The following is a 56,724-nucleotide window of genomic DNA, read 5'->3' on the forward strand; positions in this document are numbered from 1 at the left end:
CGTATCTGCTCAACCCGGCAGGAGTTCGATCGGCATTGATGCTCCGGTGACGGCGTTTTTGATGGCGGTATAGGCATCAACACCGTGCCGAGCGGCGGTGCCGACGACGGATCGGACGTTGGCGAAGAAATCGGCGGCCCAGTTGGACCGGAATCCTCCGGTGACCTTGCGATATGTCGCGGTGGGCCGGAGTTCGCGTTCCGATCCGTTGTTGTCGGCAGCGACCTCGGGGTGGTCGAGAAAGGTGAACAGATGATCACGAACCTTGCCGTATCGTCGGCGTAATCGTCTGCCGTGGCGGTTGATCGGGGCGAGCGCCATGACGGCGTCGAGGTCATGGTCGAGGCGACGCCGCCAGGCACGCCTTGTGGCATCCGCGAGGGTGCGATGGCGCCGTGCCAGCACGACGGCGCGGAGCAGGAGAGCCTTCATTCGGGGTGCGAAGATCTCATCGCCGGCTTCGATCGCGAATTTGCAGTCACGGAGTTGGTGGGCGAGGCAAATCTGCCAGTTATCGGCATGATTGCGCTGGGCGCCATAGAGATCGGAGACCCAGATCGCGGGGCGATGGCCGTCCATGATCTCCGCGACGACGTTGGCGCCCCGGCTTGGCCGGATGACATGGATGACGACGTCGTCGTTCTGAAAGACCCAGTTCCAATGGGTCCGGCCGTTGATCCGCACTGAGGTTTCGTCGGAACAGACGACGCGTGCGCGGCGCAGCCGAGCGAGGATGGCGCCGACATCGGCATCGAAGCCCGGCTTGGCGCGTCGGAATGCGGCATCCAGCGCGCCTTCACTGATCGCCAGGGCGAAAAGTTCGGTGAACAGGCGCGACAGCCGCCGGTAGCTGACAGCATGGATAACGCGCAGGTAAATCGCGAGCGCCACGAGGTTGAGGCTGAAGGGGGTACCGGCTTCCATGCCTTCCGGGACGGCGGCCAGCGTGGTCGCCCCACAGCACGGACAATGGCCGGCATAGCGTTCGACGCGGGTGACGACCGGCTTGATCGGCGGCAGATCGATCTTGTCATAGCGCTGCGCGAGGCGCTGATCCGCATCAGTCAGCCCGGCACGGCAGTGCTGGCAATGCCCGGCTTTCGCGATCACCGTCTGGTCGGGGGTCTCGGCAAGCAAGCGACCGCCACCCGCACGGCCGAGACTGCCTTTGCGTGGCCCCTTGCGCGGAGATTTCTTAGGCCGGTTTGGCTTCTGCCCGCGCGATGGCGGCAGGCTCGAATTATCCGGCCGCTTCGCCGGCTCGTTCAGCCGCGCCTCCAACTCTGCAATCCGGCGTTCCGCAGCAGCAAGCCGGACCGTCAGTTCCTCGTTCCGCCGCTCCGAAACTTGCAGTGCATCCCACAGAGCGCGGATCAGCGCGTCTTTCTCAGCGTGCGACAGAAGGGATAAATCAGGAAGCTCGGTCACGCCTCCGTCGAATCCCATCCGACGTGGTCACGTCAATTCACAATCGATTCAACACGCCGCCCGGCGGGGATGAGCAGCTACGGAAATTCACCCTTCAATGGTATGATTGCTAAACAAGCAAAACCAAAGGGAGTCAGGAAGTGCGCAAGGACATTGAATTTTCAACGGAAGATGGGACGATACTCCGCGGGTGGCATTTTACACCGGCGAGCCTCAGCGGGTCAGTTCCGACAATTATAATGGCTCATGGTTTTTCAGCCGTCAAGGAAATGCACCTTGATCGGTTCGCCGAAATCTTCTGCCAAGCCGGCATGGCGGCGCTGGTTTTCGATAATCGTAATTTCGGGGGCAGTGACGGCGAGCCGCGTCAGGAGATCGATCCGTGGCAGCAAATTCGGGATTATCGCGACGCGATTACGTTTGCTGAAACTCTGCCAGAAACGGATCGGCTGAAAATTGGTATCTGGGGATCGAGCTATTCTGGTGGGCATGTGCTCGTTGTGGCGGCCACTGACCGCCGGGTGAAGGCAGTTGTGTCGCAAGTTCCGCTAATAAGTGGTCACGCCAATGCGAGGCGGTTGATCCGGTCAGACGTATTCAGTGGACTCCACAGCATGTTCGATGAAGACCGACGGAACCGGTACAAAGGAGGTCAGCCCGCGATGATTCCGGTTGTGACGGAGGACTCCACTGGTCCCGCAGCGCTGCCGACGGCGGATTCCTGGGCTTGGTTCACTGCGACCCACAGGGAGCGGGCGCCCTCCTGGCGGAATGAGGTAACTCTGCGTTCAGTGGAGATGTTCACTGAATATGAACCCGGGATCCATATCGCGCACATTAGTCCGACGCCGCTTTTGTTGATCGTCGGTCTTGGCGATCATCTGACCGTCGCGGATCAGGCATTGTCAGCTTACGAGCAAGCGCTGCAACCCAAGAAGCTTGTAATGCTGAACGGCGGCCATTTTGACGCATACGTTCACGATTTTGACAAGGCTTCTGGAGCGGCCTGCGCCTGGTTCAAGGAACATCTTGCGTCCGCCTCTTAGAGCCCGAATCTGAATGGTAGTGCGGCTATCGTTGACGGGCGATTTTCCTTGTGAGCAGGCGGATATGGGCGAGGAAGAGCCATGCGGTGGCGCTGGTAACGGTGGCCTCGAAATCCTTTGCGAGGCGCCGGCATCTGCCGAGCCAGGCGAAGGTTCTTTCCACCACCCAGCGTCGCGGCAGGAGTTCGAACCCGCTGGCGGCGTCCGACCGCTTGACGATCTGAATGGTCCATTTGCCGATTTTGGCGAGGCGCCCATTGAGTTTGGGGCCGGCATAGCCGCCATCGGCAAACACATGCCGCAACCAGGGATACAGGGATTTGACGGATTTGAGCACGTCGGGCGCCCCATCCCGGTCCTGAATGCCGGCATGATGAACGATCGCACCGACGAGGTGGCCGATTGTATCGGTGATGATGTGACGCTTGCGGCCCTTGATCTTCTTGCCGGCATCGAACCCACGCGGGCCTCCGGCTTCGGTGGTCTTGACCGACTGACTGTCGATCACGCCGGCTGTAGGCGAAGCCTCTCGTCCAGCCATTTCCCGCGCCTGCATGACCAGGACGTGATTGATGCGATCGAGCGTGCCGTCGCGACAGAAGCGGTAGAAATACCCCTGCACGGTGGTGAACGGCGCGAATTCCTTCGGGATCTGCCGCCACTGGCAGCCGGTCGCCAGCATATAGAAGATGGCCTCCATGATCCGTCGTTGCGCCACCGTTCGGGGCCGACCCCGATGCGACGGCGTCGGCATGAACGGTTCGATCAAGGCCCATTCGGCATCGGTGAGGTCGCTTGCGTAGCGCAATCCGGCCCGGCAATATCGTTGCCGAGCGATTTCAGTCCAGGCCATCGTGTCTCCGTTCGTCATCGCAAACGAACTGAATCACAACCTACTGAAATCGTTCAACTATCATTTTCGGTCCGGCTCTTATTAGAGTAAGGCCCATTTTGCGTCCACCAAATATGTGAAACACCTCGTTTGGTTTGGATTTAAAAGCGGGCACCAGCGGGCAAGTATAGTCAACAGTTCATTATTATTATTTTTCGACAATAGTAAAACCTAAAAAATGGGGGAAATGTAATGCAACATATCGCCGTTAATGGCTGCAAACTATGGGTCGAAGACACCGGGGATATTGCTAAGCCCGCAATTCTGTTTAGCCACTCCCTATTTTTTGATCATACGATGTTTCATCACCAGCGAGACGAACTGGCCGGTGATTATCGGATAGTGGCGTATGATCATCGTGGCCAAGGTAGGAGCAGTCCGGCCGAGCGCGCCGAGCAATCGATGGACCATCTGACCGAGGACGCGGCAGGTCTTATCAGCGCGCTAAACCTTGCGCCATGTCACGTCATCGGGAATTCTATGGGCGGTTTTATTGCGCTCAGGCTTGCTGCCCGATACCCCGATTTGATTGCGTCGGTTGTGCCGATAAACTCGTCTGGTGAAGAAGAGCATAAGAAGAAGGATTTTGCTCCGCTCGTTGAGTCGATGGCAGCAAACGGAACTGAACCCTTAATTGATACGCTCATGTATATCATGTTCGGTGATACTTTTCTTGCGGATCCAGATCGCGTCAAAGAAAAAAACCATTGGCGTCAGAAGATGCTGAATCTTCCTAAATCCATTGCGGATTCAGCACATCAAGTCGTTTTCCGTCAGTCGATTCTTCATGAGTTGAAAGATTGTCGTGTTCCTGTGTTTGCTATCGCCGGCGACGAGGATCATGCTTATGGCGCCAAGGAAGCGAAAAACATAGCTACAGCGTCAGGAGGAAAGTATCACGTTGTTGATAAAACCGGGCACTCGGCATCAATTGAGAAATATAAAGTCATCAATGAGTTAATAATAAATCACATCAAAAATACGAATAAATAATCAATAGAAACGTGTTTCAGTAGCACCATCATGAAAAACGTCCGGCGACTTTTGCTGTCTGTACGAAAGCCTGGGTATGCGCTAGGCTTTGATTATTTAACCTTCAAAACGGCCTGTTTTCTTTTCCGCTCACCGGCACGGGCCGTTTTTTGATCCCCGTCCGGAGCGGTCCGCGTCAAGTTTTTGTCCTACCCGCCGGCTCCCTACCCACTCCGTTTTTAGGTCTCCTCTGCTTGATCACCTTCCCGTTCATCCCACCAGACAGCTTGGCGGCAGCAACCCGTCGTGGCCCCAGAACGTTATAAAGACGCGTCAGATTGATGCCGGTGATCTCCACGATCTCAAGCGTCAGATACTTGTCTATCCGAGGCCATAATTTTTTTGCTTTGGCCATCGCGCGCTTGTCAGCTTCAGGGTCAGGTTCACGATAGTTCGAGATCAACCGACCTTTCGGAGCATCCGGGTAGTAGGCGGCAACCTGTCGTGACCCCAGAACGTGGTGCAGACGATACAGCTTGATACCGGTGATCGCCGAGATCTCATCCGCCGTATACTCCTTCAACAGAGGCCATAACCTCTTTGCTTCGGCCATCGCTGGTGCGTCAGGCTGCAAGCACGTAAAACGACGATAACCAGAATTAAGCGATCTGGCCCCAAACCGAACCGCAATACGATCCGCGGGTGGTGCTACCGGAGGGTCGGGATAGTTCACGATCAGCCGATCATTGGGCGCGGGCAATTTGGCGAATGCCCGTTGGGTCAGGATCGATATATCGGACCGCCATTTGATCTTCGCCAAACCCTCGATGGTTCGCTGCTGTTCAGCCGCGTAGACTTGCAGTTGCTCGTAGGTGATATCCCGGCCTCGCCGCATCTGCGCGTCTCTCGGATCGAGGGGATGAAGCGGCCGGTCGAACTTACGCAGGCTGGCGATATGGCACTGCTTGCAGAGGCATAGCAGCCGACGAAGGGTACGAATTTTGCTGCGTTTGTCATATTCCCACCGGTCGAACGGCCGCTGGAAATTTGTCCTGCCGCAGGCCTCGCATTTGAATTCGGAGCGACGAACCACGAGCCGCTTCAAATCCAGGAACATATCCCTATCGAGCAAGTCGGCGAGAAGTGGCATGGTGGGGCCATGCGGTTCATACCCCAGCAGATTGCCGCCCAGACTGCGATCCTCCCCGGCGATCGGCGTGTGAACTTCGTCGTCGGTCCAGAGTATGTGGCCGGCACGGAAGGGGGTCCGAGCGATCCGGGGAAGTCCACTGGCCCTTCGCATCACGGCGTCCGCAGCCAGGTCACGATTATCGGCACGCTCAATGGTCGCCTTGTCCTGCCGTTTGGTGGTAATCCTGCCCGCTTATCAGCAGAATGCTCGACATCAGGTGATTTCGTTCAGCCGCAGGGTGGATACCGGCGTTCCTGAGAACGGTGCCGGTCCGGCCAAAAAACTCCGTCTGGGTGTAATAGGGCAGTGGCGGAAACCCGTGTAGCCGTGTCATCGCGATCGACATCTCATAGGCCGCGGAATCCTCGCCGAGACACTCGATCTTGCCCAGGGTCAAGCCGGGCGACGTTGCCATCACCCGATAGCACCCGTTTACCGCCTGCACGACCTGGGACATGCCACCGCTCTGATCGTATTTCCGGAACAGCTGGACGCCGGCATAGACGGCGCGAGGGATCGGCTGGGCCGGCAGGGCCGCCCGACACGATGCCGAGATCAGCATTGCCAGAGCGAACCCCGTCAGGCTGACCCGGATTGCGAACATACCCTGATGCTCCATTCTATCCATCCCTTGATGAAAGTTTATTCACACGAATCGTGGTTGGCAAATGTTTCGGACTCGGCAGTTCGGCAGCCCCGATTGAGCGGTATTCCGATCGCCCGCATTATCGATATCGCCGGGTTAAGCGCCTGAATCCGCCAAGCCGGGCACTGCAGAGCACAACCGTCCCGGCGGCAGCGCCAATCGCCAGGGCCTGCGGCAAGGTAAGGTGCCGCATGATCCGGAATTCGATGTCGTAGATTGCGGCGCGCTCGCTCGATCGAATGGATCAGGCCGTGCACGGAATCCTCCCCTGCCTGATCATTGTCCCGGGCTCATGCGCCGCTGGATCGTGGCATCTGGCGCCGGTTCGGTTTCAGTCGCAGCAGCGCGGTCATGGGAGGCGGGCGACGCGGGCGGAGCAGGAGGTGCGCCCTGCGCGAGCTTCGCCGCGCCCTGTTCACCCTTTCCTGCCTGCCCCGGCGTCGAGGGATCATCCGCCGACCCGCTCTCGTGTGCCGGCGGCACCGGGAGCTCCGCCATCAGGACGACTTCGCCCGGTTCGGTCGAGCCCGACGGCGGGATCGCTTGGCCGAAGACCGCGATGAGATGGTCCAGACTGGCGAGGTAGGCCTGCACCGCGATGCCGCCCAGCGCCGCCTGGATCCGCAGTTCCTCATCTGGGATGAGCGTCATGAGATTGCGGCCAGCCGGTGACGGCTGCTGATCCGGTGGAGCCCCCTCGACCGGTCGGCCCGCGCCGGTTTTGGCGTCATCACGGTGGATGACAGGGCGCTGGAGCATGAAGCGTTTCAAATCATAGCGGGGACGCTTGCTCCCATCGCCGTCCGGTGCATTTTCGGGCATGCGCGGAAACACCTGGAACGCCTGATAGTAGAGGCCGGGTGCCCGCATTGCCGGATCAAGACCGGCGAGTGCCGCGGTGGCAGCACCGCCGAACGCCGCATCGCCGGCCTCACCGACCAACGCGCCAGGTGCGGCTTTCAGCATCACCGCCTCGATCGTCGGCGCCAGTGATCGGATGATCGCCTCGAACGCCCCGCCCGGCTCGGCCGTCGCCGGCGCATCTTCCTTCAGCGCGGTGAGTGCTGCCTGAACCCAGCCCGCGCGCGTCATGCCCGCCTGCTTTCCGGCGGGCAGCAAGGCAATCGGGCGATTGATCCGCAAAGCCCCCTGCGCCTTCGGCTCAGCATCGAACGTCTTGGCATAGACCCGGAAGCGCCCGTAGAGCATGATCGCCTCGCCCTCGATCAATCCCCTGACATCCTGCCAGTCGACCCGCGAGACCTGGCGGACCTCGGCCTGCATGCCCTCGGAATATCCGCCCACCCCCGTCGCATCGAAACGGCTCGCCTGGGTCACATAGGTGTCGCCGGCGGTCTTCTCGATATAGGTCCTGGTCTCGGAGCCTTCCTGCAGCCGGGTGATGATCTGGAGATTGGCGTTGCCGAGCATGGACAGCGCTGATTCCCCCATCCTGACCTTGAGCGCCACGATCTCCTGAAACCCGAGCAGGAAGAACAAGCCGAGCTTGCGCCCCATCGCCATCATCTTGTCCATCGAGGTCACGGCGTAGTAACCGACCTCATCGAAGATCACCGGGAACGGCGTCGCGGACTCGGCCGCGTTGTTCGCGATGATATCGTCGAAATTTCCCTCGAGATCCGCCCCCAAGGTCTGCGCCATCATGTTGCGCAACGTCGCCACGACGATCTTGCCCAGCGCCGCCGTGCTTTCGCCGGAGTTCTCCAGGGTCGGGAGATTGACCGCCAGTATCCGGCGGTTGAGCACGATATCGCGCATGTCGATGTCGCTGCTCTCGACCTTGAAGATGTGACCGAGCGATACCGCCATCTGGGTGAAGGTCTGGGAGAAGTGCATCACGGCAAAGGAATGCTGCCGTGCCGGTTCATCGCTCCGCCGCAGGGCCTCCTCGATCTTCGCGGCGGAGGTATCCTTGCCGAAACTGCCGACATCGAACCCGCCGGTCTCGCCCAGATAGGCTTGCAGCGGGAACAGATAGGCGGGGGGTATTGCCGGTTCCTCCTTGAGATCGATCTCCGTGAATGTGCCGGCCTCGGGATCGCGCAGGCGGTATTTCGCGTGCAGCGCCAGGGCGATGACCGAGCGCAGTTCGGTTGCGAGGCGGATCTTCTCGATATCGATCGGGATGTTGCGGTTGTCGCGCAGCCAGACCAGCACGGGGGCCAGGGCACCGAGTAGAGCAACCGCGCGCGAGAGAAAGACGCCATTCGGATCGTTGGCGCCGCCCTGCGGGTTGCGCTCGATCTGGCTGACCAGCAATTCACGCAGCACATCGGCGTTGCACGACGCGAACGGATTGAAGGTGTTGGTATCGCGATTGCCGCTCGCGACCAGAAAATTCAGCGCCACCACGTCATCCTCGCGGTTGAAGCGGCGGGCCTGGGAATAGAGCATGGCGTAGAGGCTGTTATCCGCCTTGCCGTCGACGAAGATGAACCCGCTGCCGTGGATGAGGGAATTCGCGACCATGCTGACCAGGGTGTAGGTCTTCCCTGCGCCGGTCGTGCCCGGGACCACGCCATGCTGACGGCAATCCTCGTTGGTGAGCCAGATCTGTTGCCCGGTCCGAAAATCCGCTCCCAGATAGAAGATCCCGGCCGGCTTCTGCGCCGAACGGTCCCGCGGCGAGGGATGGTTGCGATCACGCCCGCGGGCGTAGCTCGGCAGGCGCATCGGCAGGATGGTCGGGCGTGTCAGCACATAGGCGGCGATGATGATGGAAATGACCACGACAGGATCGAGGATCACCGGCACGAAGAATGATCCGACCCCGCCCGCGATCAGGAGAAAGCCGCTGAGCGGGGTCTGCAGCGCCTGGAGAAACCGCACCGAACCGGGACGGATATCGCGGGTCAGCTGCGGCCCGGCCCGTTCGGTGTTGGCCTCCGGGCCTTTGACCTCGCGCGGGATCATGGGTCGAGCCCGAACCGCGCCTGCGCGGCCGCCGTTCCCGGGGCGATCGTGGGTTGATGAACCTTACCGATCGGCCTGGACCCATCGGCCAGCGCGTCGCCGATCGCCACGGCGGGCGGCACCGCCCTGTGTCCTGCCTTCGCACCCAAGCTCCCGCCTGATGACGGACCGCCTGAAGGAGTGCCGCCCGAGGACGTGCCGCCTGACAGTGACATCGGTGCCATCGCGACAGGCGGTTGGACCGCCGTGCCGGAAGCGCCCGAGACCACCATCCCGATCTGGATGAACGCCACCAGAACGGCGCCGAGCGCCAGAAGCCGCACCGGCCGATTATCCAACCACGATCGCCTGACGCTGGCTGGCCTCGTCCCACCCGCGCCGGTCGCCCCGGCATGCCCAGGTATCGCCAGCCCTCCGATTGCCACCGGTGGATCACCGGCAGCCGGCTCGATGCGGAGAACGATGGCCCCGCCATCGTGCGAGATCGTGATGTTCATCTGAGATCCTTCAGCTGCTGTTGCTTTGCGATCGCCGCAGTCACCCGCGCGACCATGAGCTCGATCGCCATCTCGATATGCGGCAAGACCAGCGCGGTGCCCTCCGCGCGTTCGGTCTGCCAATGCGCCCGTGCGCCCAGCGCCTCGATCTTCGGATTGGGGAACGGTCCATCCTCGGTCTCCGAGACGGGGAAGCCAAGCGACTGCAACGCGTACCAGAGGTTCCGGTCGACCAGTTTCAGGAAGTTGAACTGCGCCGGCGGCAGCAGCCCGGCGCGCGCCCGCGCGAAATTCAGCAACCCCATCACCGCCGTGGTCACGAAGCCATGCTGGCGCAGAACGGGCTCGACTATGTTGCGGACATCGCTCTCGGCTAGAATCCGGTCGACCGCCTGCATGATGGAGGGTGACAGGACGAGGGGGTGATCAGGACCCGTGTCCCCCTCACCTGCGGCATTGGCAGCCAGACTTTCCGACACCAGCCCGAGCAGTGCCGCAGCCTCCTTGCGCCGGCGGCAGGCGTGCAATCCGCAGACCGCGATCATCATCCGCGCCGGGCCGGGGGCCTGATCGATCCCGCTCCACGGCTTGCCGAGCTGCGTCTCGAGCGCCGCAACCGCCTGGTCTCGCTGAAACGCCCCCGTCTCGTTCAGGGCGTGGCAGGTCAGCCACTCACCGAGATGCAGCGCCGGATCGGCGGGCCGTGGCACAGGCAGGCTTGGTGCGACCGGCACGAGGCGGCGCGGCAGATAGGCGGCGATCGAGCGAAACACCGGGGCTTGCACCCGCATCAGCCCATTTAGGTCGAGCGGCGTCGCGTGACGGCTCGCCGGCGCGTAGATGACGAGAACGATGCCGAGCACGGTCACGAAGATCGACAGCGGCAGAGCGAACAGCGCCGAGACCTCGCCGACCACCCGGAGCAATTCGATGACGGACAGGGAGGATGCCGGGATCGCCCTGATCTCGTTCGCCAGGTTATAGCGCCCGTGCATCCAGTCGAAATGCAGGATCTGGAACGTCATGAACTCGAGAACCGCGCGCGAGATCGCGGCATGGGCCTTCAGCCAGGCAAAGCCGAGCACGAAGACGAGGGCGACCAGGATGAACGCCAGCGACAGGACGATGTTCTCGACTGCCGCCTGCTGCTGGCGGACATTGCCGCTCATGATCCACTCCCTGGAGACGATGGGGCGTGGTCGGCCCCGGCCCCGGCCTGCGCCCCCGCCTCGGCTTCTGCCTCGAGCCGTTCGACCTCGCGCAGCACCGCCAGCAGGTAGGCGGATTGATAGCGGCGGGTGCGGGAATGGTAATACGCCACCCCCTGCCAGAGATGGCCACCGGCATCGCGGATCGAGCGCGCCAGGATCCAGCCTCCCGCCGCGACGTTGGCGCAGACATTATCCCGGATCGCCCGGAAGGTGGCCCGTGTTGTCGCATGCCAATGGCGCGCCAACGTTGGTAGCCAAATCTGGTTGATCTGCATCGGGCCGATATCGACGGTGCCGTTGGTATTGCCGGTGACGAAGCCGGGACGGCCGCCTTCGACATGCAGGAGGATGATGAACAGGGCGGGCGGGAGATGGTAGAGCCCGGCCGCGGCGTTGATGCATGACCTGATCGTGTGATCCGCGGCCTGCGGCGTCGCGGCGATCACGACCGGCCGGCGCGCGTCGTGATAGGGTCCAGCCCAGGCGTCCGCGGCTGATGCAGCGGGAGCAGCAGCAGCAGCAGCAGCAACACCAATAACAGCAACGACCCTGAAGCCCATCAGCGCGCCGGCCATTTTGATGGCGGTCAGGCGTCTCATGACGGGACCTCCGCTGCGGGCCTTGGCACCATCGCCAGTTTAGCCCCCACCCATTCGGCGCCGGGGGCACGCTCGATCAACGGGCCGAGTTCATTGACCAGGATGCCGGTCTGATCGGCCACCTGGCTGATCGCCTCCATCATCGCGAGCATCAGCGGCGTCAGATCCCCGTCCGGCGGGATGATCGAGACCAGTTCGATGCCGGCCAGCGCGCGCGTGCAATCCTGCATCCGCACCGGGAACGGGGTTTCACCAAGATCGCGCCAGACGGCGTTGCCGGCCATGACGAACAGCGGCAGCAGGCCCCTCGCATGGGCGGCGAGGAACGGCGAGATCACGGTCGGCTGCCAGCTGTCGAGATCGCGCAGCAGCACCGGTCGCCGTCCCATGACGAACAGCCGGGAAAACGCCTCGCTCAGGCGGGTGATCGTCGACCGTGCTTGACCGGAGCCGGCAACCACGACAAGGGATTCTGAGATCGTCGGAGATTTCATGACCATCTCTCCGCTCACACGAAGCGCCGCTTGCGGTCACGCGGCACGGCGGGGCGCAGCGGCCCGATCAACCAGCGCCGCAGAATCCGCATGGTGGCGACGATGTTGACGCCGAACCACCCGATCACGCCGAAGAAGACGATCCCGACCAGCGCGATCACCAGCGTGGTCAACGACCAGTAGAGTAGAAAGATCAGGGCCGGGACCAAAGCCCAGGCATCGATGATGAACAGCCGCAGCGGCTTCATCGTGTCACGCCACATCGCCGAACTCCTTCTTGAAATAGAACGCGGTCTCCTCGGAGATCCGCCCCTGCGCGAGCGCGCGGTTGGCCGCGACGGTGAAGCTCTGCCCCTGGGTGCGCAGCGCCTCACGGCAGATCGAAGGCCAGTCATCCGGTGAGGCCCCGACCAGGCGATGGTTGAGCGCCTTGTCGAAGACCAGAAACTCCCGCAGCGCGGTGCGCTTGCCATCGACCGAGGGGACCAGCCGCTGGTTGATGATCAGCCGCAGCGACTGGCCCAGCTGCACCGCGACCGCATTGCGTTCATTGACCGGGCAGAGGCTGACCGCGATCTGGGTGGTCTCCTCGACCGATCCCGCGTGCATCGTGCCGTAGATCGCGGTGCCCGAGATCGCCATCTGCGACATCACCACGATCGTCTCGGCATCGCGGATCTCGCCGAGCACCGCCACTTTGGGATTGCGCCGCTTGGCATTGCGCGCACCCGCTGCAAAACTCGGCATGTCGCGCGGGATCTCGGCCGGGCTGATCAGGGCCGACGCACCGCGCACATCGTCGTAGACGAATTCGATGGGTGCGGCGTATTCGAGGATCGAGAGATGGGCGTCGGGATCGAGCAGCATCGCGCGGATCATCCCGGCCAGGAGGGTCGACTTGCCGTTCTCGGTGGCGCCGCTAACGATGACGACGCCCTTGCTGATCCGGTACGCAGCGAGGATCTCGGGCTCCAGGGCAAGGCTCGACAAATCGGGTGCCCGTTCGGGCAGGACCCGGGCGACGATCGAGACCGTGATCACGCCGTGGGTCTCGCAGCCGGTGGCATTGACCCGGAACCGGATCGAGCGATTGCGCTCCGGTCGCGCCTTGTAGCTGACATCGAAATCCATGCCCTGCTTGAGCCGCGCCATCCCATCCGCGCCGTAGAACAGGTTGGTGGCGGTCTCGACCTCAGGAATGGTGAGATCGCGCGTTGTCGCCGGTCGCAGGCGGCCATAGCGCTGGACGAACGCCGGCGCGAAGGGTTGAAGCCTGATGTCCGAGACGTTGCGATCGGCGGCCCAGACCATGAACCGGTTCCAGTCCGCCTCGTACATCCGGGGCGGCATCGGTTCGAAGGTGAGATCCGTGTCGAGCGCCGAGGCGAGCGCGTCTTTCCCCGAAGGAGCCTCTGGTCGGATATCGGGAGCGACAACGATACGCAGGTCGTGTCGGGCGGGCTCAAGCATGAAGATCCCCCTTGCCGATGGTTTCCGGGCTCAAGACACACCCCGTCTCGACCGCATCTCGCCTCAAAGCCGCAACAGCCAGGACCGGATAGGTCTGCCGGCCCGCGCGACCCCGCGCCCGGCCATCGGCCATCCTGCGTTTCAGGGCGATCGCAAAATCCTCGGTCTCCCCATCGTCGGAATGCATCGTCGCGTCGATCGGAAAGGACGTCGGGACCACCTGGGGTGCGCTGCCGTTTGTCATGATTTCTTGGCCTGGGTGGCACCGGCCGCCCGGGCGGGCCGGCGGGTAATGATGGGGGCTGTGGTTTCCGCAACGACACGGCGGAATACCTCTGTGCTGATGACGCCGGCATTGCGGGCCACGCTGGCACAGGCCGCAAAACTCTCGCCCTCCGCTTCGAAATAGGTCAGGAACGGCAGAGGCCAGCCGCTCGGTGCCGTCTGGAGCAGGGCTTCGCGCAGGGGTGGCCCGACGATGAGATATTCCTGCAGCGCCGAGATCGATCCCTGCTGGTTGCGGACCATCTTCTGCGAGATGATCGTGCGCAGGTTCAACGCGAGTTCCGGCAGGCCCGGCGCGTGGTCCTCCCCCCTGCCCCGGCTCAGCAAAGCCAGAACACGCGCCACCGTGTTCATCACACCGCTCGTCCCGACCCCGACGAACACGCGCTTGCCCTCCGCCGCGAGCGCGAGCGCGATTTCCATCGTCGCCGGATCCCGGCATGCACCGATCGCCACAACGTCCGCGCCGATCGCGGTCGCCTGCACCATCGCCCGGTTCAGCGGTTCGCCAGGCGGCGTCTCGACCTGCAGGATCGAGGATTTCTCCCACGCGATCGGCCGGAGTTCCTGGGTGAACGAGTAATCCGTCAGGGCGTAGATGACGGCGCGATGCTCGACGCTCCGATCCTCGACGACCCAGCGGACAAGAGCTGCGATCAAACCCGTCGCGTCGCTATCCGCGCCGCCACTGACCAGCACGAGACCGCTCCGCGGCAGATGGTCCCGTAGTTCGCGATCGAGTTCATAGAACTCAATATCGGGCAGAACATTGGGCAGCAGCCGCAGGACGATCTCATGGCCGCGCAGTTCCGATGCGTCATGGATCTCGGTCTCGGTGACCTCGTAGCGCAGGTATTCCTTGTCACGCAGATGCACCCGGCCGATCTTGTGCCAGTGGCGATGCGGGCTAGCGGGCTGGGTATGATCGCCGAACAGGAACTTGCGTAATCCCCTAAGATCCTGGGGCGTGAGGAGATGGTTCGTCGCCGCGCAGAATTCCCAGTCGATCTTCGCCACCACCGGCCGCAGATCGCCAAAGAACAATTCGCTTACACCCTCCTGCACCGCGCGGCGAAGAAACTCCTGCACCGCGATCGGCCGATCGAAATTGTCGGACGGATCGCTCAGGATGGTACGATGGAATTTCCGGTAATCTTTGATCGGACGATTATCGGGGCCGCGACTGACCATGAGCACCACCGCCTCAGCGCACCGGCGGCTGGCCGATCGGCCCGCCACTCGGAACATCGGTTGGGTGCCAATGCGCGGCGTTCGGATCGAGGCCCGGCTGATTGGTGATCCGGATGACGTCGTTGCCGATCAGCATGCGGTTACGCCCGCCGGAGACCGCCTGATGATGAAAGACCAGATCGGGAGATTCGACGAGACCGGCGCGGAGCAGCACCTGGTAGCGGACCATCCCGATATAGTTGTTCTGCAGCCGGCTCAGATCATCGAGGAAGATCTGGGCCCCCTGCGCCTCGCCCAGCGCCCAGCCTTCAGCGACCCATTTGTGCCAGTATGCCACCTCCAGCCGCGAGCGCGGCCGGATCGAGCGCGGCGGGGGAACCGGCTTCGCCCAGGTCCGGACCAGATAGGTGCGCCAGTTGGGCGGCGCGGAAGCCAGCTGCGCCTGCTGGGTGATCTCGTAAACCCGATCGGTTTGCTTTGCGACCTGACCGCCAGGCGCCAGCGCGAAGGCCATCTGCGCTTCGGTGACGATCGGCGGGCGCAACAGGGTCTGCCCGTTGCTCACATCGACCATCAGTTTCCCGAAATCGAATGTCCGGTCGAGATCGGCCTGATAATTCACCAGCATCAGATTGATCGCGTAGCTTTCCGCGGCGAGACCGCCCTGCGCGCCGTAGCTGAGCGCGTTCTGCTTGAGCGCCGCACGCCGCATCGGCGAGATCGACTTGTGCTTCGCCGCAAGCGGTCGGAGTGCCTGCAACTCGTTCAGGGACGGCGGTGCCTGCCCTCCGGTCAGGATGCCATTGATCCGCGCGCCCGCGACGGGATTGTTGAGCGGATTGGCGTTGTCGCGCAGGCTCCGCGCGATCGTGGCGGGATTGTCCGAAATGCCCACCTCGGGAAACGGTGCCTGCGCCGCACGGGCGACGGGCGCGAGGAACAGGGCGGCCGGCAGCGTGGCCGCAAGGATAACAAGCCTCAATCGGTTCATCGGTAATCTCCTCGGGCATTGAGCAGTTCGGGCGGCAACGGATCATCGATGCCGAGACGGAAAAACAACGCGCCCCGGCGCGCGCCCGACACGAGGCCCGACAGGAAATCGCCTACCGGATCCGTCATCTGGACAAATCTGACGGGCACGCATGGACGGGGTGCCGGGCGGCGCGGAACCCGAAGACGGCGATATTTTCTGGCCATGACCCACCCCTCACGAATGGCCGCGCGCTGACGCGGCAGCGACCGGGCTGGGATATCGAACGTCGATCGTCTGTTCGGCGGGAATGACCGTGACCGTCGCGCGCGACCCGGCCTCGATGCCCAGGGTCCGGATCACCGTCGAGACCGGGATCTGGTCGGCATGGACCGATACCAGAACCGGCACCGTACCCTTCGGGTGGTGAACCACCACATGGTAATTGATCAGCGTGCCGAGTGCGCGAACCGCCGGGCCGAGATTACCCTCGTAATTCCACCGAATGCGTTGTTCGAGTTCGCCGGGCAGGGCCTCCGGCAATCGCGCCGAGGCCAGGGTCATCACCGGCTCGCCATCGAGCTGATCGACCGACTGGTCGGTGCGCAGGATTGCATTGTTAAGCGCCGTCTGGAGGTTCGGCATGCCGGGTGCCACGACATCCGAAGCGACTTTCGGAACCGGGCCGGTCGCGCAACCGGCAAGCAGGGCCGCCGCGAGCAGACCCGCAGCGATAGCCGAATGGTGAAAAACGCGCATGGTTATCTCCCTTCGAAGACCACGGTGCGAAACCGTATCGCCAGTCCGAACTGTTTTTTTGAGCGATCACGCAATTGGGATAGTTGAACCCGCCGGTCAGGTGACGATCCCGGTTTTCGGGAAATCGTTCCCGTTGAAGATCAGAGCAGCTTGGTGCGACTTCGCCGTATCAAAGGCGAAGAAATCGCTGTGTCAGCCGACCCGCGAGGCGATTGGCATCCTCCTCGCTGGCTATCAGCGATCAGGGCCGAAGCATCGAAGAAGATCATCCGATCCAGTCAGGGCTTCGTCCCTGTCCATGGTTTTCGAGCGGCTTCCATGGTGTTAAAGTTGAGGAGCCAACATCTCGCAAGGCTTTTTGATGAACCGCGTGACCATTCCGGCAGTTATCCTTTTCGCGGTTTTCATGCTGCCGGTCATTGGACGCGTCAGCGCTCAAACACCGTCCCGAACGAACGAGGCAAAGAGCGAATTTCGCGCCGGCATGCGGTACTACAACGCGGATAAACCCGATTTCGTAAAAGCCTTTCCTTTGATCCTGAAGGCCGCGAAGGAGGGCGATGCCGGTGCTCAGGCGCAGGTGGCGTATATGTATCAGGAGGGATTGGGGGTCAGTAAAGATCGCGCAGCAGCTATTCGATGGGCAAAGAAGTCCGCTGACCAGAATAATTCCATCGGTGAAAATACTCTAGGATATTTGTACAGAACGTCTGCCAATATACCAAATCGCTACCAAAAAGCGTTCCAACTGTACCAATCCTCGGCAAAGCAGGGAAATCCAACCGGGGAGGCCAGTCTTGGCTGGATGTATGTTCATGGCTACGGCGTAGCATTAGATTACTCCAAAGCCATTTATTGGTTCAGAAAATCGATCGAACAACATGGGTCAGACGGTGCGAACGACTTGTCGGTCTCCTATTATTTTGGGCAGGGAGTCGAGAAAAGTAAGCTGAAATCATTGAAGTGGCTCTATATCGCTGAAGCCTTTCCAAAGACCACATTGATCCGCAAAATAAAATCCAATATCGTGAATCTCGAAGCGCAGATGTCACGACGCGAGATCGCGGAAGCACATAAACTCGCGGCCAAGTGGCTATCCGAGACCAATAACGCTAGGTCAACCCGCGGCCAGGAAGAACCCTAGCTCCGGATTCCGTTCGATGAATTGACCGGTAGTCGCAAGGCCTAGACCGATAACACCCAGAATACCGATCAACGGTGCCAGACCGTTTGGTCGTGCCACTCCGCTCGACGGCTTATTGATCTTGTCTTTCATCACCAGCCGGTTGCTTGGACCTGGAATCGATCGAGCGGACGGATTTTGGCGAGCAAGGAGTGTCTTTTGCGGCGGACCCGGAATCGATCGCGCCGAAGGGTTGGTACCAGTTGAGGGTCCAGAACTTGTTGATCCACTCTCTCCGGTTTTCCCGCCTCCGCTGCCCGCCTTAATCGTTACCTCGGCCTGGCAGGTCGCGATGAACGAATAGCCTTGGAAATTGCCGGAAAACGGCTGCCATTTCAGGAGGAATTTCGGCCCTTCGTCGTCGCCTTCAAACGCGATCGAAGGCACGACGCCGTGACCGGCTCGCGTGAGATTGCAGGAAAAAGTTAGTTTTTTGGTGGTCGGCTGGTAGGTCATGTCGATGCCGGTGCTGAGTTCGCCGAGCACGGTATCCGCTTTGAATTCCTGCGAGATGACCGCGCCATGGTTGCTCAGTGTGACCAGCGCTTCGTCATGCACTGGCTGCATCAGGATGGTGCCGCTCCATTTGACTTCGGCTTGCAACGCACCGACGTGGAACTCGATGGTCTTCAGATTGTCGAGATCGTACTCGAACGCCCAGAACGGCTTGAAATGCAGATAGGCGGCGGGGTTCCGGCGTTGATCGCGGGCGATGGTCGACGGCGCGATCAACCGCGGGTCGATGCGGTTCGTGTGGCCCCGCGCGGCCTGGTCTGCTGCATCGATGACCGATGTGAGGCGTGGGCTTCGGACCAGAGGGCGCAGTAACTGCATGTCGAGGTCGGGAATCAGGACGAGCTGTTTAGGATAAATCAGGTTGGGATCGACGATCGATTTTGCGTTCTGGATCCGCCGAGCCGCCGCCCAGTTGTTGAAGCTGTAGATGCTGGGCCACAAATGACCGTAACCGAACCGGTGTTTCGAGATGTTCCACAGGCAATCGCCGGATTTCACGCGGTAGGTCTCGAACATCTGTGGTCGCTCCAGAAATCGTGATGCTGATGACATCCCGGAATGCCCACTGTCTATCGTCTGCGGCGAACGGTCACAAAAACGTGTTATCTCCGTTCATTAATGTGGTCCGTTTGGACGGTTCGATGCCGGGTAATTGCTGCTCTCGCTACCGGGGGAACCAATTCGTCGCACGATCAGGTTTCTGCCAGAGGTCGTTCACCGGACGTCCTCATCATCGCCCCTGTCGCCTATCATGGGAGACTCGACGACAGCTACGTAAGCAGCCGCCTTTAGGTGGTTCGGCTGCGTCGCCTACACGCTATATCGCCGATTTCAAAAGCAAGCGCTGTCGCTCGATCGGCGTTGGCCACCGACTGATGGTTCGCCATGCCGGGTGTCGGGACATCCGAAGCGACTTTAGGAATCGGGCCGGTCGCGCAACCGGCAAGCAGGGCCGCCGTGAGCAGACCCGAAGTGCTAGCCGAATGATGCCCAACTCTCACGGGCGATCCTCTGCCACCGGCAGCTCGATCAGCGTTGGCAATATGATCTTGATGTCATGGGTCAATCGATCGGTGAACAGATGGGTTGATCCCAGATTTTGATGAGCGATCTTGAGTTGGATCAGACTGCGCCGTGCGAAAGGCTTAAGGGAAAAGAAGGGATAAGACGGGAAGCCCCAGTTCTCCGTGAGCAAAAGATTGTAGTAATAGGCCGTCGTGTCTTCGGCCTCACAAGGCACCACCTGTCCGAGCATGAAGCCGGATTCGTATTCGAAATAGTGCTCTGAAATCGCGTAGCATCGCTCGACGCTGGCCTGCACCGCCGGAAAGCCGCCTGCGTAGAACTTGTAGACGAACGTATAGATACCCGTTTCGGTCTCGGCGCCGTTGAATCCAGCCAGCGAGATGATCTGGTTCTGCTGAGCATAATTTGGTCCTGGAAACGGTAAATTCGGGCCGATCTGATGCGCCGCGGAGGGGATATATCGATAGTAGAGCGGGCCACGAGCCGCCGGATTGAGGTTAGGCGTACCCACGCCGCCCCCCTGGGGGAGTGCGCATCCCGCCAGCAAGGACAACGTGGCAAGGACGATCGGCAATCCAGGGGATTTTAAGCTGTTCATGCAACGCCGCCTTTGCTGTTGGGGGAATTTCAGAAACGCCCGGTGTGATGGACGGGGAGGTTGCCGCCGAGAACATGATGAAGGTAAACGACCCGGCCCATCACACCGTAGCCCGTCGCGAACAGGGCGAGCGGTTGATCTGCCTCGAATATCCGGCCGTTGTCACCAAACATCCGTCCGCTCCCGTACCAATGCGAACCTTCCGCATAATGAAGCTGGTATTCACCGAGCTGAAGCCGGATCGAGACCGACATGCCGCGCCATAGATAAAATTGTACGACAGGTTGGTGAGTGTCTTCAGCGCTCAGCTCGACGAAATAATAGCGCGGCCCGGTATGGGGCGCGACCACGGTGAAATTGGCCAGCATCGTGCCGGACTGTCGGGTCGACAGCCAATGAACCGTGTCATTTGCTGGGAACGGTTCAGCGCGCATGAGCCCGAAAGGATCGAGCGGCGACGTCCAACCACCGTGCTGGCCTTCGACATGGCCGCCGACCAGATAAGCCAGCGCGAAAAGACCAACAATCCACAACAAAGATATCGGGTGGAACGAAAAGCGACGCCCGCGTCCCGCTGGCCGGTGTGCGGTCGTGCCGGGTGGCGGCGGTGGTGGTGATGGAGGTGGTGGAGTGGGCGTGCGAGGTTGCTGTTTGGTTGCGGCTTCTATCCGCCGCATACGCTCGGCCCGCCCTTCCTGGAACCAATCACGATCTTCGAGGCCCATCAGGTCGTTCTTTCCAAGCGATCCGGCGCAAACCCGCCATGTTCCACCCTGACCGGAATCCCTGTCATTGTTTTACCCTCCCATACGCCCCACGAGTTCAGCGTCAGTCGGCCAGGAAACGATCGTTTTGGCCTGCCCTGAGCCCATTGATTTCACCCGCGCGTTGGCGCGCAACCAACCGCTCACCTTATGTCCATGCGGAATATCGTCGACATAGAGCGACGGCGCTTCGTACCCGCGCCGGTACTCGCAATGCGAGACCGTGACCCGACGCATGCCGCGCGTCAGTGCGACATAGGCGAGCCGGCGCTCCTCGGCGACGTCGCCATAGGGCGGCGGGAACGCGCCCGCCTCCCAGCCCGGGAGAAACACATGCGGAAATTCCAGACCCTTGGCCTTGTGCAGCGTCATCATCTTCACCCGCTCGCCCCGATCCTCACCGGGTCCGGAGGTCGCCAGCGCCGCATGGTCGAGCAGTTCCCGCGCCGTGTGAAACCCGCCCGCTATTTCCAGTAGCTCCTGCAGGTTCTCCAGCCGATCCTCCGTGGTCTCTGCCCGACTTGCCCGCAACATCGCCCGGTAGCCCGACCCGTCGAGCAAAGCGGAGATCTGATCGGCGACACTGCTCCTTGTGTCCTGTCCGACATGGCGGATCAGATCGACGAATTTGAGGCCGGCGCCGCGACACCTCGCCGGCAGATCAGCGGTCTCGATCGCGCGCAGCATCGATGATTGCCGGAACGCGGCTTCCGCTTCCAATTCATCGAGGGCTTTCGGGCCGAAGCCGCGCGGCGGGGTGTTGATCACCCGGCGGAAGGCTTCATCGGATTGGACATCGTCCGGTGTCGTCGCGATGCGCAGGAACGCCAGCGCGTCCTTGACCTCGGCGCGCTGATAGAAACCGACGTCACCCACCAGCACATAGGGGATACGCCGGCGCATCATCGCCTCCTCAAAGCCGCGCGAGAGAAAATTGCTCCGATACAGGATCGCCATGTCATCCCAGCCGATCCCCTCGCCGTGACGGCGCTGGATTTCATCGGCGATCCCGTTCGCTTCGGCACCCGCGTCGGCAAAGCGGAGGATCTCGATCGGGTCACCGGCGGGCTTGCGGGTGAACAGCGTCTTGCCCATCCGTTCCGCGTCATGGGCGATGACGCCGTTCGCGGCATCGAGGATGTGCGCGGTGGAGCGAAAATTCTCTTCCAGCCGGATCAGCTTGCCGTCGGGATACTCCTTGAGGAACCGGCGCAGATAGACGAGATCGCTGCCGCGCCAGGAGTAGATCGCCTGGTCATCGTCGCCCACCGCGAAGATCTGGTGGTGATCGGCCGAGAGTAGCCGCAACCAGGCGTATTGGACGTAGCACACGTCCTGATATTCGTCGGCCAGCACGCAATCGAAGCGCCCGGCCCAGCGCAGCCGGTAGGCTTCATCGATCTGCATGGTCCTGGCAGGCCAGAGCAGCAGATCCCCGAAATCCGCGGCGTTGGCTTCGCGCAGTCGGCGTTGATATTCGATATAAACCGGCACCGCCGCGCGGAAACCAGCGGCATCGATCGGCCGGCGTTCACGGGTGGCCGCTCCGATCAATCCCTCGACCCGCAACGCCGCGTCTTCCGGCGCGATGAGATTGTCCTTGAAGGTCTCGATCCGCTTGGCCATCAGCTTGACCGGATCACGCGACGTGGCAATGCCCTCATCGATCGCGGCGTCGATCTGCATGGATTTCATGACGCGCTTGAGCAGCCGGCGGCTATCATCGGCATCCATGATGTCGAAACCCGGTCGGAGATGCGCCGCTTCCGGTTCGATCCGCAATTGCCGCGCGCCGAGGCCGTGGAAGGTGCCGACCCATCCGGGTTGAGCGCCCTCGCCCAGGACGGCAGCGATGCGCTCGGTCATGCCGCGCGCCGCTTTGTTTGTGAAAGTCACGGCAAGAATGCGGGACGGCGTGACGCCCGAGGCGATCCGCCGCGCGATCGCAGCCGTCAATGTCTTGGTCTTGCCGGTTCCGGCGCCCGCCAGCACCAGTACCGGCCCATCCTGACAGGCCGCGTCACGTTGTGCGACCGTCAGATCGGCAAGGAAGGGCAGCGGTGTGGCGAGACCGGTTTGCATCGCGGGCCTAATGCAGCAGACCGGAGGGCGGCGGTTCAGCCGTCACCAGGTCGGGATGGCGTTGCAGATAGGACATCCGGGTCAGGGTGCTTGCTTGTGCCGGCCCCGCATCGAGCAGGGCAGCCGCTTGACCAAAATCGGGGTGATCGCCCCGGAGATAACCCTCCATGCACGGCTTCAGCACCGGGTCCTTGGCCAGATGATCGAGGGTCCAGAGGCCGAAGGTCTGCCAGTATTGCCAATGCTGGAACACCAGCGCGCGATCTCGCAGGCGCTGCCGGTCGAACAGATCGAGATGCCATTTGGAATCGCTGATCAGGAGCGGCAGATCACGAAGATGGGCGGTCCCGCTGGAGAGGGCATCGTAGGTATCGTCGGAGACGATGATGCTCATCAATCCCTGACCACGATAGCCGCCGTGCCGGACATGCAGGCGGGAGAGAAACGCCATGTTGAGGAGCAGAGCCCCCGGTTGCCATGTCCAGGCTCCCGGCTCAGGCGTGTCCAGACGGGTCGTGGTCCTGATCGTGCTGTAGCGGTGGGGGTTGAGGGCAGTGCCCTCGTGCTCGCAGATGATGAGCACGCTGCCATAGGCCGGATAGGCGCAGGCAACGAAAACCACCGACAGGGCCGGACCCCACGGCCCGGCGCTGTCGATGCCAGCCAGGAACCGGACAAGGCCGATCGGGTTGTCCGAGAGCGGCATCGTGCCGACAAGGAAGGGACTACCACCGCCGGACCGCAGCCAGGTGGGTGAAATACCCAGCATCGCCGCGACAGAATCGATCTCCGGGTCGGTGAGCGTTGCCGTTCCGTTCGTCACAGCGCGATACCGATCGAAGTTCGGCTCACCCATCACCCTTGCCAGATATCCGATGTACCGGCGGTCGGGCGGCAGTGCGAGGTTGATCGCCTTCCGCAGACGTTCGGCGAGCGTCGCCGGCGCGCGCCGGGGTTCATCGTTGCCTCCCTGATCAGCGGGCGGGGGTGGCGCCGCCATGCCCGAAACCCCGCTCATTGCCGGCGCCATTTCAGGGGGGTGGGGAATCTTGGGCATGGATCGCAGCAGGGCAGCGGCGCCCTCGTGATGGATCGGTCGGCCACGACTGCCCGGATCATCAAAACGACCTCTGACGGACTGACGTGAAGCTGGGCGACGGGGTGGCGATCGTGATCGCTTCGTCGTCCGACACAGAGAACTGCTCGCGCAGATAGGCATCCCGCCGGTCCCGATAGATGTTGCGGAACCCGAACCGGCGGCTCGGCTGCTTGCCCGCGACCAGCATGATCACGGCACCGAATGAAACGACGAGCGCGTCGAACGCCATCAGGCTGCGCGCCAGGTCACCGATCCGGATGATCTGCGATCCGGTGACCGCCGCGTGAGGCAAGGGCATCTTCAACCCGCCGAAAGCGAACAGGAACAGCATCTCCCAGGCCAGCGCGAGCGGCGCGACGACGAAGATACTGGAGAGAAGACGCACCATCACCTTGAACAGATTGAGGGCCTGCTCGAAGGCGATCGCCGGATCCTCGACCAGCCCGAGTTCCAGTGCGGCGAGATCACGGACGGGCACCATCGCGATGACCTCCCAATCGACGGAGAGCGATTTGACGAGCCCGACCGGTCGGTCTGATGTCCAGCGCAGGCGTGCGCACCAGCTCTGGAACAAGGCGACCACCGCCGCGGTCACGGCAAAGAGCATGAGAATGATCGACTTTGTCTCGCCCGCCTTTCCGATCAGCAGGCCGGGCAGATAGAAACAGAGCGCCGGGATCATCGCCGCGCTGAACCCGAGCAGGATCCGGCTCAATAGCGGTTCCAACCCCTTTCGGGTTTTTCGGACAGGCGGCAGACGCAAGCGGCAGATTTCATCAAGGAACATGTCGGTCATGGTGTTTCCTTCCATCATGTCGGCTGGTGCAGGTGGACGGCGTTGTGCCAGTCGATCTCGAACTGCCGTCGCAACGCGGCCCGGTCCCGCCCGGAATACAGAATGATCCCGATCTCTCGGTTGGCGTTGAGGCTCGCCCGCGAAAAATTCTGCGAGCCGATGAACGCGGCCTGCGACCCCACGATCATCTTGGCGTGCAGATAGACCGGATGTTTCGGCAGGAACCCGACGTGCACACCGTGACGCTGTAGTGCCGCGACCCGATCGCGGTCCGACCGGGAGAGTGTCATCGGAAAGATGATCCGCGCATCCGGCCCCTTCGCCTCGATCGCCCGGATGATCGGAGGATCATCGCCGAGTTCCTCGGCCTCGATATCGACGTGGCCCGACTGGTCGATCACCCGCGCCAGGGTCGGTTCGGCGCCCGGCGATACCACCAGGGTCGGCGCGCTGGTCCGGCCCTGATCACCTGCCGGAAGGTTGAACCAATCCGCCCGGAAAATCCGCTCTAGGGCTGCCACCAGAGCCGGGCTGGCGGTCCGGTCGATATAGTCGCGGTCATGGTGGAACGCTGAAGCGTCCCAGTTCGCCGAGCCGATCAGCACCTCGCCATGGCTGACCGCGTATTTGGCATGATCGAACCGGTACCTGCCCTCGAAGCGCTTCGGCGCGACATGAACATGCGCGCCGGTGGCCCGGAGATGCGCCAGCTCGCGGGACACCAGGGATCGGGATATTCCATAGGGTTCGCCGTCCACGATGACATAGGTTTTCACACCGCGCCGCACGTCTGCCTTGATCGCCCGCAGCACCGGCTTGCTCGCGAGATAATAGACATTGATCCCGAGCGTCACCCGCGCGTCCTCGATGAAGCGGATCACCGGGGCGGGACCGGATTGCGGACAGATCGAGATCATGACGCCAGATTGTCCGGATTGCTGTGAAGCCGGCCCTGGCACCGCTCGATTTCGCGGGTCCGGTGCAGGATGCCGCCGGACTCCGAGCGATCATAAGCGAGGGCCACGATCCGGAACCCGCCGAAGGCGAGGAAGATGAGGCCCAGCAATTCGAGACTGTAGGGGGCGTGGGGCAGGCGTAGCAGCCATCGACCATCGAATGCGGTGTTGTAGGCCATCCAGGTCAGCGCGGCCGCGCCGCCCGCCGTGGTGCCCGCGATCAGCAGATCGAACAGATCACCCGCCCGTGCCGCGCTGATGGCCGAGGTGGAAGAGGCGGCCGACCTGGTCGAGGCGACCACGGTGCTCGAACTGGCCGAGCTGGCAGGCTTCACGTCAGGGACCGCGGCAGGCAAGCGGGTGAACGCTGGCTGAGCGCGAAGGGCTGCCGGTTCGAGGGGCATGTCTCGTTCACATTCCATGATCGCCAACCTTTCGCTCAAGTTCATCGAGGCCGATTTCCGCGGCGACCAACCGGCGTTTCATGTCATCGAGATCGCTGCGCAGCTGGCGGATCGTGGCACGCGTATCGGTCACCATGTCGGTGACGACCGGGTCCAGACTTTCGAACGCCATGTTGAGCGCCTGGTTGGCGTTGTGGGCCGGCTGTGATTGCCGATCGAGCCATCGGCTGAGGGCTTCGGCGGAGCGGGTTGTGAACCGGACCGACGCCGATGTCTGGGCCTGCGGACGCCAGATCCGTTCGGCCGTAAGGCGATCGCTGGCGCGGGTCATTCGGCGGCCTCGCGGTAGGTCTGTCGGACCGGCTGCGGTTCGAAGCCGCGCAGCATGATCGCGATGCCACGACCATCGTAGATATCCTGCGCCAGTTCGTCGGTGACCCCGGCCTCGATCACCGCCTGATCGGCATCCCGCGTGAGGCGTTCATCGCGCCGGCGACGGATCTCACCTTCGGCACTGCCGTTCGGGAACACCAGGGCCAGCCGCCGGCGCGCCTCGGCAGGGCCGAGCATGGAATAGAGCCGGGTGCGCAGATGGACGTCCAGCGGCGTCGTGCTGAGCGCCCAGAGCTCGATCGGCCCCAGGCTGTTGACCATCATCTGCTCGTATTTGGCGTTATCGACTTCGGCGACCATCAGGAACGGCGCGCCACCTCCGTTCCGGTCGGGGCCGGTCAAGCGGTTGCGCAGCACGAAGGCCGAGGCCTCCGATAACTGGAACCGCTTGATGATGGTCTCGCGTTCCTTGTCGTCGCGCGCGCCGAGGACGATCTGCTCGTTGGTGTTCCTGATCAGATCATCGTCGAAATGTTCGATGCTCTGCGAAGCGACGACGATCTGGACGTTGTGCTTGCCCCCTTCGAGCAGATCGCGAACCACCTGGGCGCGCACGAAGGGTGACGCCTTGGTGCGATGGTATTCGTCGTAATCGAGCCGCTTGACCGATTCCTTGAACTCGCGGAACCTCGGCGCGTGATAGGCTTTCATCGCATCCGGGACATGGACCAGATAATCCGGATGCAGGAAGAAGTTCCGCCCGATGATGTGGCGGGCCAGCATATATATCAGCGCCGTCTTGCGATCGGCATCCGCGCTGCCGCTCGGCGCGACCTCTTGCAGATCGAGCACGATCACCCGGGCCGGCCCGAAATCCAGACTGGTCGCCTTGTTGAGGGTCGGGATCTCGCGGATCAGGGATTTGATGTAGCGCTCGAACATCTCGGCGAGGGTCTCGCTGGTTTCCTTACCCCTGAATGAGAAATCCCCCCGGATCCGATCGGCGCGCGCGGCGCTGATCAGATCCTCGAGGATCGGCACCGCATGACGCTGGGCCAGACCGGCCAATTCGTATTCGCCACGGGCGCAGAGCACATCGACGATCTCCCACCACCAGGGATGGGTCGCCTCGATCCGGATGGCATTGGTGGTGAGGTAGGCATCGATCGTCGGCACCGTGCCGGGCACGTAGACTTTCGGGGTGACGTTCTCGCCGATATCGCTGAACATGCGGAAGGCTTCATCGATGACGAGGCCTATGAACTGGTTCATCCCCTCGAAGCCCACCGACGCATCCTGCGACAATGTTGCCAGCGACAGGAAATTGATCAGAAAGGAGCGTTCCAGCGGCAGCGGATGACGGCAACCGAGTTGCAGATCGAACGGGTTGTATTCATAGCCCGAGCGGAACCGCAGCCGCACATAGATCGCCTCGTTCTGCCGTTCGACAGGTAGGCCGTTACGCAGCAGTAGGACGAACCCCTCGGCAGAGTCACCGACATCGATCTTGCCGATCAATGGCAGCCGGGCGCCGAGGGTGCCTTGCGACGCGGTGGACAGGCAGAGGCCGAGGTTGATTGCATTCGCCAGGGTGGATTTGCCGAAGCGCGGCGGTGCGACGATCAGGGTGAACACAGCACCGCGCCCGGAGCCGGAGGGGTCATACGGCGCGATCCGCCCATCCGGACTGCGGAATAGCACGCTCCCCTTGCGCCAGGCCGACGCAGGGCGGCCCCAGGGCAGCATCCTCAGCGCCTGCGAGATCGGCGGGGTACCCGAGGGGGCGGTCGAGCCGAAGGCCAGGCCCAGCGCGCTGCCCATCAGCGCCTCGAGGGGATCGCCGGCGGTCAGCCCGACATTGCAATTGCCCCAGGCCTGGACGCGCTGGGCGAGTACCGCCGCCTGACGGCGCAGCGTTGCGCGCTCGCCGCGCGGTGCCCAGGTGGCAAAGGAACAACGCCAGCGCACGGTCACCTCGGCGGTCGTCTCCTTCAGGTGGCGGAGGTTCTGGAATGCCCGCATCACCGCGCGGTTGGTCGGATCGAACGCCAGCATCGTCGCGATGCCCGATTTGAGCCCCGCGAGGATCGCCCCGCCGCCCTCCACCCACATCGACATCCGCCACGGAATGTTCGATGCCGCCATGCGCGCGACCAGCTCGGAGAACGACCGCGCATCCTCGGGGCCGACGGTGACTTCGACCGTGGTCCATTCATAGGCCCCCATGGTGACGATCCGCATGCCCTCGGTCTCGGCATCATCGGCGAGCAGCTGGGATGACAGCGAGGGCCACAGTAGAAAATCGACCTGCCCCTTCTTCGGCTTGCCGTCGGGCAACCGAGGGGCAACCGGATCACCGGGCAGGATCGCCCGCCAGTGCGGCTCAGTGGTCTGCCCGATCGCCTCGCGGATACAGCGCAGGGCGTCGCGCGGATCGAGTTCGTCGCAGGCGACGTCGATCCCCCGCAACGCCGTGACCACCCGGGCGACGAAGGCGGTGTGTTTGGTCGCGAGCAGATCCGTGGCCAGAAAGATGTTCTGGGTGTTGGTGAGCGAGGGTGCGCCATCGGCCAATTTGGTCTGTTCGGCGGAGACGATCTTCTCCTCATCGCGGGTCAACAGGGCGCGGCGCGACCAGACGACGAGAAAGCACCGCTCCCAGCGCATCAGCTTGGGAAACACCCGTTCGCGCTCGTTGAAAATGTCATCGAGATTGATATCGAGTTCGCGCGCGGTGGCGCGTGGACCGGCCAGATGGGTTGCGATCGCTTCGACGATCAGGCCGGGATCGGTGGCAAACCAGGCCTGCAGCCCGTGTCCCTGGAACTCGAAGCCCGACTGGATGTCAAGGCGCAGCTTCTCGACCTTGGCGTCGACGTCGCCGGCGTTGAACATCCGCCGCGAGCCGTGGATTTCGATGAGCGTGATATACTCGCCTTTGGTGGTCAGCAGCGACGAGCCATCGACGGTCTCGAGATCGCAGTAGGAAACCAGCGGCTGTCTGAAGAGGCCGAAAATACCGCCGAGGATCTTGTCGGATAGTGCCATTACAGCCTCACAGACTCTGTGAAGGCGAATTTGCGGCGAACTCCTGAATGGAATTCGGTGGTTTGCATCACACGGCCTCCTGAGCAGTCTTGATGTTGGTCCCAGTATTTGTCTTGTTATCGGTCTCGGTGTTGGTATTGGTCTGGGCCTCGCCCTTGGCGGGCGGCTGCACGCCGAGCGCCTCGGCATAGCGATCCGTGCCATCGACCACGTAGCGCCCGAGCGGCAGCAGTCGCAGCCCGGCACTCAGCTTTGCGGGGCAGATCCCGCGCCCCGGATCGGCCGCATAGAACAGCGTCACCAGATCCCGCGCGGTCGGTGGATAGCCGCCGAGGATGATCCCGAGACGTGCGTTTCGATTGGCCAGGGCGAGATAGGTCGAGATCAGATCCCGCGTTGCCTGATCATCGAGCGCGGGCCGGTGCCGCTGGTCGATCACCGGGGTTTCGCCGGCGATGATCAGACGCTGATGCAGCAGCCGGGTCAGACGGTTGATCGCGCACTGCGGGATCTCCGGTGCCCAGACCGGCAGGAACTCGACCGCCGCGTGGGATCGGTGCAGGCCCTGGCATGCACGGCATAGCGGACAGGCCGCTACGAGATTGCCGCGCTCGAAATTCATGGCGTCACTGTCGATGAAATAGAGATCGAGCCATCCGCCGCTCGCCTGGCAGATGGCGCAGACGCCTCTGGCATCCGCGATGACGGATAGGCGCGTCCCCGCATCCTCCCGATCGAGCGCCGCCGGATGGGCGGGACGACAGACCGATGGGATAAGGTGCTGAAGACGCGCCATCACATCCGCTCCGATCAGCCGGCGCCAGCGCCGTTGCCGTAGGTCAGCTGCGCCGTCTGGCCGGTGACGGTTGCCACGCCACCGGTGACGGTTTCGGCCGACTTGCCTACCATGCTGGGCAGACCCGCCATGAACCCCGCGGCGAGCAGCGACGCGAACGCGTAGCTCATCTTGTGCTGCCCGTTGGGGTTCTTGTGGTGCTGCCAGAAGGTGTAGGCGGCATAGGCGGCTGCGATGCCGGCGATGCAGTAGCTGACGAACTCCAGCGCGAAGCCGAAGCCGTAGGAGAGATCGCCGGACGTCGCCGCGGCCTGCGCGCCGATGCCGCCGGTAACGGCGGTGGGCGCGGTGCCCGCCGCGAAGGCGATGCCGTGACCGAACGTGATCGCGGCGATGGCCACCGCACCAGCCCCGAGGATCCGGCGCAGTGCCGGGCGGGACTTTGGTGCGATGGTCGGGGTGGTGGACCCGGCACGGTCATCGACCGGACCGGATTGACGCTTGAAAAGGCTGGTCATGAAAACACTCCGTGATTGAGAGGGACAATTCCCGGCGACAGGAGAGCGATCTGCATCGCAAGTGGATCGAACAAAATGCGGGGTACACGCTGTTGTGATTTGGATGCCCGGAGAGACCGGACACCAGGGGCTCACGGGAGGACGAAGCGATGCCGGAAGCGCCCGCCTCCCGTGGGTCAGGAGAAATTCGTCATGATCCATTGGGTCACCGTGACGATGTTGATGAGGCCGAGACCGAAGATCAGCTGGATGGCGGGACCGGAGTACCCGCCGCGCCGCTCGCCCTTGCCGACCGCATAGACCTTGTTCCCCGCGAGAAAGACCATCAGCGCGCCGAAGGGGATGAAAAAGCCGACGAACATGATGACCAGGTTGAGCACGGTCGCTTCGGGGGTCGTGCCCAGAACGCCGGGGGCGGTCGATGAGGTGTAGGACGTGATCTGCGAGGTGAGGCCGAACTGGACGGACCCGCCGAACGACGCCTCCGCCTTGTTGAGGATACGATCGAACGAGAGAAAGCAGCTCGCGATGAACAGCGCGAGGAACGGCAGATATTTGTGCCCGGCCCAATAGGAGCCGGGCTTGGCCGACTGCCACAACCCGTAGCCACCAAGGATGAACAGGCTGCTGCCAATGATGTAGCAGAGGGCGGGCAGGATGATGGTGATCGCATTACCGATCGCGTCCGCCAGGTTGAGAAATCCCTGCACTGGCCGGCTCCCCGCCTACCGAATGACGCCGTGCGTCGTGCGGACTACCCACGACATGCCGTCCTCGGTCACCGCCAGCACCCGACCGACACCCGGAACGGCATCCCCGACCGAGACTTCATCGATTTGACCATCATGGGAGAGGATCGCGACACCTGGCGATGCCGCTTCGATGCGGTAGCTCGATGCCGTGATCGTCCCCGCCGGGACCGCGCTATGCGACTGGAAGATATGCGGGTGGATGGCAGCGCGGGGGGCTTCGGCCGGCTTCACCGCAAGCGCCAGGGCACTTTTCGCCTGATCGAGGTGGAGAGTCCGACTGAAGCTATCCAGGCGCCGCGTCGTCGTTGCCTGCAGTGTCGCGACCTGATGCGCCAGCGCCTCGTTCTGATCGCGGAGCTGTGCCACCAGCACGCCGAGTTGCGACACCATGGAGAGGACCGGGATCTCGGATTTCGGGGTCAGGGGGCTGGCAACCAGATGGGTTGCGGCCTCGACCGGATGCGCGATCTTCACCAGCGTCGCGGGACCACCGGTATTCACCGGCGCAGACGGTGGGGAGGGCAAGATCGTCGCCGACGGCGCTTGGACTGCGTGGTTTGTCGGCATGGCAATTACGGGGGCGGGTGGGTGAAGCAGGGCGTTGATGACGGATGTCGGTGTCTGCGCGGGCGTGACGGCGCTAGCCGCAAGGTTTGGCGTAACCGTCTCATGTCCCGCTGTCTCCGCAGGTACCGAACCAGGCGCGGTCGTCACCGAGTGTGCCGGATGAGGCGTTGCGATCATCGGCTGATGGTTCGTGGTGACCGGGCCGGGCGGCGCCGAAACGTCATCCGCCCCGCCGCGGAGCGCCAGGGCCAGGGTGGACGTCTTCCGGACTGAAGCAGATTGAACCGCGCTGGCCGTCGATTTGATCGTGCCTGCTGAAGCCGCACGGTCGGTGGCGTGCTGCGCCGCTTCTGCCGCAGATCCCGGTTGCAGATCGACCAGGGCTTTCAAGGATGACCCCGCAAGACCCGCCGGATGGTCCCCCTGATGAGATTTTTGCATCGCGATGGGGGGTTTCGCCGCACCACTGCTGGCGGCCAGATCGGCCGGTCCGCTCGAAGCCGCAGCGGGGTCGGTCTTGTCGTGCGGGGTCGTGTGGGTAACCCCTGACGAGGTCTTTCCCCCATCAACCTTGTGGACATGCCGGGGATAGAAAACTGGAGGAGCTTCCGTCGCAAGCGAAAGCGTTGGGATCGTGGGGGTGACGACGTGGCGATGGAATAGATGGGCGATGAGTGGATCGACCAGTGGCTCGATCCGGTGGCGCAGAATGAAGCCCGCGGTAACCCCCGCGACAACGAGGGCCGTCGTGGCGAACAGGATGGTATCGCGTTTGCGCGCGCGGGGCGGCGCGGCCGGCTCGGTTGGGGTTGAGATCGGCGTCCGCGGGAGCGGCGCATCGGAGATTGCATCGGACATGGCGGGGCCTTTCAGGAAAATTGAGGAAACATGCGGATTGATGGCGGCGGGGCCGGTGAGCGGCGGGGTACTCGTGGTCATGGCGTGGACGCCTTCAAAGGCGAGAGAAACAGGACGCCGACGTCGGTGCCCGCGGCCAGCTTGACCGTGGGGCCTTTCGGCGCGGTCTGCTGGATGATGTTGCCGAGCGTGCCGGCGGCATTGCCGAACCCGGCAGCGACCGCCTGAGCGGTGTTGACGTGGGTGAACACGGTCAGCCCGCCCAGCGGTGAGGTCTGCTCCACCGAACCGCTCTGGCCGAGCGAGCCGCCGAGCGCCTCGACGAACGCCGCAGCAGCCGGCAGGATGATCCGGTCGACATAATGCTCGTTCACCGAGGTCGCGACCGCGGTGCGCATCGTATCGGGCGTCACGACCAGCGCATTGATCGATGCCTGCTCACCGTCCTTCAGGGTGATCGAGGTCAGCTTGATCACAAGCCGATCTCCTTCACGGCTGAACGAGCCGAGCATGTCATCCCCCGCGATCGGCCCGGACAGCGCCTGGACCTCGACCGGACTTGCCCCTTGATCCGAGGACACTCCCAGCTTCGTGACGCCGTAGACGCCATGACCTGCCGGGATGAGAACCTTCGGGCGATCTCGCGGAACGCCGAAGGGGATTTTGCCGGAGGCTTCCGCCGGGTCGGTACGTGAGGCGCTGACCGGCATGGGAGGTGGGTCCTTCGCCACAACCGGCTTGATGATCACGTTGGTGGCCGGTTCCGGTCCGTTCATCTGCCCCATGAGCGACCGGATCTGGGCCGTATAGGCCTGATAGCGGGACGGATCATACGAAGCGACCGACTTCGGTGTGGGATCGGTATGACGACGGGTCATCGCCGCAAACGGATGCGTTGGTTGTGTCGATGGCTGTGTCGATGGGTGCGTGGCGCCCGGTTGCGGCGTGAATGTCTGGGCGACCGGGACGATCGCGGCAACGGCCCGCTGGGGCATTTGCCGGGGACGATCGGCTACGGCATTCCCGAACGGACCCGCGTAGCTTCCCCCATGGGCGCCGGCTTTCTTTGCCTTGAGCGCATCCTGATCCTTCATCAGCTGCTGATCATAGGCAGACCGAGAATTGTTTCGCGTCCCGCCCCCATGGCCGAGCTTCGGGACGAACCCCACGACGCTGGTCGGTGGTTTGGGTTTGGGTTTGACCACCGCGTAGGCGCTGATCGCGGTGACGCCCAGCACACCGGCTCCGATCAGCAGCTTGCGCTTGCCGACAGAAGAAACACCGGTACGAAGCTGGTCGAGGATGGGAAATCTCGCGGCCATGTCAATCGTCCTTGAAAGAAACCGAGAAAGTCCGGCCGCCACCACCCGCCATCAGAACCACGGGGGTATTCGGCAGGGCGTAGATGCCCACACCATCGGGGCCGTATTCCGAGCCGTCCCATTCCGGTGAGAGGATCTTGTCGCGGGTGCGGATGTAGATCTGGCCGCGATACCGCCACGCCCGGATCGCTTCCGGCGAGGCGCCGATGATCCCGAGCGGCACCGCATCGGCGGGCGGTTCGCCATTCAGCATCGCGGTAAGCGCCGGCGCGCCGGTCTCAGGGGCGTTGGATCGGACGTAGACCTGGGCTGACGCTTCGGGGCCACGCCGATTGATCTCGGCGTCGAGCCGTGCCTCGTAATGAGTAGCATTTGTGAGGAGTAGAAACGTCAGCGGTGCCGATGCACCTTTGAGATTGACCAGCAAACCGCCGCGCGGATAGCGCGAACGCGGGGTGATCTCGAGGACGTTCGATCCCTTGTACGGGACACAGACCACAAACCCGCTGGCCACGATCGCCGGCATCGCCGTGCCAGCGGTCGCGGCGGTCGCCGGGTTGCCGCCGTTGACGCAGGTATCGGATTTGGTCGTGGGGGAGCCGGGTGCGGGATTGGAGTTCGTGGTCCACGCGATCGGCCAGGGTGCGCCGGTATTATCGAGAAATGCCACCGCTGTCGGAAACCCGTAGGCCGTCTCGATGATATTGGTGACGGACTGCGGCCCGAGACCGATGACCACGGTGTTGGTCTCCGGGATCGCCATCGGCGAGGTATGGGCATCCGCGATCGCCTTGGAGACGCGGTCATAGCGATGCTGCAGGGAACGGATCATCCCCGGGGTGATCGGGATCGCGTTTTGGGCTGCTGCCGAAAAATTCGGATGGCGCGATCCGCTCCGTGGCAGAAACGCCGGGGTGACCGACCGAGCCGCACCCGAGAGTTGTCCGTTGACCGGTTGGGCATTCTGCGCCCATGCGAGACCCGGAACACTCGATATCAGGGCCATAGAGGAACACAGGGCGAGCAGAGCGGTGCGCTTGCGTCGAGGATTGGAATACATGTGGATCATCCCATCGGTGCTGAAATAATCTGGCTGATCGCGAGGCCGGATGGATGGTGGAACAGCGACGCGCGGACCACATAGACAGTCATCATCCGGGTCTCGGTGTAGTGCCGCCGCTCGTTCCGGTAGGTCACGAGCATCGGGAACTGGATTTCCCAGGTATATCGATACCCGACGACGCCTTCTTTCTTGATCGACGGCCCGGCCGTGGGCACGGCACTGCCCACGAGATCGTAATATTTCATCCGCTCGAAATCATGTTCCTGGATGAAGCTGGCCGCGAAGGCCTGCCATCCGGCGGGCGTGAATTTTCGGCTGACGCGGGTGAACTGGTGGCGGTAGTTCACGAAATTCACGCTGTAGGCCTGATCCGTCGCGTCGGTTGCGAACCGGAATACGCGGCTCTGGGCATAGATCGGCTGATTGAGCGGAAACAACTGGATCGGATTGCCACTGCGCGATGTGCCGAAGAAAATCTCCTGTCTTGGATGCAGGAGCGTCCAGGCCTGGCAAGCAGCGAGGATGGCCACGGCGACCGCGAGAAGCGTGTTCGACGTGGCGAGGCTGCGAATGCGGGCCAACAGAAAATAAGGATTGAGGATCTGCCGCGAGGATGCTGCCGCCTCTGGGGGCACGCCCAAATCTCGCTCTGCCGTCACGTCGCTCATCAATGGATCTCCCGAGGGATTTTCAGTGTCACGGGCAGAATTGCAGCCGCTATCGCAAGTCCAAAGGACAAAATGCAGAATTCAAAAATTAAAGAAGCCGTTGGTATAATCTGCGATATCACAGAGCGTACCCCTCAAACCCGTGCGCGGGGACGACAACATGTGGCGAGCGGCGCCGGCTCGCGATCTCGGTCCGGCGCACGGCGAACAGAATCCCGGATGTGATACATTTCTGGATGCAGAAATGCTGCGCGCCGTAGGACGAGCCTATCTGCGCGAGATCAAAACCCGGTCGCAAAGGCTCGGGCCAGGTCGACCGATTGGACCGCCCAAATTCGGAAGCGGCGACACCGTCGTAATTGCTGAAGGTCCGCGCGACGACATGACGCGAGGTGCCGGTGATCCGCGCGCATCCTTCGGGGCTGACCCCCGCGACATATAATACGGAGAAGCATTCACGCAGCAGCGTCGGAATGCCGCGCAGCGGTTTTACAATGCGAAAATCCGGATTGGTCGCAGCCCGATAGACCGTCTCCGCCACCATCTGCAGCCGAGCCTTGGATTGTGAGTCCAATGCAGCGCCCACCTGAGCCACAAAAGAAGACAAGAGCCGATCGGCACGTGCCGGCGAATAGACCGGAGACGGACATTGAGAGTTCCGCGGCCGCCCTGAAGACGGCGACTTCCTGCGGCGACGCGCGGGTTTGCGTCGGCGTTCCGGGCACTGCGAGGTTTTTTCTGGAGAAATCGGCGATGGTTGCGGTTGTGGCACCGGTGGCGACCATCTCAGACCGACAGCTGCATCGGAGTGCTGCGCGGACGACGCGATTTCAGCGAGGAGTGCCGCGCGCATGGAGCCATTGCGACCGTAGGGCAATCCCATCCGGCGCAATACGCCCAACAGTTGCGGGCGGGTTCGCGAAACCAGCGCCGCTATGTCAGCAATATCCGTAGCCGCCACGAATTTTTCGACGATCAACGCCCGGTCGGAATGCGAGAGATACCGTGCAGATTTATAATGCCTGAGTGCCCGGTCATGAGGTGGCGTGAGTCCCTCGGCCTGCGCAATCGCTACGACATGCTCGGCTGTAAGCCCAACCCACGCTGCGATCTGATGGCGTCCCGGACCGCGGTCGGGTTGGTGCGCAGATCGTCTGATCATCTGCAGGGCGACACACCACGCCTGCCGATCAGATAGCGTCGTCGCGGAAACTGGCGTCGGTTCCGGTGCAACCGAGTGATTCGACCGCGGCGCATCCCCCTCCAGAATCGCCACGGATTCTGCTGATGAAATCGCGCGAACGCCGTTATTCCATATGAACCGGCCTGCGGGTGACCGGTCCTGGCCTTCAAACGCCCACTCGGGGCGCACCGCATCGATAGAATTCATAGTCTGGATCGTAGCCATGGACATACGAGCCTCCACGGCCGGTCGGAATAGACCGGAATTAAAAAATTCATCCCCTACAGAGAGTGTGAAACGCAAGCACAAATATTCGGTGCCCCGGAATCGCGGTACAATCGAGTTGCGCTATAGGAACGATACCGCAACGAGCGGTCAATTTTATCGATTATTAGCTGGAATTTATGACTGACGGGCTGTTATCGTTATCTAAAAAAGTTCTTCGGAGCGCATGATTTGAGTCGCGGTCACCGTCCGGCGTCCGCCCATGATCATTCCGGTGTCGGACTCGCGAAACAGATGGTTACGGGGTAAGATTCGATCGCGACATGAGGTTCGGCTACGTCAAAGCAGCTACCGATCGCAATTTGGCGTTGTAATGTTCGTTAATCGCAACAGATAGCGACAAAATCATGACGGTGAAGCCACCTGGGAATTATCACAAGTGTGTGTAATGAAACTACATCGTAACGAATAATTGCGGGGTTCGGGCGTTCGGATTCTTTTGTTGCGAATAAGCATAGGTATTCGTCATAAAATAATTCTTCCGAGTGGCGATAGCAGCCGCCATGCCGGGTCAGTCCTGAAAGGAACCCGACATGGCCAATACACCACATCTCGCCACCAATCCCGCCCTGATCGCGCTTGTTGCCGCTTGTGCTGGCGCTGTCACGCCAATGATCCAGCCAGCCCGCGCCAACATCGTCATCATCGCCGCCAATACAAAGAGCGCGACTGATGGAACGCTGGCCGGGTCAGCAGTCGTTCGACCATCGCGTGCCGCCAATGCACCTGCGCTGCCGCCCCGCCATCCCGGATATCCCATCGTCCAGGGGTTTGGTGTTGCGATCCCGCTCGCAACGGCATTGCCGCTCATCGTTCCACCTTACGTCACCGTCCAATTCGGAACGGGCATCGATCGCGACATGCCCTGCTCTTGGCGCGGCGGGTTGCCCTGGCCTGCCACGCTGGCAACCGCGCTCGCCCCGCTGGGATTGCACGTGAATGCCACCAAAACCACAGCAAATATCACCATAAAACAAAAAACCTGACTACGCGTTTTTTCGCTTTGCACTTGCGATAGCGCCCGCCACGCTCCGCGTGAAAGGACCGCTCATGCCTGATTTATTTCCTGAACTGACGCTCGAACGCCACGCCGTCGAAGCCTGGATCATCCGCTGCTACCCGCAGATCTTCCTCGCCCCGGGCACGATCCTCGCCGACACGCCGGAAGTCGAGTCCAAGGTCCGGGAGGTGGGCAATCTGTTCACCGCGGTGTGCACGACAGCGCCCGACACCCTCCCCGCACTCGTTCTCGAACCCGAGACGCTCGATCACCTGCTGACCGGCTTCGCCTGGCTCGACCTGCAGCGTCGCACCGCCCTGGTGATCTTCCTCGAACACCTGCCCGATAATATGGGCGAGCGGATCATCAGCGCGATGATCGACGCTGACCCGGACCATCGCGGCCGGACGATGCGCGAGACGATCTCCCTGATTCGCCGCGCCGAAACCATCGAGCGAATGACCCAGCCAATCCGCATCGCGGCACTGACCGCCGCAACGGCCTCTCAACCCCTCCAGGACCCTTACAATCACAGGACACACCCATGACGCGCTTTCCAGCGGCGCTCCTGATCGCGAGCGCCATCTCCCTGCCCCTCTCCATCACGGCAAGGGCGGCCACAGGAGCCACAACATCCACCGCCGAGCAGACGGCAGGCTGCGCTGCCATGGCCGCCGGGGCACAGGCCGGCGCTTCGGCCCAGATCTCCGCCGATTCCAATGTTCTCACCGCACCCAAGCCCGTCACCCAACTGACCTGTCTGTCGAACTTCTTCCACGGCGTCGGGCTCAACCTGATGACCTCGATGTTTAGTGCCAGCACATTGACCGCCCTGTTTCAGGATGTGGAGGGGCAGATCTGCGCCAGCGTCAATCAGGCCTGGCAGAACGCAACCTCCTCGGTCAGCCAGTGCGGCATCTCGATCTCCGGGTTCCAGATCGGCGGCTTCGGGACCACGGGGTTCGGCAATTTCTGCCCGCAACTCTCCTTCGGAGGGGGCGGCGCCAATCTGCTCGACGTCACCGGATCGCCCAGTCTTGGTGAGACCACAGGTATCTACGTCAACGGAACGTCTCTCATGCCGGATGGGTATCCCCCTCCGCAGCCCACCCAGGGGAGTGCAGCCAATGGCACATAGTTTCAAAACATCGCTCCTCGCCACCGCGGGCGCTGGCATCCTTCTCGGTGCCACGGTCCTCCAACCGCCCAAGGCCCATGCATTGTTCGGCACCAGCGTCGCCGCACTCATCGCAGCGGTGAATGCGGTCGCAAGCAAAGTCGTCTCGGTCGGCACCGACGTGACCAACATGCAGAACGCCATCGAGGGGAAGCTGCAATCCGAATTCGGCTACACCAGCACAGGCGGCGGCAATCTGCGCACGACGCTGCAAAATGGCTTCAACCAGAACGCCAATTACGCCAAGGCCGCGGTCGGCGCCAACGAGCAGATCGTCGATGGCGCACTGGCAGACCAGGCCACCCAGAACCTGCAGAACCACGACATCTCGATCCAGAATAACCATGTCCTGACCCCGCAGGCCTGCAACGCACTGACCAACGGTCAATCGATCGTCGTCGGATCGCATCAGACCGGCAGCATCGCCAATGATATCGAATCTGTCACCGATCCCGTGACGATCGCCGCCCCGGGCGATCCGTCCTACAACTCGATCAGTGAAGGCGTCGCCTCGATCAACGCCTTGCACGACATGCGCTACTGTTCGCCACAGGACATCGCCGCCGGGCTCCATTGCAATAATGGTCTCAGCCCGGACCCGGATGCCGACCAGGCGGCCGCCAGCCTGCTCGGCGTTGAAACCTATCCAAACCAGACAGCCGCCACCGCCGCCAATGACTACAGCCAGACGCTGATCGAACCCTATGCGCCAGCCGCGCTGCGCGGCACTGCCCTCACCTCGCTCCGCGGGCAGTTCGCCATCGTCAAACGCCGGCAATACAACGCGCAGATGTCGCTGGCCCGGCGCGTCGCCACAGACATTCAGGCCACCCGCACCCCTAGCGTGGAACTCACCGCCAGCCAACAGGCAGAACAGACCGCGCTCGGCATGCCCCAGACCCAGACCGCGTCCTGGCTCGGTGCCCTGACCCTCGCCGTCGATCGCCGAGAAAGCAGCACATCCTGGCACACCGCCCTCGAATCCGATCCCAATGCCAAGGCCGTCCTGATCTCGGTCGCCGACGAACTCGCCCAGAGCAACTACATCGAATTGCACCGGCTGAAATCCCAGCAACAGACCAACCTCCTCCTCGCCAGCCTCCTTGCCGACAAGGCTCAGGTATTGCTGCCCTCATCGGCCACCCTGCCCACCCCGCAGATCGCCGCGAATTCGGGGACCGGCTCATGAACGCGCAAACCGAAAACCAGATCCTGAAGGCCGCCGTCCCCTGTCCGAACGTATTGGAAGAAGCCGGCTGGCAAACCGACGACAACCCGGGCGGTGACGCGTTGGTCTGGCGCGAACGAAATGCGCCGCCGAGCGCGCCATCCATCGTTACCACCCACAACGGTCAGGGGTTCTTCGTGCCCGGCACGGCGACCAAGGGCGATGTCTTCGATCTGGTCGGCTACCTCGATCCGGCCCTTGCCTCCTTCCCGGCACGGCGGGCCTCGGTCGCCGGCATGGCCGCTCCGGCGGATCTCGAGCGGGCGCGGGCCGCCATGCCGCCGAATATCACCATAACACCCGCGGCGCCCGACGCCGCCAAGCGCAGCAGCTACACAAGGCTCTGGGTCACCCACCACCCACTGAAAGAAGGAAGCCCGGCCCACACCTGGCTGACCGAACAGCGCGGTATCCATCCGATTGTCGTACAGGCCGCGATCGCTCAGGAGGAATTGCGCGAAGGGCCGAAAGCCACCGTCTGGGCCGCGCACCGCAACCCGACCGGCGAGTTAACCGGCTGGGATGCCGAAGGACCCGAGTTCAGGAATTTTGCGTCAAACGCAACCAAATCCCTGTTCACCCTTGATGCCGCCAATGGCAACGCCACCCGCATCGTCGTCGCCGACACCCCGATCGAGGCCATGAGCCTCGCCACGATCGAACGCATGCGCAACGACACGATCTATGCCGCGGTCAGCGGCACCGTCGGGCGGGAAACGGCCGCAACCCTGCGGGCCTACATCGACCGGATCGATCCCAATACCCTTTCGATCGTTGTCGCCACCCCCACCACAGAAGCGGGCAACGCCCTCGCCGAGCGGATCGCCGCCATCGGTCACACCGCCAACTTCGTGCCCGACCGCATTTTCCCCTCCCACGGACAAAAGGACTTCAACGCCATGCTCACCCGCGACACCATCACACGCGCCCCGGAAAACGACGGCACAGCCGAACCACGCCGCCCGGCCGCAGACCAGACCCAGACGAAACAGGCCGATTTGAACATCGAGACCATCGAACGCGGCCGGCCACGGGCGGTCAACGAGACCGCTAAACTCAGCGTCGATATCGGCCAGAGCGAGGCCGGTTTTCATTACAAGAGTGTGGTGACGCTGAATGGTCGCGACCTCCCCGCCTCCGATTGGAGCCGGGCCTACGCAACCCGCGATGAAGCAAAGGAAACCGCGGCCTTCAGCGCGGGGCGGGACGTCGAACGCTCGATCGCCGCGGATGCCGGTGGGCGAAGTGCCGCCCCCTCCCCTTCAAGCCAGAACCCGTATCAGCAGGTGCTCGATGAGATTGGGAAGAGCGCGGCAAGATTGCCCAACACCGCAGAGGGCAGGGACCTCTCCCAGAAGATAGTTGACATCACAGAACGTGCGAAGCAGCCGGGCGCACTGGACGACCCCGCGGTACAACAGAAAATCGCCTGGGCGATGGCCGATACCGAACGGGCAACCGGCGTCAGAACGAACGTCGGAGACAGAATCCGTGACGAGTTGCTCACCCTCGCGGTGACGATTCAGGGGTTGAGCGACCCGAGTACGGTCCGACTCATGAAATATACTAACCGGCTCGACAACCAGGACACCGTCGACGAAATCCGGGATTTTGCGGTGAAGGTCGCCCAGAACAAACCGCCGCAGGTTCAGTCGGGCAACAACATGGTGCTTGCCAAGCTCGAGCAACGTGTCCTCGACGAGAGCTTGAACCAGACATCACAGCGGCAGTCCTTATCAGCAGACCAGACCGTTGAAACAAGGCAATCGGCGCGCATTGATCAGGAGAGCGCCCAAGCCCGAACGGCTGAGACGAGAGCTCAGAACGCGCCAGCAGCATCGGAGACCGCCTCGGCATCAGCTGGTCAGGGCGCAACGCAGCGCCCGGTCGTGCAGGCCACGACGGCAAACGTGAAAGTCACGCCCGGCACGTCGTCCTCCGGACCCGGCTGGCTCGAGACAGTAGCCAACCGGGTGATGGACTCACCGTTATTCCGTGGCCCTTCCACGCGGGCCAGCACCAGCAATGGCTCCGCACAAACCGTTGAGCCAGCACCCGCGCCAACCCAACCAGCCCCCTACGCCGATACCAGTTTCGATCATAAAGGGGCGGTTGCCGGGATCGAGCGGGACCTGATCGTCGAAGATGTTGCCGCGGCCGCCGTGACAGCGGCACAGGCCATCACCAGTCTGCGGCAGATGATGGGTGGCATCGGTCAGAAGATCGATGCTGCCGCTGAAAACGATCCGGGGGGCTACGCGAACGTCATATCCGGCATGAAACCCGGCGGCCAGTACGCCGAACTGCGCTCGGAACTCGATGCGCAGATCCAGCAAACCCAAGGCTTCGCCGGCACCTACCAGCAGGCCACCGAAGCCCTCGAAAACTACGCCACGAGCAGGGTCAGCGCGGAGGAATGGCACCGGACCAATGCCGTAAAGATCAGCGACCTCGACAAGGAACTCGCCCCGGTCGAAAAAGGATTGTTCGAATCTCTGCAGAAGTTGCCGGGACTGACCTCGGGACTGAGCATGATCGACGAACTGGCGGAGAAACTCGGGGACGCGATCATCAAGATCATCGACCGCGCACGCGCCGCCCTCGGCCTCGGCTCGGGAATGGCCAACGACCCCTCCCCCTCTCCGCAGAACGACCAACGCCCGGGGCCGCGCCCAGGCTGATCCTTCATCCCACCTCACCCCATCCCATCCCGATCGATCCTGGCCCACCGCAGAGAGAGTCCCCAATGACAGGCAAAATCGCGAGACTGTTCCTGATTGCGTTCATGCTCGCAGGCACGATCACCGCGCCCGCCCTCGCCGCAGCGGGCACGGGGGCTGGGACCGGGTCAACCCAATCCGGCACCCAGGTCACATGGCAGCAACTCAATGCGCCGAACGATTGGGCAAGCGGGGTGGTCAACGAATTATTCCCGATCAACCTCACCGGCCAGCAGGTCGGAACCCCAACCGCGGGGACCGGGATCGGCAACGAGCAGACCGTCATCGGCACCATGATGGGCCTGTTCAACGGGATCGTCGGCCTCATCGCCGCGGCCTGGTTCGCCTACGCAACCTTGATGGAAATCCATCGCGGTGCCGAAACCGGCGAAGTGCTTTCCGAACGGACCAGCTCCTGGGTCGCACCCCGGATCGCAATGGCCGCGATCTTGATCCTTCCGGTGGCCGGGGGGTTCAACGTGGGACAAGCCGCCGTCGTGCAGATCGCCCAATGGGGCGTCGGCATCGCCGATCTGGTCTATGATGCCGGGTTGACGGCCCTCGGCCCCGGCGCGCTGCCGATCACGGCACCGCAGGTCCCGAACGCCCAGCGCATCGTCGCCGGCATGGTGGAAGACGAGGCATGTCGGGATCTCATCAACGAGGTGTCCGGCTCGGCCACTAGACAGCCGATCGTTTCCGAACCCGCGCCGATCTTCCGGCAGAGTTCCTACGGCAGCGAATGGGGTATCCCCTCGAATATCGGCAGCGCCATCAGCAGAATCCCGTACATCGGCCCCGAACTCAATGCCTTCGTCAATCCATCCGTCGGCACTGGCGGCACGCTGCTCTATCCCTTCGCTGCCGCCAGCGGCGATGGCATGGGAACACCGGTTTGCGGCGAAATTACCCTGCGCACCCCCGCGCCCACCAGCGGATCAGCGCTGAACGCCACCGAGAACATCGCGAGCGATCAGGAGGCAGCCCTCGACAAAGTGTATTACGGCGACATCCAGCCCCAGGTCTCGACGATCATCGCCAATTATTTCCAGTCGGATAATCCCCAGCTCCTCACCGGTCTGATGAACGTCATGACCACAGCAACGTCAGACTATTCGAGCGCTCTCACCAAGGCCGCGTCCAGCGTCGTGAAGGAGGAAGGACAGAGCACGATCCAGAAGGAGAACCTCAATCAGATGAAGGCGCTGGGATGGAGTGGCGCCGGTGCGTATTTCATCCAGATCGCCGAGATGAACGGCCGCAACCTCAGCATCCTCGACAATACGGCCAGTGTAGCACCCCCCAGCTGGCGCGGACTCCCCGCCGATCTTGAGTCCGACCTCGCCCAATACATGCCGCCTGTGACCGGATTCCTGAACGAGATGCAGATCGACACCAATGTCGATGCCGGCGCAACCCCGCCCACCGCCCTGATCGGGAACCGCCCTTCCTCGAGCGGGCTCGGGGTCATCAACACTGTGTTCGATGCCATCGGCATCAACCGTCGGCTGTTGAACTTCATGGCAACCGCCGTGCTGCCGACCAACGGTGAATGGTCCGATCCCTTCGTGCCGATGATCAATCTCGGCCAGCACATGGTCGAGGCCGGTATCTCCGCGATCGGGCTTTCCGCTCTGCTGAATACCAAACTCGGAACGCTCGCGGCGGTCGGCGGACAGGCCCTCGCCGGCGACGAAGTCGGCGCAGCAGCGACAGCGGCGATGGCTGTCACTGGCGTATTAAGCCGTCTGATCAACCTCATCTATTTTGTGTGCATCGGACTGATCTTTCAGGGCCTCATGCTGGCCTATGTCATCCCGATGATCCCGCTGGCTCTCTGGATCGCCCAGGTGATCAACTGGCTGATCCTGGTATGCGAGGGCGTGATCGCGGTCCCGGTCTTCCTGCTTGCACACATGACCTACCGGGGCGACGGTTTCCACGGAGCTAATGCCAGTTACGGCTACAAGATGCTCCTGAACATCATGCTCCGCCCCGTCGTCATGCTGTTTGGCCTGATGCTCAGCTACTTCATCTTCACCGCCGGATCCTGGCTGATCTTCAACCTGTTCACGCTGGCGGCCGATTTTGTGTTCAACCAGGGAAATGTGGTGACCAATTTATTCGGGCTCATGGTCATGGTCTCGATGATGGTGATCATGCTCAGCACGCTGGCGATCCTGTCGTTCAGAATGATCTCGATGGTCACCAACATCATGCGCTGGGGCAATCTCGAACCGGCGGATCGGGTCGATGGTATGCAATTCGCCCGGGAAGCGACGTTTGGGGGTGCTGAGGGTGCAACAAGATGGGTCGCTGGGAAAGCACCCTACCAGATTGCCAATCTGGCAACGGGATATGGCGGTTCTGGAAATAACGGGATGACACCGGGCGGCTATTTGCCATATAACAAACCAAATCCTGGTGGATCGGGTGGTGGCGGGGCTGCTGCCGAAGCTGATTCTACCCTGGCGGCGACCACAGAAGTCATACCGCCGGCTGAGTGAAAGGAGTATTGGCTATGAGTGATTACATGGCAATGCAACTGGGTAGCATCAACGGCATGCTCGCCTCTGAGCAAGCGCAGCGTCGGCTCGACGAGATGATTGCCTGGAGAAACAGGAATCAGAACGCTCAGCCTCAGGTCGACCCCGCCAGCTTCTACGACCTGATCGACAAGTATAATGCATTGGTCGAGGACTTTAACCGGCAGAAGGCGCTCATCAACGAGCAGCACCGGCAGGGCCTCAATCTCGAGGCCGTCGTCGCCAGAAAGGACTGCGTGATCGCCGAGAAGGATCTCGAAATCGCACAGATGACGACGAAACTGCATCAGACCGAGTTCAAACTGCAGCGTGAAGAACGAAACGCGCTCGGCTACGTCGAGAAGATCGGCAAATTTCTCAAAGCCTACCGGCATTACCGCGGCCTGCTCGGAATCAAAGAGGGCGATCCCTACGACGTCCCCGGCTACTGGTAAGGCCGGTCAGCGAACTCCCGAGAGGAGCGCCCCAACGGCGCTCCTTTTTTGTTCCGGTCCCATCTAAACAAATCTTTCACACGCCCGAAAAAACATGCGTCCACTGGCGATAGACCTCGCCATGGTGGTTTCCATCCAAGGAGATCATCACCATGCGCCGTTCCATCCTCGCCATCCTCCTGTCCTGCACCGCCCTCGCTGGCTGCGCCTCGGGTAACATCAAGACCGAAGCCGACTACCACGCCCCGCCCGCACGCCCCGTCGCCGATCCCTATTTCAACCCTTACGGCCCCTATGGCAGCACCCATGCCACCTGGGAGCCGCCAGTCCTCAACCGCGGGCAAACCATCGTCAAACCAGACGATCCCAGCGTCACCCTCACCCGCCCGGATTACGAAGCCGCCCCCTGGGCCACCGGCACGAAAACATCGGCCTTCAGTTCCACGTTCTGAGCTGCCGCAATGTCAGGTCCCGTCGAGCGCGTCGATATCGGCCGCGCCAGCCTCTATCGGGGTAACGCGCTTGATGTCCTGACCCAGATCGGAGCCGTCGACACCATCCTCACCGATCCCGTCTGGCCGAACTGCCCTACCGGCCTCATCGCCGGTAGCGACGATCCGCCCCGTCTCTGGCAGGAAACCATGCGGGTCATGCGGATACCCACGCGCCTGGTCGTCGTACTGCGCGGTGACAGCGACCCACGGTTTCTGGCACCGGTCCCGACCGCCCTGCCCTTCTTCCGGCTGATCCATCTACCCTACACCATCCCCGCCTTCGTCGGGCGCAAACTCGGCCGCGATGAAATCGCCTATTGGTTCGGCGATCCGATCCGCCCGGCACGCGGCCGCAATCTCGTTCCCAGCCGCGCCCCCGCCGCTCAGCCGGCCGACACCAGGACCAACGGCCACCCCTGCTCACGCGCCCTCAAACATTTCGACTGGCTGGTCGAATGGACCAGCGACGCCGGTGAAACAATCCTCGACCCGTTCATGGGCTCCGGCACCACCGGCGTCGCCGCCATGCGCCTCGGACGGCGCTTCATCGGCATTGAGATCGATCCAAAATGGTTCGATCTCGCTTGTCGTCAAATCGATGCCGCCGAGCGACAGGGCGTCCTGTTCGATGGAACGCCCACCCCGGTTCGATCTTCACGGGCAAAACGCGCCGCGGCGGCAACAGCCAGCCTGCCCCTCACGCTGCTATAATCCTCCCGCAGATCCGTCAGGATCGGCACGCCGTCTCAGCGCCCGGTCCAGAGGGAAAGTTGGGGCGGGCCTTGGCCCTGCCGTATCCGTGGTCAACGCGTCGATACGATTCATTGTAGCCGAATAGGTTTCCATCGGATTGATGTCCGCTTGCGCGCTCACGTCCACGCCCGAACCCGCCGACGTAGCTGATTTTCCCCAAGCCCTACGATCGTGAGCGATATTATCGCTTTACATACAGTCTCGTTGAACGATATTATCGCTTGTGAAATCCATCATTCTTACATTAGGCGCTGCAAAAGATCTCGATGCCCTTCCCCGAGACGGTCGCGAGCAGGTGGAAGCTGGCCTCCACCGTTACGCCATGACTAGCCAAGGCGACGTTAAGGCCTTGCAGGGCCGCGACGGCTACCGTCTCCGCATAGGCAGTTACCGGGTCATCTTCGATGAGGATGCAACCACGATCCTGGCAATCTACATCGGCCGTCGTGCCACAACCACATACAAGAGGAGCTAAGGCTATGAGCGCACCACAGATCATTCGGACGCCCGCTGGCGAAGAGCTGGTGGTGCTCCCACGGGCCGAATATGAGGCACTCCTCGAACGCGCCGATCACGAGACCGAGGACGCTGACGACGTCGCTGTCTACGATACTCGGAAGGCTGAATTGGCCGCCGGAGGCGTCGTGCTGCCACCGGAGGTTAGTGCCGCGATCCTTCGCGGCGAAAGTCGGCTGAGAGCCATTCGCCACTGGCGCGACGTTACGCAACTTCATTTGGCTTTTAAAACAGATATCGGCCAAGGCTATCTGTCCGATCTCGAAAGTGGGCGCCGTACAGGGACCCCCGAAACCCTTGCAAAACTCGCGCAGGCTTTGAATGTGTCGGTTGAGTGGCTCTCATAGGCGAGACAGTCGCTCACGATCGGTCGGGCATTCTTGATCGTACTCGCGAACGGCCTCTTCGCGGAGCTATGGCGTAAATGTAGTGCTGATCACGATCGGTCGCGGTCTACCGCGGCCGCGCTCTTTTCGGATCGCGCCCCCACGGTGGCCGGCATCCGGTCCGGACGGACCAGCTCCGTCGCCGGTCCCGACAACGTTACTCTCATTCAGCCGCCGTCGCGGTCACCGCACGACCTGTCCCCCCGGCCAATGATTGCCAAACCCAGGGTCGTTGGCAGGATCAACCGGTGCCTGAATCCTCACCCTCCCCGCGTGGTCACCGCGGCCACCAGCTGTCATCCGAATGCAGAAATTCTGTGAATGTACCGGGCCGCTGGTTGCGCAACCGCCAGTTCTCCATCGCCTTGAAAAACGAGAGGACCAGAAACCACAACGCCATCGCGAGAACCAGCAGGACATAGAAGATGTTGCCCAGGCCAACGGGCGAGACAATCACCCGATAGGCCCAATACAGCAGCAGCATGATCCCGGAGATGAGATAGATCCGGCTCGCCCGCGCCGATATCGCCCTCGAATTCGCGATCATCATCAGGATGCGATCAGGCGACGTGCCGTAGTCGAACGCCATCGCGACGACATCATATTTCCCGTCCGGCGTCAGCCGACGCCGGCGATGTGATCGTTCCTTCTGCAGGCCCGACCACATGTCGCCGATGTAGCGGGCGTTCATCCGAATCTCATCCGTCCCGAAAATCGCGTTGGGATTGACCCCCCACCGAAACGCCCGCCTGAACATCCCAGCCGCCTGGTTCGGTTCCTTGCCGTCCTGCGGCCGCCTCCCGGTTTTTTGCTTCGACGCCATTCAACCCTCCTGTTTACGGCTGACATCCACCGCACGGCCCGGGTGTGAGCCAACCACGCGTTCGAACCGCTCATCGAGCAATTCCGCCAGATGCGTCGCATCTCGCGCCGCATCGAGCGCATCACGCGCCACGGCGGTGATGATGCTACGTTTCAGCCAGTCACTGGTCGCCGGATGGCACAGCACCTCGACCATCCGCGCCGTCATTCCCTGGAGCCGTCGTCCGGAACGGGGGATCCGGAACATGGCGAGCCCGTCCCTGCCGTGCCGCTCGATCCAGATGTCGGCATCACGCGGATCGGGGAATTGTGGTTGGTCCATAATGGCAGCTCCAATTGTCCTGGTGGATGATCATGCCCGTTGCGCGGACGCCCCACCGGCTTTCTGGTCTGGCTCTCTCCCGCACGTGCCTGCTTGCGACCCATAATGCGCTCGCCGGTCAGGACGGCGGCTGAATCGACGCGATGATCGTCGCAACATCGCCCGGATTGCCATTGCTGCGGCCGATCAGCCCGTCTCGTGCATGCCACAGCAACGTCGGCGTGCCGGTCAGCCCGATGTAGCGCGCCACCGCCATGTTCCGCGCGAGCTTGCCCGCCGCACCGGCACTGGCGGTCTCCGGCAGGCCCTTGTCGATCCAGTCGGCAACCATCGTGGCCGGTGCGCGGCTGGCCATCACCTGCGCCTTCACCGTGCTCTCGCCCTTGTCCTCATAATCGAGGATCGACAGCGGGATAACACTGAGGCGGAGTTTTCCCGCGTTCACAAACGGCGCCAGCGCCTGCATCGCATGGATCGAATGGATGCACATCGGGTCGATCAGCATCCACAGATGCGGCGCGCCCGCTAGCCCGACCGTTCCGTGATCGGTCGAGCGCAGCATCCGGAACACCGAGGCGACCTCCCTCGCCTTCTGCGCCGGGCTGACCGGGACCGGCAGAGGGGCGATCGGTGATGGCGCCGGCGGGTTGCTGGGCGGGATCACCGTCGTCGCGGGAGCCACAGCAGCCGCGGGAGAGGGTCCTGTGGTGTGAACGAACGCATGGGCAACTGGCTGATGCTTGCCGATCTTGCCGATCGTTACCGTAGGCAGAACGCCCGGAATCGCCGCCACCTGGCGCAGCGTGATGTTCTTGCCGTGATCGCTCCACATCTCGCCCTGAATCTCAGAACGGCCATCGGGGGTGATGTAGAAGACCGAGAACAAAGAGCCGTTCTTGGCGAACACGCCCCGCATCCCATCGATCGTGCCGATATCGTAGAGCGCGGCACCATGAGAGGCGATCTGACGCAACGCGGGAACCGCCGTGATCTCCGCGGCTGGGATCCGCTTGACCCCGGCGGGCATCGGCAGGTCGCGAACCGAGCGGAGGACCGGCGCACCTGGTGTTGCCGGTGTCCGTGGCGCCGGCGTTGGTGCCGATGCCGATGCCGAAGCCGGAGCTGACGCCGGAGCCGACGCCAGCGTCACCGCCGCCTGTGCTGCCGCCAATGCGGCGACGGATGGGACCAGAGGAGGATCGGCTGCGCGAGCCGGCTGGTTCGGGTTGGCTTGCGGTAGAGAGGCTGGTTTCGTCCTGGGCGGGGTCTTGCCCGGCGCGGCCAGCACCGGCCGGTTGGCGGTGGGCATCACCGGCGTGGGGTAGGCCGGTAACGCCAGAGGATGCGCCGACGCCGCCCGCCCCAGGCTTGTGGCAGAAACCGCACAATCGGGACCCGACGCCGCCATCGCCAGACCGGGTAGACCGGTGAGTAAAACAGCAACTGGAATACGCATGATCAATCTCCTTCGACGGAGACCATCACCACCGCTATCGCAAGTGCGTATGGATGATACGAGGGTAGGATTTCACTTTATCGTGAAACCGTCTGGCCGCTTTGATCCGGCCGGACGGATGGTTATGCGGGAACCCGCGGCTGCTGTTCCTCGACCGGATCGAGCTGCTGGAACATGAACCGGAGCAGACGGCGTTTGAAATCCTTGTCCTCGCTGGTCACCGCCGGCCCCGCCCGGCGCGGCTGATGCAGGACGATCGGCGCGCCCCCGAGTGCCGCGCGCATCAGCGGATGCACCAGGCGCTTGCGATCGAGGTAGCGCTCGTCGTCATAGCCCATGGTCTCGACGATCACCGTCGCCTTGCGCCCGCTGGCTGCCTTGGCCCGCACCACGAAATCCGGAATGATCGGCGGACGAGCCTCCACGCTGGCATCCGGCGCCGCCGGATCGAATGCGGGACCCAGATCGAATTGCGGCTTCTCGATCGTCATCAACACGTTCCGCGCCTTGGCCAGCCAGATCTGCAGATCGAGCAGGTTGCGCAAGGTCACGCGCTCGTTGTCGCTGTCGAGGAGCAATAGATGCGAGCGCGATGCGACCGGATGGGCGTAGGCGCGCAGGATCGCGGCAGGACTGTCCTTGTCCGGCCGCGCGACCAGAGCCGCTACCAGATAGGGCGGTCGACGCGCCGCCGCGTCCTGGATCCTGCCGTGCCCCTCGATCTCGCCGAAGATCGACAGCCGCCCGATGACCGGGATCGATATCCCATCCATCGGCTCGATCTTCCCTTCGGAAATCGACTTGGCCGCCGTGATGAAAATGCCGTGCGGGCGCGATTTGCGGAATTTGTTCTGGGGCGTTTCCTCGATGCGCTGACGAAAGGCCTCATACTGCGGCGCATAGGTCTCGAGATACGGTCGTAGGTACACCTTGTCGGCGAGTTCGATCTGCTTCGCCGCCTGACGCAGCGCGCGATACTGGCCCGACAGATCGCGCGCGACCCAGCCGGGGCGCACACGCTGCAAGCCAGCTTCTTCAACCAACCCGAGGAGCAGGCGGGCAAGCGGGGAACGCTCCTCGGCATGGCTCACACCGGAGAGCTGAACCCGGTACTCCACGGGTTCCACGGCATAACCCTTGATCACACAGGGCGGTTGATCTCCCAGCCGGAAACTCGCCGTGACGTGTTTCTGCTCCTCCGGCTCGCGGAAGAAATCGCAGTCCGGTGCATGTGGCGGCCAGCAGACATTGGTATGACGACGAATATGGCTCGACGCGACCGGTACCAGCGCGGGTGGCCGGTCCTCGCCAGCACTGCCGAGGCAGTCGCACAGGATCCAGTGACCGGGGCCGGAGTCCTGGACGCGCTTGACGATATCGCCCGCAGGCACACGCTCCGCAAACACCGCATAGCGTCCGAACGCGCGACGCAATAACTGATCATCGCGCCGCGACAACGGCGTCGCAGGACTGGTCTTTCCTTTCGGCGCGATCGAGAGCATCTCCCCTTCCCCTCTCCCTCCCCTACCCCAGCAGCCGTCCCTGAAACCCACAGGCGCGAAGATGCGAGCAATAGGCATCATCGAGCACACCCGCGCCGTGGGCGATCTGATGCAGGTAAAGATCACCACCCCAGTTCAGCTCAAGCAAAATCGGCCCGTGGTCGGTGATCGCGACGTCCCAGGATTGCGTCCTGATCCCCGGAAACAATGGCGCGGCCCGCGTGACCAGGGATCGGAGATCGTTCCAGTCCGGGACGATGACCCCCTCGATCGCGCACCCCGTATCGGGATGGATCGGATCGCGCCGCAACGACGTCGCTTTCCCCGTCATCACCCGCGTTACCTCACCCGTGACGAGGTCGATCGCGCCAAGCCGGTTGCCCTCCCGCCAGTAATTGTCCGCCTCGTTCGCCCGGATCGGGATTTTCAGGGCGGCGCGATGGATGACCGGGCCGGCATCCGTGAGCAACACCAGCACTCGAACCGTGCAAACCCGTCCACCCGACATACGGCCCAGTTCAGTTGGAGGCAGAAGCGCGCGCTGGATCAGATACCCGCCCCGATAATCGAGGATGCGGGCTGCGACGGTCGGTATCGGTACGGTAGCGCCGGTCACCGCCCGGATCGTGTCGGACGTCAGATCGACCGATACCGCGTGGATCACCCCAACGCTGAACACCCCATCGATCGGTTTGGCCACCAACGGATACTGCGACGGATCACGCAGGAACCCGACAACATCATCGATCGAGCGCAACGCCGCGGCACCATCCAGGCCCCGGGTCGGATGTGCGACCCCGGTTATTGCGGGGACGGCGGCAATACCGGCTGCCGACAAGGTTGCTTGCGCGATGAGCTTGTCATCGGCAACAGCGCGCCAGCCGTAATCGCAGGTCGTGCGATGAAATAAGCCCTGCGCGGCAAGCCCCACGAACCGTGCTCGATCGCCCGGCATCAGCTCGCGATCCCACAGCCGATGCTGCAAGAACTCCACCGGCATCAATCGACCCGGACCACGACTCAAACGATAGGTCGACACCAACATGCGCATCAGCCCGCCCAGCGTTGGCGCGGCATGCGGCAACGCGGCTCGAATATCGACAGTTGGCAGTTTGCCCGCAATCGGGACGGCATCCGCCCCGTAGGGCCGGGAATTGGCTAGCGCGAGTTCCATCACAACACCTCCAGCCGGAAGCATTGCGAGCCGGATCGCAAGTGCATAATGCAAACCGCACCCGCCGGTTCACGTTTCGGTGATGACGGAATGCAGGCGCGAAAGGGGATTATCGGGGCGAATAGATCAGCGAAGCGATGTGCTGATGTCTCTCGGCAATCCGGCCCTCACGGCGGCCGGCAGCAGATTCAGCCGCGTTTCGAGAACCGGTCGTAGGCGGTAATCCGCTGCACCGATGGGTCCCGTCCCGCATCCAGAACCTTGGTCTTGAGATAGGCGATCTCATCGGACTGCTTCGCCTCCGGAACGTCGATATACCATGTCCGCGGCCGGAACCCCGTGTCACCACCCCAACGATAACCCCGGCGTTTCAGATCATCCTTGAGATCGAACGGCGCACCCTCGGCCCAGATCCGCCACGTCACGCTCCGGGCACGATCGAGCAGACGGCTCATCGCAATCGTGCCCGAATGCGGCAGTGGCAGGGCCAGCAGCTCGATCGCCGCGAGGCAATCATTCGCTGCCCGGTGCCGGTCGTAGAAGAAACCCGCCCCCATCGCGAGGTAGGCAAGTTTCAGGCCCTCAAACCCTTCCGCGACCCAATCGACCTCCGTCATCGAACACGCCCAGGGCTTGCCCGCGAAGGCCGGACATAGACGCTCGATGAAACGGCGATCAAACGCCGCATTATGTGCGACCACGAGAGCGGCGGGGGCCACCATTCCCTCCACCGTCGTCAGATCAATCGTCTGGTCCGTGACCATGGTATCGGTAATGCCGGTCAGGGCCACCACCTCGGGCGGTATCGGGCGACCGGGATCACAAAAGGACTGGAAGGGCTCGCCGACATCGATGATCCGACCGTCAAGCGCATAGGTGAACGGCACGATCGCGATCTCGATGATCTCATCGGTTTCGGGATCGAGCCCGGTGGTCTCGACATCGACGAATAACCCTGGCCGGGTTGGCGTGCCAGGTTCGACAGCGACCGGCGAGCGGGGTGCCAGCTTGCGCAGGACGCGGTAGGCACCGGAGGCACTGAGCATCCGCGCCATCTCCTCGAGCCGCTTCACCTCCTCTTCGGTCATGGTCCCTCCCCTCCAGCGGCTGATTGCACGCGGTTCATAGCCCCTTGTGGGCCGCCAAGGCCATCAAACCGGGCGTGGCCCCTCGAGAGCGCGTCCCCTCAATAGGCGGTTCCAACCAGGATCTCGCCAATCCGCGTCGTATATCGGGGCGACAAATTCAACGCCTTGGCTGTCCAGGGGCGCGAAATCTCCGTTGCGAGCGGGCGCAGCGTATCACGGCCAAACCGACCATTGACCGCATCGAGCGCCGCCATCGCCCGCGCCGACCGCACAGGATCCCTGGTCGGAAACAGCGACACCGGCTGACTGCCCGCATCGATCAACTCGCCGAGCATGATCCCCGCCTTCGAATACCGGAACCCCACACGCCACATCGGCTCCAGCATACGGATCGCCTCACCGATCAACGATGTCGTATCGTTCGTCGCCTCGATCCGGGCCGAATGCTGGTTGCTGTACCAGGGATCGCCATTGTGCGGATTGGTGTGGAGCAGAACCGTCATCGTGCTGGCGAGCAAACTGCCAAACTCATTCGTAACTCCTCGATCAGCGGATGCGAACATATGTGGAACATCGATGGGGGGCAAGGGGGCCGATCATCCGGCGAATGGGCTGGCGTATGAGCGTTAATCCCCCTGGTCGAATTGGCATATTGATGATTTCTGGTAGGAGGATGCGCGCCGATGGGCAGCGGCAAAGACAATAGGGGAATATAGGGTGACGAAGGCATTTATCGCAGAAACCATTCAGCAATCCGCAGAGATCACCGCTGTAGCGGCGCACAAGGTTGCGGGCACATTGGTCGATGCCATCGTGGCGGAGATGAAAAAAAGCGGCAAATTCACTCTGCCGGGTTTCGGGACCTTCACGGTGCGAAAGACCAAGGCGCGGAAAGGCGTCAATCCGCGTCTCGGCACCCCGATCAAGATCAAGGCCGGCAAAACCGTCCGGTTCAAGGCGTCACCGACGTTGAAGAAAAAAATGTGATCTGGGTCAGAAACCGTGCGCCTGGCACATCATTTCGCCAGGATCGCGGGACCGCGTAATCGTCAACGAGAAGGCGATTCCTGGGAATACTGAGCTTCCGCTAATGGCGGGAGTTGGCCGATAGCGGCTGGTCCGCTATGGAAAAAAAAGACGCGATAGCGGACATTTGGCTTAGGAACCGCCTGCGCGGCAAGAAGCCATCGAAAATCAGTACGTCTTGGTGGCCTTCTGAGCCGCCTCGAATACATTGTGTGCGTACGTCGTACTACGTGCTCCGTATCGAGCAAGCGGGCAGTTTGTCTCTTATTTTGTCGACGCCTGCCAACGCGGACACGAGATATTTTCGTGGCCGTTTGAAAATAGCTGGCTATTTTACATAAAATGTGCAAATATGATCACAATATTGGGGGACCCTTATGATATTGGAATTCCGTGTCCGAAACTTTCGATCGTTCAAAGGGGAGAGCGTCCTGTCGCTTGTTGCCTCAAAGGATCGCAGCTTGGCAGGTACCAATACAATCCAAACGCACAATTCTTCCCTGCCGCGCGCGCTGAGAGCCGCTGTGATCTACGGCGCTAACGCAAGCGGCAAGTCCAATCTCATCCGGGCCTTGCAGTTGATGCGCGGCGTCGTTCTCGAATCTGCCGCGTCACAGCCGAATCACATGTTCAACGTCCAGCCGTTTCGGCTCGACCAGAAATCAGCGGCCGAACCC

General features: G+C 62.4%; 56 protein-coding genes (1 of these 56 only partly in view). 15 read left to right on the forward strand and 41 right to left on the reverse strand.

Annotation, left to right across the window (positions count from 1 at the left end; all coding sequences use genetic code 11):
* Positions 1-9: 9 nt before the first annotated feature.
* On the reverse strand, positions 10-1,446 hold the full coding sequence (tnpC, locus tag BW994_RS14445) for an IS66 family transposase (RefSeq protein WP_029311979.1): 1,437 nt from the start codon (positions 1,444-1,446) through the stop codon (positions 10-12).
* A gap of 122 nt (positions 1,447-1,568) precedes the next feature.
* Here tnpC and BW994_RS14450 point away from each other — a divergent pair, with 122 nt between their 5' ends.
* Positions 1,569-2,474: an alpha/beta hydrolase gene (locus BW994_RS14450; protein WP_029311980.1), complete on the forward strand. Its 906-nt coding sequence runs from the start codon at positions 1,569-1,571 to the stop codon at positions 2,472-2,474.
* A gap of 25 nt (positions 2,475-2,499) precedes the next feature.
* Here the strand turns inward: BW994_RS14450 and BW994_RS14455 are convergent, their stop codons facing one another.
* Positions 2,500-3,327 (reverse strand): IS5 family transposase, encoded by an 828-nt coding sequence (locus BW994_RS14455; protein WP_029311981.1) that lies wholly within the window; start codon positions 3,325-3,327, stop codon positions 2,500-2,502.
* 231 nt (positions 3,328-3,558) lie between these two features.
* Between BW994_RS14455 and BW994_RS14460 the strand changes: the two genes are divergently transcribed.
* Positions 3,559-4,359: an alpha/beta fold hydrolase gene (locus BW994_RS14460; RefSeq protein WP_076454662.1), complete on the forward strand. Its 801-nt coding sequence runs from the start codon at positions 3,559-3,561 to the stop codon at positions 4,357-4,359.
* 175 nt (positions 4,360-4,534) lie between these two features.
* Here BW994_RS14460 and BW994_RS14465 read toward each other — a convergent pair whose 3' ends face one another.
* From BW994_RS14465 to BW994_RS14525, 14 genes are all read right to left on the reverse strand, one after another.
* Entirely contained in the window at positions 4,535-5,641 is a 1,107-nt protein-coding gene (locus BW994_RS14465; RefSeq protein ID WP_029311982.1) for a hypothetical protein, read from the reverse strand.
* 37 nt (positions 5,642-5,678) lie between these two features.
* Positions 5,679-6,149, reverse strand: coding sequence for a hypothetical protein (locus tag BW994_RS14470; protein ID WP_217696467.1), 471 nt, complete (start codon positions 6,147-6,149; stop codon positions 5,679-5,681).
* Between the two features lie 303 nt (positions 6,150-6,452).
* Positions 6,453-9,110 carry a type IV secretory system conjugative DNA transfer family protein gene (locus BW994_RS14475; protein ID WP_051657355.1) on the reverse strand — a complete coding sequence of 886 codons (2,658 nt, stop codon included), beginning with the start codon at positions 9,108-9,110 and terminating at the stop codon, positions 6,453-6,455.
* Positions 9,107-9,607 carry a hypothetical protein gene (locus BW994_RS14480; RefSeq protein WP_029311985.1) on the reverse strand — a complete coding sequence of 167 codons (501 nt, stop codon included), beginning with the start codon at positions 9,605-9,607 and terminating at the stop codon, positions 9,107-9,109. Before BW994_RS14480 ends, BW994_RS14475 begins: the two co-directional genes overlap by 4 nt.
* Entirely contained in the window at positions 9,604-10,776 is a 1,173-nt protein-coding gene (locus BW994_RS14485; protein WP_051657356.1) for a secretion/conjugation apparatus DotM-related subunit, read from the reverse strand. Before BW994_RS14485 ends, BW994_RS14480 begins: the two co-directional genes overlap by 4 nt.
* Entirely contained in the window at positions 10,773-11,417 is a 645-nt protein-coding gene (locus tag BW994_RS14490; RefSeq protein WP_139334128.1) for a lytic transglycosylase domain-containing protein, read from the reverse strand. Before BW994_RS14490 ends, BW994_RS14485 begins: the two co-directional genes overlap by 4 nt.
* The gene (locus BW994_RS14495; protein ID WP_139334129.1) at positions 11,414-11,911 is read right to left on the reverse strand and encodes a hypothetical protein; all 498 of its coding nucleotides are present in this window, start codon (positions 11,909-11,911) and stop codon (positions 11,414-11,416) included. The genes BW994_RS14490 and BW994_RS14495 overlap by 4 nt, the downstream gene beginning before the upstream one ends.
* A gap of 14 nt (positions 11,912-11,925) precedes the next feature.
* Entirely contained in the window at positions 11,926-12,174 is a 249-nt protein-coding gene (gene icmT, locus BW994_RS14500) for an IcmT/TraK family protein (RefSeq protein ID WP_029311989.1), read from the reverse strand.
* Positions 12,164-13,381: a type IV pilus twitching motility protein PilT gene (locus BW994_RS14505; RefSeq protein WP_081849093.1), complete on the reverse strand. Its 1,218-nt coding sequence runs from the start codon at positions 13,379-13,381 to the stop codon at positions 12,164-12,166. The genes icmT and BW994_RS14505 overlap by 11 nt, the downstream gene beginning before the upstream one ends.
* On the reverse strand, positions 13,374-13,625 hold the full coding sequence (locus BW994_RS14510) for a hypothetical protein (protein WP_139334130.1): 252 nt from the start codon (positions 13,623-13,625) through the stop codon (positions 13,374-13,376). Before BW994_RS14510 ends, BW994_RS14505 begins: the two co-directional genes overlap by 8 nt.
* Positions 13,622-14,914, reverse strand: a complete 1,293-nt coding sequence (locus BW994_RS14515) for an ATPase, T2SS/T4P/T4SS family (RefSeq protein WP_217696468.1) — start codon at positions 14,912-14,914, stop codon at positions 13,622-13,624. Before BW994_RS14515 ends, BW994_RS14510 begins: the two co-directional genes overlap by 4 nt.
* Complete coding sequence (locus BW994_RS14520) at positions 14,871-15,848, reverse strand: type IV secretory system conjugative DNA transfer family protein (protein ID WP_076454665.1); 978 nt, start codon at positions 15,846-15,848, stop codon at positions 14,871-14,873. The genes BW994_RS14515 and BW994_RS14520 overlap by 44 nt, the downstream gene beginning before the upstream one ends.
* The gene (locus BW994_RS20465) at positions 15,845-15,976 is read right to left on the reverse strand and encodes a hypothetical protein (RefSeq protein ID WP_281174438.1); all 132 of its coding nucleotides are present in this window, start codon (positions 15,974-15,976) and stop codon (positions 15,845-15,847) included. Before BW994_RS20465 ends, BW994_RS14520 begins: the two co-directional genes overlap by 4 nt.
* 88 nt (positions 15,977-16,064) lie before the next feature.
* Complete coding sequence (locus tag BW994_RS14525; protein ID WP_029311994.1) at positions 16,065-16,586, reverse strand: DotD/TraH family lipoprotein; 522 nt, start codon at positions 16,584-16,586, stop codon at positions 16,065-16,067.
* A 361-nt stretch (positions 16,587-16,947) separates the two neighbouring features.
* On the opposite strand from BW994_RS14525, the gene BW994_RS14530 reads away from it, so the two are divergent.
* Positions 16,948-17,730, forward strand: coding sequence for a tetratricopeptide repeat protein (locus tag BW994_RS14530; RefSeq protein WP_051657359.1), 783 nt, complete (start codon positions 16,948-16,950; stop codon positions 17,728-17,730).
* On the opposite strand, the gene BW994_RS14535 is transcribed toward BW994_RS14530, so the two are convergent.
* From BW994_RS14535 to BW994_RS19305, 18 genes are all read right to left on the reverse strand, one after another.
* Positions 17,704-18,801, reverse strand: a complete 1,098-nt coding sequence (locus BW994_RS14535) for a LysM peptidoglycan-binding domain-containing protein (RefSeq protein ID WP_029311996.1) — start codon at positions 18,799-18,801, stop codon at positions 17,704-17,706. The two genes, BW994_RS14530 and BW994_RS14535, sit on opposite strands and share 27 nt — an antisense overlap.
* A gap of 481 nt (positions 18,802-19,282) precedes the next feature.
* Entirely contained in the window at positions 19,283-19,909 is a 627-nt protein-coding gene (locus BW994_RS14540; RefSeq protein WP_139334132.1) for a hypothetical protein, read from the reverse strand.
* Positions 19,910-19,938: 29 nt separating this feature from the next.
* On the reverse strand, positions 19,939-20,634 hold the full coding sequence (locus BW994_RS14545; protein WP_139334133.1) for a hypothetical protein: 696 nt from the start codon (positions 20,632-20,634) through the stop codon (positions 19,939-19,941).
* A gap of 72 nt (positions 20,635-20,706) precedes the next feature.
* Complete coding sequence (locus tag BW994_RS14550) at positions 20,707-22,755, reverse strand: ATP-dependent helicase (protein WP_076454667.1); 2,049 nt, start codon at positions 22,753-22,755, stop codon at positions 20,707-20,709.
* A gap of 7 nt (positions 22,756-22,762) precedes the next feature.
* Positions 22,763-23,773 (reverse strand): hypothetical protein, encoded by a 1,011-nt coding sequence (locus tag BW994_RS14555; RefSeq protein ID WP_139334134.1) that lies wholly within the window; start codon positions 23,771-23,773, stop codon positions 22,763-22,765.
* Positions 23,774-23,873: 100 nt separating this feature from the next.
* Positions 23,874-24,650 (reverse strand): hypothetical protein, encoded by a 777-nt coding sequence (locus BW994_RS14560; protein ID WP_139334135.1) that lies wholly within the window; start codon positions 24,648-24,650, stop codon positions 23,874-23,876.
* Between the two features lie 14 nt (positions 24,651-24,664).
* Entirely contained in the window at positions 24,665-25,567 is a 903-nt protein-coding gene (locus BW994_RS14565; RefSeq protein ID WP_029312002.1) for a phospholipase D-like domain-containing protein, read from the reverse strand.
* Positions 25,564-26,028, reverse strand: a complete 465-nt coding sequence (locus tag BW994_RS14570; protein WP_217696469.1) for a hypothetical protein — start codon at positions 26,026-26,028, stop codon at positions 25,564-25,566. The genes BW994_RS14565 and BW994_RS14570 overlap by 4 nt, the downstream gene beginning before the upstream one ends.
* Positions 26,018-26,341 (reverse strand): hypothetical protein, encoded by a 324-nt coding sequence (locus BW994_RS14575; RefSeq protein WP_029312004.1) that lies wholly within the window; start codon positions 26,339-26,341, stop codon positions 26,018-26,020. Before BW994_RS14575 ends, BW994_RS14570 begins: the two co-directional genes overlap by 11 nt.
* Positions 26,338-29,391 (reverse strand): hypothetical protein, encoded by a 3,054-nt coding sequence (locus BW994_RS14580; RefSeq protein WP_051657360.1) that lies wholly within the window; start codon positions 29,389-29,391, stop codon positions 26,338-26,340. The genes BW994_RS14575 and BW994_RS14580 overlap by 4 nt, the downstream gene beginning before the upstream one ends.
* A 67-nt stretch (positions 29,392-29,458) precedes the next feature.
* A complete protein-coding gene (locus BW994_RS14585) occupies positions 29,459-30,187 on the reverse strand; it encodes a hypothetical protein (RefSeq protein WP_029312006.1) in 729 nt (242 codons plus the stop codon).
* A gap of 14 nt (positions 30,188-30,201) precedes the next feature.
* Complete coding sequence (locus BW994_RS14590) at positions 30,202-30,705, reverse strand: hypothetical protein (RefSeq protein WP_029312007.1); 504 nt, start codon at positions 30,703-30,705, stop codon at positions 30,202-30,204.
* A gap of 176 nt (positions 30,706-30,881) precedes the next feature.
* Positions 30,882-31,415 (reverse strand): hypothetical protein, encoded by a 534-nt coding sequence (locus tag BW994_RS14595; RefSeq protein WP_029312008.1) that lies wholly within the window; start codon positions 31,413-31,415, stop codon positions 30,882-30,884.
* 15 nt (positions 31,416-31,430) lie between these two features.
* The gene (locus tag BW994_RS14600) at positions 31,431-32,963 is read right to left on the reverse strand and encodes a hypothetical protein (protein WP_029312009.1); all 1,533 of its coding nucleotides are present in this window, start codon (positions 32,961-32,963) and stop codon (positions 31,431-31,433) included.
* Complete coding sequence (locus BW994_RS18920) at positions 32,960-34,204, reverse strand: TrbI/VirB10 family protein (RefSeq protein WP_051657361.1); 1,245 nt, start codon at positions 34,202-34,204, stop codon at positions 32,960-32,962. Before BW994_RS18920 ends, BW994_RS14600 begins: the two co-directional genes overlap by 4 nt.
* Before the next feature lies 1 nt (position 34,205).
* Positions 34,206-35,273 carry a DotH/IcmK family type IV secretion protein gene (locus tag BW994_RS14610; RefSeq protein WP_081849094.1) on the reverse strand — a complete coding sequence of 356 codons (1,068 nt, stop codon included), beginning with the start codon at positions 35,271-35,273 and terminating at the stop codon, positions 34,206-34,208.
* Entirely contained in the window at positions 35,270-35,935 is a 666-nt protein-coding gene (locus BW994_RS14615) for a DotI/IcmL family type IV secretion protein (RefSeq protein ID WP_081849095.1), read from the reverse strand. Before BW994_RS14615 ends, BW994_RS14610 begins: the two co-directional genes overlap by 4 nt.
* A 118-nt stretch (positions 35,936-36,053) precedes the next feature.
* Positions 36,054-37,325, reverse strand: a complete 1,272-nt coding sequence (locus BW994_RS19305; RefSeq protein ID WP_139334136.1) for a hypothetical protein — start codon at positions 37,323-37,325, stop codon at positions 36,054-36,056.
* A 611-nt stretch (positions 37,326-37,936) separates the two neighbouring features.
* Here BW994_RS19305 and BW994_RS14625 point away from each other — a divergent pair.
* The 10 genes from BW994_RS14625 (at position 37,937) to BW994_RS14675 (ending at position 48,618) form a co-directional block, all read left to right on the forward strand.
* Positions 37,937-38,389 (forward strand): hypothetical protein, encoded by a 453-nt coding sequence (locus BW994_RS14625; RefSeq protein WP_139334137.1) that lies wholly within the window; start codon positions 37,937-37,939, stop codon positions 38,387-38,389.
* A gap of 64 nt (positions 38,390-38,453) precedes the next feature.
* On the forward strand, positions 38,454-38,951 hold the full coding sequence (locus tag BW994_RS14630; RefSeq protein WP_029312015.1) for a hypothetical protein: 498 nt from the start codon (positions 38,454-38,456) through the stop codon (positions 38,949-38,951).
* Positions 38,948-39,541 carry a hypothetical protein gene (locus tag BW994_RS14635; protein WP_051657363.1) on the forward strand — a complete coding sequence of 198 codons (594 nt, stop codon included), beginning with the start codon at positions 38,948-38,950 and terminating at the stop codon, positions 39,539-39,541. The genes BW994_RS14630 and BW994_RS14635 overlap by 4 nt, the downstream gene beginning before the upstream one ends.
* A complete protein-coding gene (locus tag BW994_RS14640) occupies positions 39,531-40,769 on the forward strand; it encodes a hypothetical protein (protein WP_029312017.1) in 1,239 nt (412 codons plus the stop codon). The genes BW994_RS14635 and BW994_RS14640 overlap by 11 nt, the downstream gene beginning before the upstream one ends.
* Positions 40,766-43,489 (forward strand): DUF3991 domain-containing protein, encoded by a 2,724-nt coding sequence (locus tag BW994_RS14645; RefSeq protein WP_029312018.1) that lies wholly within the window; start codon positions 40,766-40,768, stop codon positions 43,487-43,489. The genes BW994_RS14640 and BW994_RS14645 overlap by 4 nt, the downstream gene beginning before the upstream one ends.
* A 104-nt stretch (positions 43,490-43,593) precedes the next feature.
* Positions 43,594-46,035 (forward strand): DotA/TraY family protein, encoded by a 2,442-nt coding sequence (locus BW994_RS14650; protein ID WP_245801583.1) that lies wholly within the window; start codon positions 43,594-43,596, stop codon positions 46,033-46,035.
* A 14-nt stretch (positions 46,036-46,049) separates the two neighbouring features.
* A complete protein-coding gene (locus BW994_RS14655; protein ID WP_029312020.1) occupies positions 46,050-46,508 on the forward strand; it encodes a hypothetical protein in 459 nt (152 codons plus the stop codon).
* A gap of 152 nt (positions 46,509-46,660) precedes the next feature.
* Complete coding sequence (locus BW994_RS14660; RefSeq protein WP_029312021.1) at positions 46,661-46,960, forward strand: hypothetical protein; 300 nt, start codon at positions 46,661-46,663, stop codon at positions 46,958-46,960.
* 9 nt (positions 46,961-46,969) lie between these two features.
* Positions 46,970-47,713, forward strand: coding sequence for a DNA methyltransferase (locus BW994_RS14665; RefSeq protein WP_035228951.1), 744 nt, complete (start codon positions 46,970-46,972; stop codon positions 47,711-47,713).
* A 521-nt stretch (positions 47,714-48,234) separates the two neighbouring features.
* Positions 48,235-48,618: a helix-turn-helix domain-containing protein gene (locus BW994_RS14675; protein ID WP_029312023.1), complete on the forward strand. Its 384-nt coding sequence runs from the start codon at positions 48,235-48,237 to the stop codon at positions 48,616-48,618.
* A gap of 316 nt (positions 48,619-48,934) precedes the next feature.
* On the opposite strand, the gene BW994_RS14680 is transcribed toward BW994_RS14675, so the two are convergent.
* The 7 genes from BW994_RS14680 to BW994_RS14710 all read right to left on the reverse strand — a co-directional run bounded on the left by BW994_RS14680 (position 48,935) and on the right by BW994_RS14710 (position 55,584).
* Positions 48,935-49,480 (reverse strand): hypothetical protein, encoded by a 546-nt coding sequence (locus BW994_RS14680; RefSeq protein ID WP_029312024.1) that lies wholly within the window; start codon positions 49,478-49,480, stop codon positions 48,935-48,937.
* The gene (locus tag BW994_RS20015) at positions 49,481-49,801 is read right to left on the reverse strand and encodes a hypothetical protein (RefSeq protein ID WP_029312025.1); all 321 of its coding nucleotides are present in this window, start codon (positions 49,799-49,801) and stop codon (positions 49,481-49,483) included.
* 118 nt (positions 49,802-49,919) lie between these two features.
* Positions 49,920-51,257 carry a hypothetical protein gene (locus BW994_RS14690; protein ID WP_156038135.1) on the reverse strand — a complete coding sequence of 446 codons (1,338 nt, stop codon included), beginning with the start codon at positions 51,255-51,257 and terminating at the stop codon, positions 49,920-49,922.
* Positions 51,258-51,379: 122 nt separating this feature from the next.
* Positions 51,380-52,759 carry a hypothetical protein gene (locus tag BW994_RS14695; protein ID WP_139334139.1) on the reverse strand — a complete coding sequence of 460 codons (1,380 nt, stop codon included), beginning with the start codon at positions 52,757-52,759 and terminating at the stop codon, positions 51,380-51,382.
* Positions 52,760-52,781: 22 nt separating this feature from the next.
* The gene (locus BW994_RS14700; RefSeq protein ID WP_029312028.1) at positions 52,782-53,933 is read right to left on the reverse strand and encodes a sugar-transfer associated ATP-grasp domain-containing protein; all 1,152 of its coding nucleotides are present in this window, start codon (positions 53,931-53,933) and stop codon (positions 52,782-52,784) included.
* A gap of 188 nt (positions 53,934-54,121) precedes the next feature.
* Positions 54,122-55,021 (reverse strand): 3'-5' exonuclease, encoded by a 900-nt coding sequence (locus BW994_RS14705; protein WP_029312029.1) that lies wholly within the window; start codon positions 55,019-55,021, stop codon positions 54,122-54,124.
* 98 nt (positions 55,022-55,119) lie between these two features.
* A complete protein-coding gene (locus BW994_RS14710; RefSeq protein WP_081849097.1) occupies positions 55,120-55,584 on the reverse strand; it encodes a DUF4113 domain-containing protein in 465 nt (154 codons plus the stop codon).
* 154 nt (positions 55,585-55,738) lie between these two features.
* On the opposite strand from BW994_RS14710, the gene BW994_RS14715 reads away from it, so the two are divergent.
* Positions 55,739-56,008, forward strand: a complete 270-nt coding sequence (locus BW994_RS14715) for an HU family DNA-binding protein (RefSeq protein ID WP_029312031.1) — start codon at positions 55,739-55,741, stop codon at positions 56,006-56,008.
* Positions 56,009-56,508: 500 nt separating this feature from the next.
* Positions 56,509-56,724, forward strand: the beginning of a protein-coding gene (locus BW994_RS14720; protein WP_211252779.1) for an AAA family ATPase. Its footprint extends 978 nt past the window's final position; only the first 216 of its 1,194 coding nucleotides appear in the window; it begins with the start codon at positions 56,509-56,511; its stop codon lies off the right edge, out of view.

The organism is Acidiphilium rubrum (genome assembly GCF_900156265.1).
GTDB classification, from domain to species: domain Bacteria; phylum Pseudomonadota; class Alphaproteobacteria; order Acetobacterales; family Acetobacteraceae; genus Acidiphilium; species Acidiphilium rubrum.

Excerpts from the sequence above, each read along its gene's own strand:
- tnpC (WP_029311979.1), bottom strand. The coding sequence starts at position 1,446 with ATGGGATTCGACGGAGGCGTGACCGAGCTTCCTGATTTATCCCTTCTG.
- BW994_RS14455 (WP_029311981.1), bottom strand. The coding sequence starts at position 3,327 with ATGGCCTGGACTGAAATCGCTCGGCAACGATATTGCCGGGCCGGATTG.
- BW994_RS14460 (WP_076454662.1), top strand. The coding sequence starts at position 3,559 with ATGCAACATATCGCCGTTAATGGCTGCAAACTATGGGTCGAAGACACC.
- BW994_RS14465 (WP_029311982.1), bottom strand. The coding sequence starts at position 5,641 with ATGCGAAGGGCCAGTGGACTTCCCCGGATCGCTCGGACCCCCTTCCGT.
- BW994_RS14470 (WP_217696467.1), bottom strand. The coding sequence starts at position 6,149 with ATGGAGCATCAGGGTATGTTCGCAATCCGGGTCAGCCTGACGGGGTTC.
- BW994_RS14475 (WP_051657355.1), bottom strand. The coding sequence starts at position 9,110 with ATGATCCCGCGCGAGGTCAAAGGCCCGGAGGCCAACACCGAACGGGCC.
- BW994_RS14480 (WP_029311985.1), bottom strand. The coding sequence starts at position 9,607 with ATGAACATCACGATCTCGCACGATGGCGGGGCCATCGTTCTCCGCATC.
- BW994_RS14485 (WP_051657356.1), bottom strand. The coding sequence starts at position 10,776 with ATGAGCGGCAATGTCCGCCAGCAGCAGGCGGCAGTCGAGAACATCGTC.
- BW994_RS14490 (WP_139334128.1), bottom strand. The coding sequence starts at position 11,417 with ATGAGACGCCTGACCGCCATCAAAATGGCCGGCGCGCTGATGGGCTTC.
- BW994_RS14495 (WP_139334129.1), bottom strand. The coding sequence starts at position 11,911 with ATGAAATCTCCGACGATCTCAGAATCCCTTGTCGTGGTTGCCGGCTCC.
- icmT (WP_029311989.1), bottom strand. The coding sequence starts at position 12,174 with ATGTGGCGTGACACGATGAAGCCGCTGCGGCTGTTCATCATCGATGCC.
- BW994_RS14505 (WP_081849093.1), bottom strand. The coding sequence starts at position 13,381 with ATGCTTGAGCCCGCCCGACACGACCTGCGTATCGTTGTCGCTCCCGAT.
- BW994_RS14510 (WP_139334130.1), bottom strand. The coding sequence starts at position 13,625 with ATGACAAACGGCAGCGCACCCCAGGTGGTCCCGACGTCCTTTCCGATC.
- BW994_RS14515 (WP_217696468.1), bottom strand. The coding sequence starts at position 14,914 with ATGTTCCGAGTGGCGGGCCGATCGGCCAGCCGCCGGTGCGCTGAGGCG.
- BW994_RS14520 (WP_076454665.1), bottom strand. The coding sequence starts at position 15,848 with ATGAACCGATTGAGGCTTGTTATCCTTGCGGCCACGCTGCCGGCCGCC.
- BW994_RS20465 (WP_281174438.1), bottom strand. The coding sequence starts at position 15,976 with ATGACGGATCCGGTAGGCGATTTCCTGTCGGGCCTCGTGTCGGGCGCG.
- BW994_RS14525 (WP_029311994.1), bottom strand. The coding sequence starts at position 16,586 with ATGCGCGTTTTTCACCATTCGGCTATCGCTGCGGGTCTGCTCGCGGCG.
- BW994_RS14530 (WP_051657359.1), top strand. The coding sequence starts at position 16,948 with ATGAACCGCGTGACCATTCCGGCAGTTATCCTTTTCGCGGTTTTCATG.
- BW994_RS14535 (WP_029311996.1), bottom strand. The coding sequence starts at position 18,801 with ATGTTCGAGACCTACCGCGTGAAATCCGGCGATTGCCTGTGGAACATC.
- BW994_RS14540 (WP_139334132.1), bottom strand. The coding sequence starts at position 19,909 with ATGAACAGCTTAAAATCCCCTGGATTGCCGATCGTCCTTGCCACGTTG.
- BW994_RS14545 (WP_139334133.1), bottom strand. The coding sequence starts at position 20,634 with ATGGGCCTCGAAGATCGTGATTGGTTCCAGGAAGGGCGGGCCGAGCGT.
- BW994_RS14550 (WP_076454667.1), bottom strand. The coding sequence starts at position 22,755 with ATGCAAACCGGTCTCGCCACACCGCTGCCCTTCCTTGCCGATCTGACG.
- BW994_RS14555 (WP_139334134.1), bottom strand. The coding sequence starts at position 23,773 with ATGAGCGGGGTTTCGGGCATGGCGGCGCCACCCCCGCCCGCTGATCAG.
- BW994_RS14560 (WP_139334135.1), bottom strand. The coding sequence starts at position 24,650 with ATGACCGACATGTTCCTTGATGAAATCTGCCGCTTGCGTCTGCCGCCT.
- BW994_RS14565 (WP_029312002.1), bottom strand. The coding sequence starts at position 25,567 with ATGATCTCGATCTGTCCGCAATCCGGTCCCGCCCCGGTGATCCGCTTC.
- BW994_RS14570 (WP_217696469.1), bottom strand. The coding sequence starts at position 26,028 with ATGGAATGTGAACGAGACATGCCCCTCGAACCGGCAGCCCTTCGCGCT.
- BW994_RS14575 (WP_029312004.1), bottom strand. The coding sequence starts at position 26,341 with ATGACCCGCGCCAGCGATCGCCTTACGGCCGAACGGATCTGGCGTCCG.
- BW994_RS14580 (WP_051657360.1), bottom strand. The coding sequence starts at position 29,391 with ATGGCACTATCCGACAAGATCCTCGGCGGTATTTTCGGCCTCTTCAGA.
- BW994_RS14585 (WP_029312006.1), bottom strand. The coding sequence starts at position 30,187 with ATGGCGCGTCTTCAGCACCTTATCCCATCGGTCTGTCGTCCCGCCCAT.
- BW994_RS14590 (WP_029312007.1), bottom strand. The coding sequence starts at position 30,705 with ATGACCAGCCTTTTCAAGCGTCAATCCGGTCCGGTCGATGACCGTGCC.
- BW994_RS14600 (WP_029312009.1), bottom strand. The coding sequence starts at position 32,963 with ATGACCACGAGTACCCCGCCGCTCACCGGCCCCGCCGCCATCAATCCG.
- BW994_RS18920 (WP_051657361.1), bottom strand. The coding sequence starts at position 34,204 with ATGGCCGCGAGATTTCCCATCCTCGACCAGCTTCGTACCGGTGTTTCT.
- BW994_RS14610 (WP_081849094.1), bottom strand. The coding sequence starts at position 35,273 with ATGATCCACATGTATTCCAATCCTCGACGCAAGCGCACCGCTCTGCTC.
- BW994_RS14615 (WP_081849095.1), bottom strand. The coding sequence starts at position 35,935 with ATGAGCGACGTGACGGCAGAGCGAGATTTGGGCGTGCCCCCAGAGGCG.
- BW994_RS19305 (WP_139334136.1), bottom strand. The coding sequence starts at position 37,325 with ATGAATTCTATCGATGCGGTGCGCCCCGAGTGGGCGTTTGAAGGCCAG.
- BW994_RS14625 (WP_139334137.1), top strand. The coding sequence starts at position 37,937 with ATGGCCAATACACCACATCTCGCCACCAATCCCGCCCTGATCGCGCTT.
- BW994_RS14630 (WP_029312015.1), top strand. The coding sequence starts at position 38,454 with ATGCCTGATTTATTTCCTGAACTGACGCTCGAACGCCACGCCGTCGAA.
- BW994_RS14635 (WP_051657363.1), top strand. The coding sequence starts at position 38,948 with ATGACGCGCTTTCCAGCGGCGCTCCTGATCGCGAGCGCCATCTCCCTG.
- BW994_RS14640 (WP_029312017.1), top strand. The coding sequence starts at position 39,531 with ATGGCACATAGTTTCAAAACATCGCTCCTCGCCACCGCGGGCGCTGGC.
- BW994_RS14645 (WP_029312018.1), top strand. The coding sequence starts at position 40,766 with ATGAACGCGCAAACCGAAAACCAGATCCTGAAGGCCGCCGTCCCCTGT.
- BW994_RS14650 (WP_245801583.1), top strand. The coding sequence starts at position 43,594 with ATGCTCGCAGGCACGATCACCGCGCCCGCCCTCGCCGCAGCGGGCACG.
- BW994_RS14655 (WP_029312020.1), top strand. The coding sequence starts at position 46,050 with ATGAGTGATTACATGGCAATGCAACTGGGTAGCATCAACGGCATGCTC.
- BW994_RS14660 (WP_029312021.1), top strand. The coding sequence starts at position 46,661 with ATGCGCCGTTCCATCCTCGCCATCCTCCTGTCCTGCACCGCCCTCGCT.
- BW994_RS14665 (WP_035228951.1), top strand. The coding sequence starts at position 46,970 with ATGTCAGGTCCCGTCGAGCGCGTCGATATCGGCCGCGCCAGCCTCTAT.
- BW994_RS14675 (WP_029312023.1), top strand. The coding sequence starts at position 48,235 with ATGAGCGCACCACAGATCATTCGGACGCCCGCTGGCGAAGAGCTGGTG.
- BW994_RS14680 (WP_029312024.1), bottom strand. The coding sequence starts at position 49,480 with ATGGCGTCGAAGCAAAAAACCGGGAGGCGGCCGCAGGACGGCAAGGAA.
- BW994_RS20015 (WP_029312025.1), bottom strand. The coding sequence starts at position 49,801 with ATGGACCAACCACAATTCCCCGATCCGCGTGATGCCGACATCTGGATC.
- BW994_RS14690 (WP_156038135.1), bottom strand. The coding sequence starts at position 51,257 with ATGCGTATTCCAGTTGCTGTTTTACTCACCGGTCTACCCGGTCTGGCG.
- BW994_RS14695 (WP_139334139.1), bottom strand. The coding sequence starts at position 52,759 with ATGCTCTCGATCGCGCCGAAAGGAAAGACCAGTCCTGCGACGCCGTTG.
- BW994_RS14700 (WP_029312028.1), bottom strand. The coding sequence starts at position 53,933 with ATGGAACTCGCGCTAGCCAATTCCCGGCCCTACGGGGCGGATGCCGTC.
- BW994_RS14705 (WP_029312029.1), bottom strand. The coding sequence starts at position 55,021 with ATGACCGAAGAGGAGGTGAAGCGGCTCGAGGAGATGGCGCGGATGCTC.
- BW994_RS14710 (WP_081849097.1), bottom strand. The coding sequence starts at position 55,584 with ATGTTCGCATCCGCTGATCGAGGAGTTACGAATGAGTTTGGCAGTTTG.